The sequence below is a fragment of the Aeromonas sp. MR16 genome, assembly GCF_022549315.1.
GTDB classification, from domain to species: Bacteria; Pseudomonadota; Gammaproteobacteria; order Enterobacterales; family Aeromonadaceae; genus Aeromonas; species Aeromonas aquatica.
Genome location: NZ_JAKZFK010000036.1, coordinates 1 through 40,413 on the forward strand (window position 1 = coordinate 1; position 40,413 = coordinate 40,413).

At 61.1% G+C, this 40,413-nt stretch carries 38 protein-coding genes, 1 tRNA gene and 2 pseudogenes; 23 read left to right on the top strand and 18 right to left on the bottom strand.

From position 1 onward, the window contains the following. Positions 1 to 14: 14 nt before the first annotated feature. Together MM194_RS19045 and tcdA are read left to right on the top strand one after the other, a co-directional pair. A tRNA-Asp gene (locus tag MM194_RS19045) sits at positions 15 to 91 on the top strand. A gap of 155 nt (positions 92 to 246) precedes the next feature. Further along, positions 247 to 1,104: a tRNA cyclic N6-threonylcarbamoyladenosine(37) synthase TcdA gene (tcdA, locus tag MM194_RS19050; RefSeq protein ID WP_241344500.1), complete on the top strand. Its 858-nt coding sequence runs from the start codon at positions 247 to 249 to the stop codon at positions 1,102 to 1,104. Here the strand turns inward: tcdA and MM194_RS19055 are convergent. Together MM194_RS19055 and MM194_RS19060 are read right to left on the bottom strand one after the other, a co-directional pair. Next, the gene (locus MM194_RS19055) at positions 1,089 to 1,526 is read right to left on the bottom strand and encodes a SufE family protein (RefSeq protein ID WP_241344502.1); all 438 of its coding nucleotides are present in this window, start codon (positions 1,524 to 1,526) and stop codon (positions 1,089 to 1,091) included. The genes tcdA and MM194_RS19055 overlap by 16 nt on opposite strands. Before the next feature lie 14 nt (positions 1,527 to 1,540). Continuing rightward, positions 1,541 to 2,761, bottom strand: coding sequence for a cysteine desulfurase (locus MM194_RS19060; RefSeq protein ID WP_241344504.1), 1,221 nt, complete (start codon positions 2,759 to 2,761; stop codon positions 1,541 to 1,543). 154 nt (positions 2,762 to 2,915) lie between these two features. On the opposite strand from MM194_RS19060, the gene rep reads away from it, so the two are divergent. Beyond that, positions 2,916 to 4,928, top strand: coding sequence for a DNA helicase Rep (gene rep / locus MM194_RS19065; RefSeq protein ID WP_033131346.1), 2,013 nt, complete (start codon positions 2,916 to 2,918; stop codon positions 4,926 to 4,928). A 22-nt stretch (positions 4,929 to 4,950) separates the two neighbouring features. On the opposite strand, the gene MM194_RS19070 is transcribed toward rep, so the two are convergent. From MM194_RS19070 to MM194_RS19090, 5 genes are all read right to left on the bottom strand, one after another. Next, positions 4,951 to 7,221 (bottom strand): bifunctional diguanylate cyclase/phosphodiesterase, encoded by a 2,271-nt coding sequence (locus tag MM194_RS19070; RefSeq protein ID WP_241344506.1) that lies wholly within the window; start codon positions 7,219 to 7,221, stop codon positions 4,951 to 4,953. Positions 7,222 to 7,305: 84 nt separating this feature from the next. After that, complete coding sequence (locus MM194_RS19075; protein WP_033131339.1) at positions 7,306 to 7,758, bottom strand: c-type cytochrome; 453 nt, start codon at positions 7,756 to 7,758, stop codon at positions 7,306 to 7,308. 298 nt (positions 7,759 to 8,056) lie between these two features. Then, positions 8,057 to 9,082, bottom strand: coding sequence for an L-threonine 3-dehydrogenase (gene tdh / locus MM194_RS19080; protein ID WP_241344508.1), 1,026 nt, complete (start codon positions 9,080 to 9,082; stop codon positions 8,057 to 8,059). Between the two features lie 86 nt (positions 9,083 to 9,168). After that, entirely contained in the window at positions 9,169 to 10,359 is a 1,191-nt protein-coding gene (locus tag MM194_RS19085; protein ID WP_241344510.1) for a glycine C-acetyltransferase, read from the bottom strand. 163 nt (positions 10,360 to 10,522) lie between these two features. After that, positions 10,523 to 11,167, bottom strand: coding sequence for a TetR/AcrR family transcriptional regulator (locus tag MM194_RS19090; protein WP_241344511.1), 645 nt, complete (start codon positions 11,165 to 11,167; stop codon positions 10,523 to 10,525). A 146-nt stretch (positions 11,168 to 11,313) separates the two neighbouring features. Between MM194_RS19090 and rfaD the strand changes: the two genes are divergently transcribed. Genes rfaD through MM194_RS19115 form a run of 5 tightly spaced genes read left to right on the top strand, consistent with a single transcriptional unit; the run spans position 11,314 to position 16,841 of the window. Beyond that, positions 11,314 to 12,273 (top strand): ADP-glyceromanno-heptose 6-epimerase, encoded by a 960-nt coding sequence (gene rfaD, locus MM194_RS19095; protein ID WP_033131335.1) that lies wholly within the window; start codon positions 11,314 to 11,316, stop codon positions 12,271 to 12,273. Between the two features lie 49 nt (positions 12,274 to 12,322). Continuing rightward, entirely contained in the window at positions 12,323 to 14,086 is a 1,764-nt protein-coding gene (locus MM194_RS19100) for a polysaccharide deacetylase family protein (protein WP_241344513.1), read from the top strand. A 13-nt stretch (positions 14,087 to 14,099) separates the two neighbouring features. Continuing rightward, complete coding sequence (locus MM194_RS19105; protein WP_241344515.1) at positions 14,100 to 15,431, top strand: O-antigen ligase family protein; 1,332 nt, start codon at positions 14,100 to 14,102, stop codon at positions 15,429 to 15,431. Further along, entirely contained in the window at positions 15,412 to 16,143 is a 732-nt protein-coding gene (locus tag MM194_RS19110; protein ID WP_033131332.1) for a glycosyltransferase family 25 protein, read from the top strand. Before MM194_RS19105 ends, MM194_RS19110 begins: the two co-directional genes overlap by 20 nt. Beyond that, complete coding sequence (locus tag MM194_RS19115) at positions 16,140 to 16,841, top strand: TcdA/TcdB catalytic glycosyltransferase domain-containing protein (protein ID WP_033131331.1); 702 nt, start codon at positions 16,140 to 16,142, stop codon at positions 16,839 to 16,841. The genes MM194_RS19110 and MM194_RS19115 overlap by 4 nt, the downstream gene beginning before the upstream one ends. A gap of 55 nt (positions 16,842 to 16,896) precedes the next feature. Here MM194_RS19115 and MM194_RS19120 read toward each other — a convergent pair whose 3' ends face one another. Beyond that, positions 16,897 to 17,913 (bottom strand): glycosyltransferase family 9 protein, encoded by a 1,017-nt coding sequence (locus MM194_RS19120; protein WP_241344517.1) that lies wholly within the window; start codon positions 17,911 to 17,913, stop codon positions 16,897 to 16,899. 224 nt (positions 17,914 to 18,137) lie between these two features. Next, a pseudogene (locus tag MM194_RS19125) lies at positions 18,138 to 18,622 on the bottom strand (PTS transporter subunit IIC); the annotation flags it as partial. Positions 18,623 to 18,637: 15 nt separating this feature from the next. On the opposite strand from MM194_RS19125, the pseudogene MM194_RS19130 reads away from it, so the two are divergent. The 4 genes and pseudogenes from MM194_RS19130 to MM194_RS19140 form a co-directional block, all read left to right on the top strand. Next, positions 18,638 to 19,051: pseudogene (locus MM194_RS19130) on the top strand (substrate-binding domain-containing protein); the annotation flags it as partial. A gap of 30 nt (positions 19,052 to 19,081) precedes the next feature. Then, a complete protein-coding gene (locus MM194_RS19135) occupies positions 19,082 to 20,062 on the top strand; it encodes an MDR family oxidoreductase (protein ID WP_241344519.1) in 981 nt (326 codons plus the stop codon). Positions 20,063 to 20,134: 72 nt separating this feature from the next. Next, positions 20,135 to 20,257 carry a hypothetical protein gene (locus MM194_RS21980; protein WP_269429039.1) on the top strand — a complete coding sequence of 41 codons (123 nt, stop codon included), beginning with the start codon at positions 20,135 to 20,137 and terminating at the stop codon, positions 20,255 to 20,257. A gap of 183 nt (positions 20,258 to 20,440) precedes the next feature. Further along, complete coding sequence (locus MM194_RS19140; protein WP_033131329.1) at positions 20,441 to 20,779, top strand: DUF2799 domain-containing protein; 339 nt, start codon at positions 20,441 to 20,443, stop codon at positions 20,777 to 20,779. Positions 20,780 to 20,831: 52 nt separating this feature from the next. On the opposite strand, the gene MM194_RS19145 is transcribed toward MM194_RS19140, so the two are convergent. Both MM194_RS19145 and MM194_RS19150 read right to left on the bottom strand, forming a co-directional pair. Next, complete coding sequence (locus tag MM194_RS19145; RefSeq protein WP_152599285.1) at positions 20,832 to 21,002, bottom strand: hypothetical protein; 171 nt, start codon at positions 21,000 to 21,002, stop codon at positions 20,832 to 20,834. A 76-nt stretch (positions 21,003 to 21,078) separates the two neighbouring features. After that, positions 21,079 to 21,513, bottom strand: a complete 435-nt coding sequence (locus MM194_RS19150) for a flagellar basal body-associated protein FliL (RefSeq protein WP_241344520.1) — start codon at positions 21,511 to 21,513, stop codon at positions 21,079 to 21,081. 145 nt (positions 21,514 to 21,658) lie between these two features. Between MM194_RS19150 and MM194_RS19155 the strand changes: the two genes are divergently transcribed. After that, positions 21,659 to 22,210, top strand: coding sequence for a chorismate lyase (locus MM194_RS19155; RefSeq protein ID WP_241344522.1), 552 nt, complete (start codon positions 21,659 to 21,661; stop codon positions 22,208 to 22,210). Then, on the top strand, positions 22,207 to 23,070 hold the full coding sequence (ubiA, locus tag MM194_RS19160) for a 4-hydroxybenzoate octaprenyltransferase (RefSeq protein ID WP_241344523.1): 864 nt from the start codon (positions 22,207 to 22,209) through the stop codon (positions 23,068 to 23,070). Before MM194_RS19155 ends, ubiA begins: the two co-directional genes overlap by 4 nt. A 133-nt stretch (positions 23,071 to 23,203) precedes the next feature. Here the strand turns inward: ubiA and plsB are convergent, their stop codons facing one another. Next, positions 23,204 to 25,627, bottom strand: a complete 2,424-nt coding sequence (gene plsB, locus MM194_RS19165; RefSeq protein WP_241344524.1) for a glycerol-3-phosphate 1-O-acyltransferase PlsB — start codon at positions 25,625 to 25,627, stop codon at positions 23,204 to 23,206. Positions 25,628 to 25,840: 213 nt separating this feature from the next. Between plsB and lexA the strand changes: the two genes are divergently transcribed. The 4 genes from lexA to dinF all read left to right on the top strand — a co-directional run bounded on the left by lexA (position 25,841) and on the right by dinF (position 29,410). Further along, positions 25,841 to 26,467, top strand: coding sequence for a transcriptional repressor LexA (gene lexA, locus MM194_RS19170; RefSeq protein ID WP_241344525.1), 627 nt, complete (start codon positions 25,841 to 25,843; stop codon positions 26,465 to 26,467). A gap of 427 nt (positions 26,468 to 26,894) precedes the next feature. Continuing rightward, entirely contained in the window at positions 26,895 to 27,185 is a 291-nt protein-coding gene (locus MM194_RS19175; protein ID WP_033132368.1) for a hypothetical protein, read from the top strand. 217 nt (positions 27,186 to 27,402) lie between these two features. After that, on the top strand, positions 27,403 to 28,029 hold the full coding sequence (locus MM194_RS19180; protein ID WP_241344526.1) for an SCO family protein: 627 nt from the start codon (positions 27,403 to 27,405) through the stop codon (positions 28,027 to 28,029). A 22-nt stretch (positions 28,030 to 28,051) separates the two neighbouring features. Next, a complete protein-coding gene (gene dinF, locus MM194_RS19185; RefSeq protein WP_241344527.1) occupies positions 28,052 to 29,410 on the top strand; it encodes an MATE family efflux transporter DinF in 1,359 nt (452 codons plus the stop codon). Positions 29,411 to 29,460: 50 nt separating this feature from the next. Here dinF and trmL read toward each other — a convergent pair whose 3' ends face one another. The 3 genes from trmL to MM194_RS19200 form a co-directional block, all read right to left on the bottom strand. Then, positions 29,461 to 29,925 carry a tRNA (uridine(34)/cytosine(34)/5-carboxymethylaminomethyluridine(34)-2'-O)-methyltransferase TrmL gene (gene trmL / locus MM194_RS19190; RefSeq protein ID WP_241344528.1) on the bottom strand — a complete coding sequence of 155 codons (465 nt, stop codon included), beginning with the start codon at positions 29,923 to 29,925 and terminating at the stop codon, positions 29,461 to 29,463. A 69-nt stretch (positions 29,926 to 29,994) separates the two neighbouring features. After that, complete coding sequence (locus MM194_RS19195) at positions 29,995 to 31,344, bottom strand: ATP-binding protein (RefSeq protein WP_241344529.1); 1,350 nt, start codon at positions 31,342 to 31,344, stop codon at positions 29,995 to 29,997. Positions 31,345 to 31,346: 2 nt separating this feature from the next. Then, on the bottom strand, positions 31,347 to 32,039 hold the full coding sequence (locus MM194_RS19200; protein WP_033132373.1) for a response regulator: 693 nt from the start codon (positions 32,037 to 32,039) through the stop codon (positions 31,347 to 31,349). Positions 32,040 to 32,125: 86 nt separating this feature from the next. On the opposite strand from MM194_RS19200, the gene MM194_RS19205 reads away from it, so the two are divergent. From MM194_RS19205 to MM194_RS19220, 4 genes are all read left to right on the top strand, one after another. After that, complete coding sequence (locus MM194_RS19205) at positions 32,126 to 33,037, top strand: cation diffusion facilitator family transporter (protein WP_241344530.1); 912 nt, start codon at positions 32,126 to 32,128, stop codon at positions 33,035 to 33,037. 8 nt (positions 33,038 to 33,045) lie between these two features. Continuing rightward, complete coding sequence (gene cysE / locus MM194_RS19210) at positions 33,046 to 33,825, top strand: serine O-acetyltransferase (protein ID WP_033132375.1); 780 nt, start codon at positions 33,046 to 33,048, stop codon at positions 33,823 to 33,825. Positions 33,826 to 33,831: 6 nt separating this feature from the next. After that, positions 33,832 to 35,112: a hypothetical protein gene (locus MM194_RS19215; protein WP_241344532.1), complete on the top strand. Its 1,281-nt coding sequence runs from the start codon at positions 33,832 to 33,834 to the stop codon at positions 35,110 to 35,112. Positions 35,113 to 35,358: 246 nt separating this feature from the next. Then, positions 35,359 to 35,568, top strand: coding sequence for a cell division protein ZapB (locus MM194_RS19220; protein WP_033132377.1), 210 nt, complete (start codon positions 35,359 to 35,361; stop codon positions 35,566 to 35,568). A 69-nt stretch (positions 35,569 to 35,637) separates the two neighbouring features. Here the strand turns inward: MM194_RS19220 and elbB are convergent, their stop codons facing one another. Then, entirely contained in the window at positions 35,638 to 36,288 is a 651-nt protein-coding gene (elbB, locus tag MM194_RS19225) for an isoprenoid biosynthesis glyoxalase ElbB (protein WP_241344534.1), read from the bottom strand. A gap of 399 nt (positions 36,289 to 36,687) precedes the next feature. Between elbB and polA the strand changes: the two genes are divergently transcribed. Continuing rightward, positions 36,688 to 39,450, top strand: coding sequence for a DNA polymerase I (gene polA, locus MM194_RS19230; RefSeq protein ID WP_241344536.1), 2,763 nt, complete (start codon positions 36,688 to 36,690; stop codon positions 39,448 to 39,450). 84 nt (positions 39,451 to 39,534) lie between these two features. Here polA and MM194_RS19235 read toward each other — a convergent pair whose 3' ends face one another. Both MM194_RS19235 and MM194_RS19240 read right to left on the bottom strand, forming a co-directional pair. Next, positions 39,535 to 40,074 (bottom strand): gamma carbonic anhydrase family protein, encoded by a 540-nt coding sequence (locus tag MM194_RS19235; RefSeq protein ID WP_241344537.1) that lies wholly within the window; start codon positions 40,072 to 40,074, stop codon positions 39,535 to 39,537. 105 nt (positions 40,075 to 40,179) lie between these two features. Beyond that, on the bottom strand, positions 40,180 to 40,413 hold a 234-nt coding region (locus MM194_RS19240), incomplete at its 5' end, for a hypothetical protein (protein WP_241344539.1).

Sequence of the window (40,413 nt, forward strand, 5' to 3'; positions counted from 1 at the left end):
GCTAGCCAAATTGCGGAGCGGTAGTTCAGTTGGTTAGAATACCGGCCTGTCACGCCGGGGGTCGCGGGTTCGAGTCCCGTCCGCTCCGCCAATGATTAAGAAGCCCAGTCGAAAGACTGGGCTTTTTTCGTTTCAAGCATGCCGATACAGCACTCATTTCCCCCTCGCTTCAACACTATTATCACCCGATAATCGCCGCTGACCGTGGTTGCCGCTATAATGGCCGCCCTCAAGCAAGGTGATGGTATGAAAGCAGAATATCTACAGCGATTCGGGGGCATTGCCCGTCTTTATGGTCAGAGCGCACTCGACTCCTTCAGCCAGGCCAGGGTCTGCGTGGTGGGCATTGGCGGCGTGGGTTCCTGGGCGGCCGAGGCGCTGGCGCGGGCCGGTATTAACCAGATCACCCTGATCGACATGGACGACATCTGCATCACCAACACCAATCGCCAGATCCACGCCATGCAGGGCACGGTCGGCCGCCTCAAGACAGAAGTCATGGCCGAGCGCATTCGCGCCATCAACCCCGACTGTGAGGTGATCGAGGTGGATGACTTCGTCACCGCCGACAACCTGGCCGAGCATATCAAGCGGGAGTTTGACTATGTGGTGGATGCCATCGACTCGGTCAAGGCCAAGGTGGCACTGATCGCCTTCTGCAAGCGCAACAAGATACCAGTGATAGTGGCGGGCGGTGCCGGTGGGCAGATGGACCCCACCCAGATCACCGTGGCAGATCTGGCCAAGACCATCCAGGATCCGCTGGCAGCCAAGGTACGCTCGGATCTTCGTCGGTTGCACAACTTCAGCAAGAATCCGGCCCGCAAGTTCGGGGTGGAGTGTGTCTTCTCGACCGAGCAGTTGAGCTATCCCGATGGCAATGGCGGCACCTGTCAGGCCAAGGCGGCCAGCGATGGCAACATGAAGATGGATTGTGCCTCCGGCTTCGGAGCAGTGACGCCGGTGACGGCGACCTTCGGACTGGTGGCCGCTGCCCGGGTGCTGAAGAAGATTGCGGAACGGGGGGCTAAAGTGGGGCGCTTTGAGGCAGCAGCTAAGGCAGAAGAGATATCGCGGGTGGCCGGAGATCAGACCGACGCCTGATCCCGTATCGCCAGTACTATCGCCCTGAGCCCGTTACCCCGTGACGGGCTCAGGTGTTTCTCCAGCCCCAGTTCGGTGAAATAGCCGTCCATATCGAAGGCCAAGATCGCTTCCGCTGTCTTATGGTTAAGCGCCGCCAGCACGATAACGATAAGGCCGCGCACTATGCGGGCGTCGGAGTCGCAGGCAAAGTGCCAGTAGCCATCCTCCCCCTTTTCGCTTTTTAGCCAGGCCTGGCTCTCGCACCCTCTAAGACGGTTCGCCTCTGTCTGCCACTCTGCCGGCAGCGGGGGCAGCAACTTGCCGAGCTGGATGATGAGCCGGTACTGGTTCTCCCAGCCGTTGGCGGCGGCAAACTGCTGGCGGATGGTGTCGGCGTCAGGCTCCCGGCCGATTTGGGTGTAGGTTGCGAGCTCACTCATTTCAATCATCCGCCTTAGAAGAAGTCACTTAACTTGTGCAGGGCTGCCAGCAGGGCATCCACGTCATCCCGGTTGTTGTAGCAGGCCAGCGAAGCACGCAGGGTGCCGCTGATGCCAAGGCTCTCCATCAGCGGCATGGCGCAGTGATGGCCGACTCGCAGCGCTATGCCCTGCATGTCGAGCAGGGTGGCCGCATCCTGCGGGTGGATCTCATCGAGCAGGAAGGATACTGCCCCAGCCCGTTGTGCCGGCTCACCGATGAGGCGCAGACCCGGCACCTGCCGCAGACCCGCCACCAGGTAATCGGTGAGGGCCTGCTCATGGCGAACGAGTTCGGCTCTATCCAGTTCGGTGATGAAGTCGATGGCGCTGGCGAGGCCGATGGCGCCGGCAATATGGGGAGTGCCCGCCTCGAACTTGAACGGCAGGGTATTGAAGCTGGTACCCGTGAAGCTGACCCTGTCGATCATCTCGCCGCCTGCCTGCCAAGGGGGCATGCGCCCCAGCAGTTCGGTTCGCCCCCACAGCACGCCGATCCCGGTCGGACCATAGAGCTTGTGACCGGAGAAGGCGTAAAAGTCGCAGCCGATGGCCTGCACATCCACCTCGAGGTGGGCTACCGCCTGGGCGCCGTCGATCAGGGTCAGGGCGCCCACCGTCTTGGCGGCCGCCACTATCTCGTTGACCGGGTTGACGGTGCCGAGGGCATTGGAGACATGAGCAATGCTCACCATCCGGGTGCGCGGCCCCAGCAGCTGATGGTAAGCACCGAGATCGAGATCCCCACGCTTATCCAGAGGAATGACTCGAATAAGGGCTCCGGTACGCTGGGCAACCAGCTGCCATGGCACTATGTTGGCGTGGTGTTCCAGAGTGCTGAGGACTATCTCGTCCCCCGCCTTCAACTCGCTCAGGCCCCAGCTCTGGGCCACCAGGTTGATCGCCTCTGTGGTGCCGCGCGTCCAGATGATCTCATGGGAATGAGGTGCGTTGATAAAGCGAGCGACCGTCTCGCGGGAGCCTTCGAAGGCGCGGGTGGCGCGACCGCTCAGGGCATGGGCGGCACGGTGCACGTTGGCGTTGTCGGCGCGATAGTAGTGATTGATCGCATCCAGCACCGCCTGGGGTTTCTGGGTGGTGGCGGCGTTGTCCAGATAGATCAGAGGGTGGCCGTTGACCTCCTGCGCCAAGGCCGGAAACTGGCTGCGCAGCCTCCCATGCTGTTGCTGGTTCATGCTCCCCTCATCATCCTCTGGAAAAGTCGGCCATGATCCTGAAATTGGCGGTCAAACACAAGGCGCGCGATGCGGCGGGTCGGTGGCGGATACGGCCGCATCACGGATTTCTGTTACAATGCCGCCCCTCATCATAAGCCAAGAGATCCGGCCCATGAAGCTCAACCCCAATCAGAACGAAGCGGTCAAGCACGTCTCCGGCCCTTGCCTGGTGCTGGCGGGCGCCGGATCGGGCAAGACCCGCGTCATCACCAACAAGATCGCCTATCTGGTACAGCAGTGCGGCTACAACGCCCGCAACATAGCGGCTGTCACCTTCACCAACAAGGCGGCGCGGGAGATGAAGGAGCGGGTCGGTCAGACCCTGGGTCGCAAGGAGGCGCGGGGGCTCATGGTCTCCACCTTCCATACCCTGGGCCTCGACATCATTCGCCGTGAGCACAAGAGCCTGAATCTCAAGGCGAACTTCTCCCTGTTCGACGACACCGATCAGCTGGCACTGCTCAAGGAGCTGACGGAAGCCGAGCTCGACAACGACAAGGACAAGCTGTCGGCCCTCATCAGCCAGATCTCCAACTGGAAGAACGATCTCATCCTGCCGGCCCGCGCCATGCGTATCGCCCGTGGGCCGGAAGAGGTGCTGATGGCCCAGCTCTATGAGCGTTATCACCGCCAGATGGTGGCCTACAACGCGCTGGATTTTGACGATCTCATCGTGATGCCGACTCTGTTGCTCAAGAACAACGAGGAGGTGCGCACCCGCTGGCAGAACAAGATCCGCTACCTGCTGGTCGATGAGTATCAGGACACCAACACCAGCCAGTATGAGCTGGTGAAGCAGATCGTCGGCGAGCGTGCCCGCTTCACAGTTGTGGGGGACGACGATCAGTCCATCTACTCCTGGCGCGGCGCCAAGCCCCAGAACCTGGTGCTGCTGAACGAGGACTTCCCGAGCCTCAAGCTCATCAAGCTGGAGCAGAACTATCGCTCCAAGGGGCGCATCCTGAAGTGCGCGAACATCCTGATCGCCAACAACCCCCATGTGTTCGACAAGGCGCTGTTCTCCGAGCTGGACTACGGGGTGCCGGTCAAGGTGCTGTTCGCCAAGAACGAGGAGCACGAGGCGGAGCGCATCGCCGCCGAGCTGATGGGCCACAAGTTCATGAACCGCACCCGTTTCAAGGACTACGCCATCCTCTACCGGGGCAACCATCAGTCGCGCATCTTCGAGAAGGCGCTGATGACCAACCGTATTCCCTATCGCATCTCGGGGGGGACTTCGTTCTTCTCCCGCACCGAGATCAAGGACATCATGGCCTACCTCAAGCTGCTGGTGAACCCGGATGAGGACACCGCCTTCCTGCGGGTGGTCAACCTGCCGCGGCGGGAAATTGGCCCCACCACCCTCGAGAAACTCGGCCAGTATGCGAACCAGCGCGGCAAGAGCCTGTTTGCCGCCAGCTTCGAACTGGGGCTGGAGCAGTCACTGTCCGGCCGTGGCCTTGTTGCCCTGCAGGCCTTCACCCAATGGCTGGTGCGGCTCGGGGACCAGGCCCAGCGCGGCAATCCGGTGGAGGCGGTGCGGGACATGATCAAGGAGATCCACTACGAGGAGTGGCTCCATGAGACCTCGCCGAGCCCCAAGGCGGCCGAGATGCGGATGCAGAACGTCTCCACCCTCTATCGCTGGATCACCGAGATGCTGGAGGGCAACGAGCTGGACGAGCCCATGACGCTGCCCCAGGTGGTGACCCGACTCACCCTGCGGGACATGATGGAACGCAACGAGGGGGAGGATGACGCGGATCAGGTGCAGTTGATGACACTGCATGCTTCCAAGGGATTGGAGTTTCCTTATGTCTACATGGTGGGTATGGAGGAGGGTCTGCTGCCACACCAGACCAGCATAGACGAAGATAACGTAGAGGAGGAGCGGCGTCTTGCCTACGTGGGCATCACCCGGGCCCAGACAGAGCTCACCTTCACCCTCTGCAAGGAGCGGCGCCAATACGGTGAATCGGTGCGGCCCGAGCCGAGCCGCTTCCTGCTCGAATTGCCCCAGGATGACCTGGAGTGGGAGAACCAGAAGAAGGTGACCGCCGAGGAGCGTCAGCAGAAGGGGCAGGTCGGGGTCGCCAACCTGCGGGCCCTGTTCAAGAAGGACTAAGGCAAGAAGGATGGAGCCGGCATCAGTTCGCCTGGCCCAGCAATGGGGTGATGTCGGCCCCGGGCAGGGGAGGAGAGATATGGCGCCCCTGTCCCATGGTGCAGCCGAGATCGATCAGCTTCTGCAACTGTTGCTGGTTTTCGATCCCCTCGACCACCAGGGTGAAGTCGAGATCCTGGCAGATGTCCCGCATGGCCCGGATCAGCGCCAGATCCTTGGGGGAGTTCAGCATGCGGTGGGTGAAGCTGTCATCCACCTTGATGTAGTCCACCGGGAAGTGGAACAGGGCGTTGAGGGAGGAGAAGCCGGTGCCGAAGTCATCTAGGCTGATCTGGATGCCCTTGGCCCTGAGTTCGTGCAACGAGGTGAGCGAGTCGACGTTTTGCCGCGACAGCTCCCGCTCGTTGAATTCGAAGATGAAGTAACTCGGCAGTACCCCCTCTTCCTCCATGATGTTGACCAGTTGCATGACCTGCTCACGGCTGGCCAGGTGTTTGCCGGAGAGGTTGATGGCGATCTTGAAGCGGCTGCGGCCCGAGGCGGGCAGCCAGCTCTTCAACTGCTGACAGGTGCGGCTGAGGATATGCCGGTCCAGCTCCTGGATGAGGCCGCACTGCTCGGCCAGCGGGATGAAGTCGAAAGCGTCTTTCAGTTCTCCCTCCTCCGTTATCCAGCGCGCCATCACCTCCAGCCCGGTCAGTCGGCTGTCTTCGAGCCGGATCACCGGCTGGAAGTAGGGCACTATCCTGCCTTCTCGCAAGGCGCGGGTCAGCTTCTCTTCCGGTGAGCCGGTGTGATCCCGGCAGGCCTCGGAATAGGTGACGATGCGACTGCGGCCGTTGCGCTTGGCCTGATACATGGCCAGATCGGCCTGGTGCAGCAGCTCGCTGATATCCGTGGTCTGCTCCGACACGCTGGCGACCCCCAGACTCACCGTGATGCTCAGCTCATTGCCCTGCAACCGGAACGGGTGGGCGACCCGGCCGACCAGGCGATTGAGCACCGGGCTGACGTCTTCCTCCTGCTGGCTGTTGTCCAGATAGATGACGAACTCATCCCCTCCGAGCCTGGCCACCATGTCGTTCTGCCGGATGCAGCTCTGCAACCGCCGGCTCAACTCCTGCAGCAGCTGATCGCCGGCGCCGTGACCCAGGGCATCGTTGACCTGCTTGAAGTGATCCACATCGATGAAGATCAGGGTGAAACCGGCCGTCTGATAACGGCGATAGCGGGTCATGGCGTGATGGAGGTGATTCATCAGCAGGGCCCGGTTCGGCAACTGGGTCAGGGGGTCGTGCAGTGCGTTGAATTGCAGCCGACGCTCCAGCTCCTGATGCTGTTTGAGCTGCTTTTGCAGTCTGAGATTGGTCTGACGCAGTTGTTGCAGCCGCTGGTTGATGGACTCTTCCGAATGGATGTCATCCAGCTGCTGACGCACCCGCTTGAGCTCCAGCAGCAGGGTCAGCTGATGGCGCAGGAAGTCGAGGAACAGCCGATCGTCGGTCTCCAGCGGTTGGGCGGTATTGATGAGGAGGTGGGCGAAATACTGTTGTTGCTGGCGCAGGGGCAGGCTGTACCAATACTGCCCCGCCTCGTACCGTTCGACCCCGTTGGTGCTGTGACAGAGCGCCCTGATGAAGTCATCGCCATAGGAGAACTGCGCCGGATAGAGCTTTTCCAGGCGTTGGCTGTCGAGCCTGATCAGCAGCATGTCGCTGACCGCCAGCATCTGGCGCAGCACGGCCTCCAGCTGGGAGAGCAACGCATGCTGGGGCAGACTGTGAGCCAACCGCATGATACGGCTGATCTTTTCTATCTTCTGCTGCCAGTGGGGATCCCGCTGCATGAGGGGGGAGGCCTGTCCCGCCAGCTGGGCACCGGTCTGGGTCTCATGCAGCCGCTTGGCCAGACATTCCAGCAGCAGCCGCAGGGTGGGCAGGTGCTCGGGTGCCGCGCAGGCCAGCAACCACTGTACCTCGCCATGCTCCACCGCCTGCACACACCAGCCCTGATGTTCATCGAGCCGGGTGAGCTGCTCGGTGAGACGGGGCTCTTCACGCCCCAGTTGCTGCTTGAAGTCCTCGTCGAGCCGGTGTTCATACACCCAGTGCAAACCAGCATTCGTCAGCCCCAGCATGGCAAAGTGCCGCAAGGGACAGAGCTTGCCCAACTGCCCAAGCAGCCTGCCGTAGTCCTCCTGAGAGGCAGCGCCGGGCGCAGGAAAGTCCATGATGGAGGAGACGATCGCCAGCAAGGGCGCGGAGTCGTGCGGTGTGGTGGGCTGGACTGACATGCAAAACTCCCGAATGAACAGACCTTCAAGGGTTGCCGGAAGTAAACAGATTAAAAGGACTTCAACAGAAGCCCTTTCAATTACTTATAGCTTGTCGATCATGTAGTGAACAGCATTCAGGATCTCTTCGTCACTACAGGCGGCGCAGGTACCCCGTGGTGGCATCATGCCGGACTTGCCGGTGAAGCCTTCGATCGCGTGTTTCTTCAGGGTGTCTATGCCCTGGGCGATGCGGGGCTCCCAGGCGGCCTTGTCACCGCGCTTGGGGGCACCGGCCGCGCCGGTATCATGGCAGGCGAAGCAGGCGCCCTTGAACACAGTCTCGCCGTCGCGGGGACCGGACGATGCGGCAGCAGGCGCTGCGGCGGCCGTTGCAATCCCTTCCAGATCCTTGGCGGTGTATACCTGGCCGACCGGGGCGATACGCTCGGCAACGGCTTCCGCTGACATCTCGTCGGCAGCAAACACGGTGCCGGACAGACTGGCAACCGCCATCCCGGCAACCAGCAAATAGCTCAGTTTTCTCAACACGCTCATATACTCCCAGCAGGCTCTTATTATCCCTAGAAAACGACGGGATTATAACCGAATAGTTACAGGCATTTAAACGCTTGTGTGTGAAGTGTTAAGCAATCTGCGAATAAAAATTCGACGGTGGCAGGGGCTTGGGGGCTGGTGCAGGTAAAAAGAAACCCGGCTTTCACCGGGTTTTCTGGGGCAGGCATGGGAAAAGGCTGATTTATCCCGGTTGCGTATCACCTTGCCGGGCTGACCGATCCATCCACGTGCTGGCAAGGAGCGCTGATGTGAGCGATCCGGAGCCGCGATTGGCCTATCAATCCCAATTCAGGATCACCTTGCCGGACTGACCGGAGCGCATGGCATCAAAGCCTTTCTGGAAGTCGTCGATGTGGAAGTTGTGGGTGATGATGGGGGAGAGATCCAGTCCGGACTGGATGAGGCTGGCCATCTTGTACCAGGTCTCGAACATCTCTCGGCCGTAAATCCCTTTAATAAACAGCCCCTTGAAGATCACCTTGCCCCAATCGATGGCCATGGTGGCGGGGGGGATGCCGAGCATGGCGATCTTGCCACCGTGGTTCATCTTGTCGATCATGTCCTGGAAGGCGCTGGGCACGCCGGACATCTCCAGCCCCACGTCGAAGCCTTCGGTCATGCCGAGCTCGATCATGACGTCGGAGAGTTTTTCCGTGCTCACGTTGACGGCGCGGGTGGCGCCCATCTTGCGGGCCAGTTCCAGCCGGTATTCGTTGACGTCGGTGATCACCACGTGGCGAGCACCCACATGGCGGCAGACGGCGGCGGCCATGATACCGATGGGGCCGGCACCGGTGATGAGCACGTCTTCGCCCACCAGATCGAAGGAGAGCGCGGTGTGCACGGCGTTGCCGAAGGGATCGAAGATGGCGGCCAGCTCATCGGGTACGTTGTCTGGCAGCTTGAAGGCGTTGAAGGCCGGGATCACCAGATACTCGGCAAAGGACCCCGGGCGGTTGACGCCGACGCCGATGGTGTTGCGGCACAGGTGGGTGCGACCGGCACGGCAGTTGCGGCAGTGGCCGCAGGTGATATGGCCTTCACCTGAGACGCGATCCCCCACGGCGAAGCCACGCACCTCCTGACCGACGGCGACCACTTCCCCCACGTATTCGTGGCCCACCACCATGGGCACCGGGATGGTCTTCTGGGACCACTCGTCCCAGTTGTAGATGTGGATGTCGGTGCCGCAGATGGCGGTCTTGCGGATCTTGATCAGCAGATCGTTGTGGCCGAGCTCGGGGGCCGGGACATCCGTCATCCAGATGCCGACTTCTTTCTTCAGTTTGGAAAGTGCTTTCATGACAGACTTCCTCAAGGCGCTGTGCAGGGTTCTGTGGGCACAGCAAGAGAGTGCAAAAAATGGGGCCGATATCGGCCCCGTTTCAATCAGATCACGCCGAGTTCACGGCCGATGCGGATGAAGGCGTCGATCGCCTTGTCCAACTGCTCGCGGGTGTGGGCGGCGGACATCTGGGTGCGGATGCGGGCCTGACCCTTGGGCACCACGGGGAAGGAGAAGCCCACCACGTAGATGCCGGCGGCCAGCATGCGGCTCGCCATCTCGGAGGCCAGCTTGGCATCCCCCAGCATCACCGGAATGATGGCGTGATCGGCGCCGGCCAGGGTGAAACCGGCGGCGTTCATGCGCGTGCGGAAGTAGTCGCTGTTCTCCTTCAGCTGGGCACGCAGCGCGTGGCCCTCTGCCAGCATGTCGATCACCCTGATGGTGGCGGAGACGATGGAGGGGGCCAGGGAGTTGGAGAAGAGGTAGGGACGGGAGCGCTGACGCAGCCAGTCGATCACCTCTTTCTTGCCGGAGGTGTAGCCGCCGGAGGCGCCACCGAGCGCCTTGCCCAGGGTACCTGTGATGATGTCGACCCTGTCCAGCACGCCACAGTGTTCGTGGGTGCCGCGGCCGTTCTCGCCAATGAAGCCGACCGCATGGGAGTCATCCACCATGACCAGGGCATCGTACTTGTCCGCCAGATCGCAGATGGATTTCAGGTCGGCGATGACGCCGTCCATGGAGAAGACACCGTCGGTGGCGATCAACTTGAAGCGGGCGCCATCGGCGTTGGCCTGCTTGAGCTGGGCCTCCAGCTCGGCCATGTCATTGTTGGCGTAGCGGTAACGCTTGGCCTTGCACAGCCGCACGCCGTCGATGATGGATGCGTGGTTGAGGGCATCGGAGATGATGGCGTCTTCGGCGCCAAACAGGGTCTCGAACAGGCCGCCATTGGCATCGAAACAGGAGGAGTAGAGGATGCTGTCCTCGGTACCGAGGAAGGTCGACAGCTTCTGCTCCAGCACCTTGTGTTGATCCTGGGTGCCGCAGATGAAGCGCACCGAGGCCATGCCGAAACCGTGGCTGTCGAGCCCCTCATGGGCCGCCTTGATCAGCTCAGGGTGATTGGCCAGCCCCAGGTAGTTGTTGGCACAGAAGTTCAGTACCTGCTCGCCGCCCACCGCGATCCTGGCCTGCTGAGCCGAGGTGATGATGCGTTCCTGCTTGTACAAGCCTTCCGCTTTGACCTGCTCGAGCTGCTCGCTCAGGTGACGATAGAATCCGTTAGACATCCTCGGTCCTCATTAGCTAATTAGGCTGCATGGTCGGGCGCTGCCGGCGTTTTGGCCATGGTGGTGAAACGTCGGTTGGTCCGATAGTGGGCAACATTTTACTGCAACCACTGCGCGGAAATTCAAATTATTGTGCTGATATTCAACAATTGTGAAACAGATCTCACCCAACTGGTTGGGCCAGCTGATGGTAATGTTGCTCCAGCTGGTGGATCTGTTCGGCAACTTGAGGCTGCACATAGGGGCGCAGCAGGAACAACACCCGCAGGACCCCCTGATAGAGCAGTGGCTTGGTGATGCGGGTGGCGGGCGCCTGGGCTATCTGGAACGGGATCCAGCAGGTCACCACCATCTTGATGGTCTGGCCGAGATCCGGCAGGTCGTCATCGCTGACGTCTATGATGCCACCCTCGCGCAGGCTCCTGAGCAGGGCGACAACTGAGGCGCGCAACTGCTCCTGGGCCTTGAGGTACTTCTGTTGCAGCGGTTCGTCGCGACTGAGGATGTCCGGCAGATTCGCGTAGAAGAAGCGGAACTGCCACATCAGATAGAAGATGGCGTCCAGATAGCCCATCAGATCTTCCAGCTTGATCTCGTTGCTGCGGGCCGGCGTGAAGCTGTCGCTCAGGTGGCGGGCATATTGATCGAAGATGGAGTGGATGATGTCTTCTTTATTGCGGAAGTGGTAATAAAGGTTGCCTGGGCTGATGCCGAGATGGGCGGCAATGTGGTTGGTGGTGATGTTGCGTTCACCCTGATCGTTGAACAGCTCGGTGGCGCTGTGAATGATCCTGTCTCTGGTTTTCATCGCTGATCCCTCTGCCGGGCCCTGTGCATCAAGGTCGAATCCCCTTGCGGCCCGTGATAAACTTTTCGGCAATTTCAAATTGGCCCACTATACACAGCTTTAACAGGCAGTCACACGGGGCCATCAACGTACGCGAGGCAAACTCCATGATCGTAGTAACTGGCGGTGCTGGCTTTATCGGCAGCAATCTGGTCAAGCAGCTGAACGCTCAAGGACGGACCGATGTGGTGGTCATCGATGACCTGACCGACGGCACCAAGTTCGTCAATCTGGTCGATCTCACCATCGCCGATTACATGGATAAGGACGAGTTCCAGGCGCGCATCGTCTCTGGCGACGAATTCGAGGAGTGGGATGGCGGTATCGAGGTGATCTTCCATGAAGGCGCCTGCTCCGCGACCACCGAGTGGAACGGCAAGTTCATCATGGAGGTCAACTACGAGTACTCCAAGGATCTGTTCCACTACTGCATCGAGCGGGAAATTCCGTTCATCTATGCCTCCTCGGCCGCCACCTATGGCGGCCGCAACGACAACTTCATCGAAGATCCGAAGTTCGAGCAGCCCCTCAACGTCTACGGCTACTCCAAGCAGCTGTTCGATCAGTACGTGCGCCGCTGGCTGCCGGAGATCGACTCCCAGGTTGTCGGTCTGAAGTACTTCAACGTCTATGGCCCGCGTGAGCAGCACAAGGGCTCCATGGCCTCCGTCGCCTTCCACCTCAACACCCAGGTGAAGCAGGGCGGCAACCCCAAGCTGTTTGAAGGCTGTGACGGCTTCCCGGATGGCGGCCAGATGCGCGACTTCATCTATGTGGACGACGTCTGCCAGGTGAACCTCTGGTTCTGGCAGAATCCGCAGCACTCCGGCATCTTCAACTGCGGCACCGGCCGGGCCGAGCCGTTCCAGAACGTGGCCGAGGCCGTGATCACGCATCACCAGCAGGGTGCCATCGAATACATTCCCTTCCCGGATCACCTGAAGGGTCGTTACCAGAGCTTCACCCAGGCCGATCTCACCAAGTTGCGCGGTGTCGGTTATGACGGCGAGTTCAAGACCGTGGCCGAAGGCGTGGCCGATTACATGGCCTGGTTGAACCGGGCTTGATCCCCTCCTGACGGGCGGCCCTGGCCGCCCGTCGATCGGATACGCTTGCATGAATATATTGATGGCACTCTCCCAGCTCGAAGTGACGGGAGCTGAGGTCTATGCCACCACGGTCGGTAACGAGCTGACCCGGCGTGGTCACAACGTTTTCTACGTTTCTGATACCCTGACCAAGCCCACCCAGGGGCCCGTGTTCAAGTTGCGTTTCAACAAGCGCAGCATCTTGCGCCGCTTCTGGCATGTGTTTTACCTCATCTACCTTATCAAGAAACACCATATCCAACTGGTGCACGCCCACTCGCGCGCCTCCGGCTGGAGCAGCTACGTGGCCTGCAAGCTCACCGGCACGCCCATGATCACCACGGTGCACGGTCGTCAGCCGGTACACGCGTCGCGCAAGGCCTTCCACGCACTCGGCTACCGGGCGGTGGCGGTGTGCGAGGACATCGCCCACCAGATCATCGACAACCTGGGGGTGGATCCGGCCAAGGTGCAGGTGCTGCGCAACGGCATCGAGACCGATCAGTTCCAGCCCGTGCCGGCACCGGCCAACCCCAAGCCGGTGATCGCCATCATAGGCCGGCTGAGTGGCCCCAAGGGGGAGCTCTGCTACCGCCTGCTGGACGAGGTGCTGGATCTGGACGCCTATCGGGTGCGGATCGTCAGCGGCACCCAGGTGCCGGAACACTTCGCCCGATTCAAGGAAAAAGCCGAGTTCGTGGGGTACGTGGACGATGTGCCCGCCCTGCTGGCCAACTGCGATCTGGTGATAGGCGCCGGTCGGGTGGCGATGGAGGCGCTGCTGTGCGGCCGCCCTGCGTTCGCCATCGGCGAGGCCAAGGCCATAGGCCTGGTCACCGAGTCCAACCTGGCCGAGGCGCTGGCCAGCAATTTCGGCGATATAGGGCCGCAGGATCTGGCGATCGACTTTGCCGCACTGCAGGCACAGATAGTCACTGCATTGGCCAGCAAGGTGGTGTCCGACACTCTGCGTCAGCGTATTCAGCATGAATATGGCTTGCAGGGCGTGGTGAGCGGGCTCGAATCCGTCTATCAGGATGCCGTGGTGGAGACCCTGCGCCGGGAGATGCCGGTCATCATGTATCACCGCTTCATCGAGCACGAGAGCGAGAAGGGAGTGCACGGCACCTGGCTGCCCGCCACCATGTTCGAGAAACACCTCAAGCTGATGAAGTGGCTCGGTTACGAGACCCTGACCTTCCGGGATCTGGCGGACAAGGGCTTCATTCATCGGCTGCAGTACGGCAAGAAGTACCTGATGATCACCGTCGATGACGGTTATCGGGACAATCTGACCCGCATGCTGCCGCTGCTGGAAAAATATGGTTACAAGGCGGTGGTGTACATAGTGACCGGCGAGGATCACAATCGCTGGGATGTGGAACATCCGACCCATCCTGACACCCCGGTAGCGCTGATGAATGGTGACGAGATCCAGGCGCTGGTGGCCTCGGGGCATGTGGAGATAGGGGGTCATACCTTGACCCACCCTCGTCTCAGCACACTCCAGCCGGAACAGCAGGCCCACGAGATCCACGCCAACAAGGAGAGGCTGGAACAGTTGCTCGGCCACCCACTCCTGTCGTTCGCTTACCCCTACGGGGATCTGAACGACGACGCCAAAGCCCAGGCCAGTGCCGCCGGTTATCGCTATGCGGTGGCCACCAACAGCGGTCCCAGGGCCATGCACCAGGATCCGTTCCAGATCCGCCGGATCGCCATCTTCCCCCGTACCGATGCGTTCGGGCTGTGGCGCAAGATCCGGGGTAACTACGTCTTCAGAAAATCTTGACAGGAAAATAACATTGCTCTGGCTGAAAAATAATACCCGAACGGCGAGTAAGGATTTTCTCTATTTCTTTCACGGCAAGGTATTCAGTAACTTTATTTTCCTGAATATCTTGGGCTATGCCGTCTTCAAAGATTCGATACAGCTGATCGCTGATGTCTGCCAGACCATCATAGTGCTGGCAACCTTGGGCGCATTCTATGTAGAAAGAGCATTTTTCGTAAAAAACAGAGTTTTTCAATTTCTCTGCCTGGGTATGGTGGTGCAGTGTTTAAGCTGGCTTTCGTCCAAGTATTATGTCTACGATTATGCGCTTAAATACCCTTCGCTGAAGTCGATGGCTTACCTCTTCTTCTTCGTTGGCATCGCCTACTGGCTGAAAGGGGAACCACGGCGAATCCTTATCCTGCTGCTGACATTCTGCGCCGGCGTCATATTCACCTTCGGTTATCATTCGGCTTTCTTCTCCGTTTTCGAGTCGGGTCTGGATGGTGCCAGGGTCGACTTCAATTACCGCAATGCCCAGCATGGCTCACTGATAGCGGGTGCCTGTTTCCTGTTCTTCGTGATCCTGTTGTTCACATCGACGTTTAAGAAACCGGCACTGGCCAACCTGGGGATAATGCTCGGCATAGTATTGTTTGGCGTCTTCTCCGTTATCTTGCAATCCCGTCAGTCCTGGTTGGCTATCTCGCTCTCACTCGCCATTCTCCCCTTGCTCGACGATGGGGAGCATTGGCCAAGGCGCAAGGTCATCATCACCTACGGGGTTCTGCTGATCACCATGCTGGCGCTCTATCAGGTGCCATTTATCAAGGAGAGGCTGCTGTCCGGCTTCGTGCACCAGGGAGATGTGCAGGCCATTTTGACGGGCAACTGGAATGGGGTGCAGGATGCCAGCATCGGGATCAGGCTAAAAACCTGGCTGGAGGCGATCCAGTGGTTCTTGGCCCACCCACTCTTCGGCACGGGTTATGGCAGCCAATCGCTGGTCATTACCCTGTCCAAGACTTTGCCGGATTACATCACTCGGGAGTTCCGTCACCTGCACAACTCCAATATGGAGACCCTGGTATCGTGGGGGATTGCCGGCTTCCTGGTGTTGTATGGCACACTCTTGTCCGTGGCTCGCCAGGTACTGTCATGTTCGGAGTCTTCACGCTTCATCAAGATGCTGACGGTTTCCTTTATCGTCTATTGGGTCATCATCAATAATTTCGAATCATTTTTCTATATGCGCTCCGGACAGTGGGTATTCAGTGTGTTCATGGGGGCCATCTACTCGGTCGCACTGCATAGAGGGCTGAAGGTGTTTGCAAAGGAAGGTCATGAAAATCTACGTCGTTAGTCTGGAGAAGGCCGCGGAACGTCGCCTGCGAGTCGAAACCGTCTTGTCTGCCCGCGGTATCGAGTTTGAATTTTTCAATGCGGTCAACGGCTTTGAGGGGCTCCCAGAACGGCTGCAGGAGATGCCGGATGATCGGCACAGGGTGATGTTCAGGAGCCGGCCGCTGACCCCGGGGGAGAAGGGGTGCTACGCCAGCCATTTTCTGTTGTGGGAGAAGTGCGTCGAACTCAATGAACCCATCCTCATCCTGGAGGATGATTTCCTGCCTACCCAGTATTTTGAAGAGGTGCTGGGGACCCTGCCCAAGGTCCACGAGCAGTATGAGTATGTGAAGGTGGAACCCCAGGTCGGGTCGGCCACCGCATTGACCACCATAGACAACATGCAACTCATGTTCTGGCACAACAACATGTGCTGGACGACGGGCTACAGCCTCTCGCCGAAGGGGGCCCGCCGTCTGCTGGAACACAGCAGGAGATGGCTGTGCTCCGTCGATAATTTCATCGGCGAGTCTTACCGTACCGGCCTCGTCTGCGCCGGCCTTATTCCCTATGCCATCTACAGCCCGCGCGACATGGGCAGCGATATCCAGAACAAGGTGGCACTGGAGAAGGTGCCGCTGAAGTTCAAATTGACCCGCGAGTTGTACCGCTTCTACCGGCTCATCAGAATGACCTTGTGGAACTTGAAGCATGCGGGGGGCAAACCATGAGTGCCGGTGCGAGCAACAAAGTCATTCATGCCATCTGGCTGGGCAACCGGCTGCCTCCCCTGGCCCATGTGTGCATCGACGACTGGCGAAAACAGGGTTACGACTACAAGCTGTGGCTGGATACGGACCCGCAGATAAAGCGCTGGATCCAGGAGTGCACCTTCGCCCGGGAGTGTTACCGACGCGGACTGCTGGCCTTCGTGACCGACTACCTGCGCCTCAAGATCCTCGCCCAGGAAGGTGGTCTCTACCTGGATACCGATGTCACCATCAATCAGGACCCCTTCCCGCTCTTCGAGTCGGTGATGTTTGGCGTCGGCTATGAATCCGAGCGGCTGATCGGCACCGCGGTGATCTACGCCCGGAAGGAGTCGCTGCTGTTGTCCGAGCTGGTGCGATTCTACGAAGAGGAGATCATGTCCTCCCCGCTGTTCATGGGGCCTGACATCATGACCGAGCTGGTGGCCCGCAAGCTCGCGGCGTCCGGTGAGGCTGCGCTGATCGCTCCGGCTCACTATTTTTATAATTATCAAGGTGAAGCGATTCACTTCGAGCCCGTAGCAGAGCGTTATATGACCCACTGGTTCCAGCACAGCTGGAAACGTTCGAATGGTCTCATCTTCCTGCGCGCGAAAGCCAAGGGGTGGTCCGGGTATCTCTACGAGTGGCAGAAAGAGTTCTTCCGCCTGAGGAAATGATGGGCCGGTACCGCCAATAACTTGGGGGGTTGGTGCATGAGCCGAGGTTGGCTACTCAGGCCTCGGCATGTGTCGAGTCGACCTCACCCCAGAGCCGGGCCAGCCTCTCCTGCACGTTCAGGATCTCCTGCTCGGGATCCTGATGATCGGTGTCGATGAACTGATAGCGGGGGTGGGAGACAGGGTTGGCGATGGCCGAGTGACCCAGGGGGGATACGATGGTCAGCAGCGGTATGTCCAGCGCCTGTGCAATGTGACGGGGGCCCGTGTCGTTGCCGACGAACAGCTGGCAATGGGCGAAGAGCCCGACCAATTCCCGCACCGAGCGGGTTTGAACCTGATCGAACACACTGGCTTGCAACGGGGTGGGCAGCAAAGGTTTCAGGCCCCTGTTGTACTCCTCTTCCCCCGGTCCGCAGTAGATCAGGATCTGGGCGTCGTGTTGTTCGATCAGCCATTGCGCCACCTTGGCAAAGCAGCCGATGGGCCAGCGCTTGTAATGCCCCAGCGAGTTGACTCCCATGGCGATCAATGGCCGCGCGAGATCGATGCCCGCTGTCAGCAAGGTGTCACGTCCCCGCCGTTTTTCTTCCTCGCTCAGCCAGAGATAGTAGTTACGATCCTCGTGGGCGGGTTTGAGGGGGGCGAGCAGGGCAAAGCGATCGTCGACCAGGGTGCTGTTACCCTGATGCTGGGTGTCTTTGCGAAACCGTACTATGCGGTTGTGGCCAAGCCGCCAGGGAAAGGAGTCGAATCCTATCCGCAATTTGGCCCCCGACAGCAGGCAGGTCAGCAGACCTATCATCTGGCCCTGGCTGTTGATCACCACGTCATAACGCTCGCGGCGGATCCCCAGCAGCAGCGCCTTCATGTAGCCCCACTCGTTGCGACGCGCCTTCTCGATGACGATTAGCTTGTCGATATTGGGGTTACCCTCCGCCATGCCCGCGCAGTAATCCATGACCAGATAGTGAACTTCCCCGGCGGTATCGTTCTGCTTGAGATTGTTGCAAAGGGCCGTGGAGATCAGTACGTCCCCTATCTGTTTGGTTTGTACTACTAGGTATTTCATGGAGAAGGCCTCAAGTGAGGTCATGGTTGAGCGACAGCACAACAGCATATCGTACTCGACCGTCAGATGCTGCCGCGACGGCGTGAAAATCCGATCAGGCGCACTGCGGCAGCCTCTTTTTTCCGGCCGATGTTTAATTGTTGGTCATGCAGGCCAGGCAGGAACGTGGATCGACAAAGGCACGACCCAGGGGTCGTGCCAGCTATCAAAATGGTGAGGGGCGATCAGCGCACGATCAGGCCGAGCAGTATGCCCATCACGCCGAAGCCGGTGTTGGCAAAGCCAAGATCCCCCAATACCGGCAGCAGGAACGTCGGCAGTAAGGTGATCAGCAGGCCGTTGGCGAAGGCCCCGAGCGGGCACGACGACCACCGGTGGCATTGCCAAACACCCCGGCGGCGGCACCGACGAAGAAGTGCGGCACCACGCCCGGGATGATGAGGGTCAGCCCCAGCAGATAGAGCAGCACCATGCCCACCAGGCCGGCGACGAAGCTCGACAGGAAGCCGATCAGCACCGCATTGGGGCAAAAAGGAAGACGATGGGGCAGTCCAGCGTCGGTTTGGCGTTCGGCACCAGCTTGTCGGAGATCCCATTGAAGACTGGTACTATCATCGGCGATGCCCATGGTGAAGGAGATGGCCGCCGGGGTATCGCGCAGGAATAGCAGGCTCTTGGGTACCTGCACCTCTTTACTGCTGTGAGCCTTGGCGATCCAGCCGGCCAGCGCATGCAGGGCTGGCAGAAGGCGCGGCTGGACAACTACCTCTCCCCCGATGCCATCATCAACACCTCGGAGCGGCCGAGCTTCAGCACCGGCGCTGCCATGCTGGGGGAGATGCTGCTGCACTGGCCCGAACTGGCTGCGCTGATCTGTGTCAACGACGAGCTGGCGGCGGGCGTGCTATTTGAATGCCAGCGCCGCCATCTGAGCGTGTCGGGCAAGCTGGCCGTCGCCGGCTTCGACGATCTGGATGTGGCGCGCGTCTGTTACCCGGCGCTCACCTCGGTCAGGATCCCCTATCACCAGATGGGCCAGGAGGCGGCGGCATTGATCCTGCGTCAGCTGGCGGGTGACGAGGTGGCGGGCATGGCCCTGGCGTTGGATTTTCAACTGCAAAAGCGTCAAAGCACCTGATTAATGACTACAAAAAACCGAGAGGCAAGCATGTTCAAGGCTCTGTTACTGGAAAACCAAGATGGCAAGACTGTCCCGACCCTGACCCGGTTGGCCGAGAGCCAGTTGCCGGAAGGGGACGTGCGGGTGGCGGTGAGCCATAGCTCCATCAACTACAAGGACGGGCTGGCCATCACCGGCAAGGGCCGGATAGTGCGCCAGTGGCCGCTGGTGCCGGGGATCGACTTCGCCGGTACCGTGCTGGAATCCGCCGATGCGCGCTATCAGGTGGGCGATCGGGTGGTGCTGACCGGTTGGGGCGTGGGCGAGGGCCACTGGGGCGGCATGGCCGAGCAGGCGCGGGTCAAAGCCGACTGGCTGGTGCCGCTGCCGACCGGGCTGGATGAGCACCAGGCCATGTGCATCGGCACCGCCGGCCTCACCGCCATGCTCTGCGTGCTGGCGCTGGAGGAGGCGGGCATCACACCCGCGAGCGGCGAGGTGCTGGTGACCGGTGCCGCCGGTGGGGTGGGCTCGACCGCCGTCGCCCTGTTGGCTGCGCTGGGATATAGCGTCGCGGCCCTGACCGGTCGTCCCGAGCAGCAGGGCGAGATGCTGAGGGCGCTCGGCGCCAGTCGCATAGTATCGCGCAGCGAGCTGCTGGAGTCGGCCAAGCCGCTGGAGAAGCAGCTGTGGGCCGGTGCTATCGATACCGTCGGCAGTCAGGTGCTGGCCAAGCTGCTGGCCCAGATGAACTACGGCGGCGCCGTGGCGGCCTGCGGGTTGGCGGGCGGCTTTGATCTGCCGACCAGCGTGATGCCCTTCATCCTGCGCAACGTGCGCCTGCAGGGGGTGGACTCGGTGATGTGCCCGTTGGCACGGCGCCAGCAGGCCTGGGCACGGTTGGCGCGGGATCTGCCCGCCAGCTTCTTCGAACAGGCGGTAACCGAGATAGGACTGGAGCAGGTGGTGGCCACCGCCGAGGCCATTACCCTGGGCCAGGTGGCGGGTCGTACCCTGGTCAAACTCTGAGCAACTCCACTGGCGAGCCCCATTTTTCTGGATAGACTTTGAAGGCCGGTGCACTATCCAAGGAGAATGAGCATGGGTGAACAGACGCCGGATTACGAGCTCGACGATGATTGGGAGCCGGAATCCTGGGAAGATGAGCTGGAGGAGCTGGATGACGAGGGTTGGCAAGACTTTGACTCTCTCGACGATCAGTAAACCCCGGTGAAACGTACGGGCGGGCCCAGGGGCCCGCCCGATTTTTTGTGTATTCAGCGGGATGCGGCTTGGTGGGGGTTGTCGGGCTGGTTAGAATGAACTGCTCAAATGGCGCTGTGAGAGGAGGAACCCTCGCCGCGCCGCAGGACGGATAACCAGCGTCATGGACGCTCAAGGATGAATATGCGCTTACTCGTCATCATGCTGTGTGCCGGCCTGCTCGGGGGTTGTGTCTCCAACTCGGACGATCCCTGCGAGAAGGTATGGGCCGATGTGGGGGAGGGAGACGGCAAGCTGGGCTTCACCGCCGATCGGGTGGAATTCCATCAGACCCAGTGCGGGACCAAGGTGGATGTCGCCATGTGGCAGCAGGGTCGTCAGAAAGGACTGGCCTGGTACTGTCGCCCCGAACACCTCTATCTGGCCGGTCGATCCGGGGAGGAGTACCGTGGCGTCTGCCCCAATGACGTGCAGGCCCGTCGCCTGTTCGAGCAGGGCCGCCAGGGCTGGACCGATCAATAAGAGGGCCGGCCTCCTCAGGAATGACAGAGGCGGGGAGAGAGGACCAGATGGCCTACTCCTCCTTCCCCTTCAGCCGCAGCGGCTGGCACAGATACTGTTTGTCGTTGGCGCTGCGGGCACACTTGCCACACACGAATTTGGGCTTCTTTACTATCTTGCGCAGCGCCTTGAGCTCGAAGGGGATCTCATTACGGCGCCATTCACACAGCGTCTTGTGGCCCATGATGATGACTCCCTCGACAACGAATGGGGTAAATCAGATGAGCCGGGTGCGCTGTCGGCACTGCGCTCATTCCGCTTTACTGGTAGAGATACTTGGTGAAGATGAGCTCGCGTACCGCCTTCTTGCCCGTCTCCTTCACCAGCAGCTCATTGACCCGGTTCTCGCACTCCTTGCGCAACTCTTCCCGGCTCACCAGTGACTTGATCTGATCGCCGGTCTTGCTGCCAATCAGGCGGATGATGGCGTCGCGGATCAAGGGGTCATGCTGCTCTAGCAGCTTGAGATCGGCGGCATTCTCAGCCATCAGTTCTACCGTCACTCGCACATAGCCCAGGGTTTTGCCATCTCCCAGGTAATTGGTGATGATGTCCGGATCCAGCGCATGATAGGCGAATCCCGGCTGGACGGCGGCGGAGGCCGGACCGGCGGCCGCTTCCTCGTTGGCGAAGGCGTGGGTATTCAACAGGGTACAACCCAGGGATAACATCAGCAGAACATTGGCGATCTTCATCTAGATGGCTCGGCAGCGACGGGTGCCCCATTTTTGATGCTGTCATCGGGGCCGTCAAGCACGGATGTTCTTACAATTCTCCATTGATTTACGGATAATAAACCGGATTTTAACCTGACAACGGAAATCTCCGGATGGTGAAGCTGTGAAGTCCGAGTTGACTGTTCCCCTCATCCAGCTCGCGCCCTGGCGGGCTCCCGAGCAGTGCGAGCCCCCAGAGGCGCTGCGTCCCTGGCTGCTGGAAGCCGATTCCATGACTCGTCGGCTGCGTCGCTACAATCGCCAGCTGTCGGTGCAACTGCTGGGCAATCGCCCTGTATCGCTCGGCGCAGACGAGCAGGCGCTGGTGGCGGCCGAGTGCCCTCAGGGCCTGTGCCGCGAAGTGATACTGCACGGGGATGGCGGGCCGGCCATCCTGGGCTGGACCCTGTTTGCCGAGGCGGCATTGCAGGGGGGCGGTTTACATGATCTGGGTGAACAGCCTTTGGGTGAACGTATCTTCTGTCATGAGCCTGCAAAACGAGATCATCTGTTGCTGGCATGTTTCGAAATCCTGGCCAACCCCTGGTGTCCGGCCGCCATCGTCTGGGGACGTCGTTCCCGTCTCTATCTGGGGCAGTGGCCCTTGCTGGTCCACGAACTCTTCCTGCCCTCGCTATCGTCCAACCCGCTGCCATCGAATAAGGAGCCGGAGTGAAATTGTTAACCAAGGAGCGGGGACTGGCCTATGTGCAGTTGGCCCGCATCGACAAGCCCATCGGCACCCTGCTGCTGCTGTGGCCGACCCTGTGGGCACTCTGGCTGGCGGCCGGTGGCCTGCCGGATCCCTGGATCCTGATCGTGTTCGTGGTGGGGGTCTTCCTGATGCGCTCCGCCGGTTGCGTCATCAATGACTATGCGGATCGCAACTTCGATGGTCACGTGAAACGCACCGCCGGACGGCCGCTGCCCATGGGCAAGGTCGCGCCGCGCGAGGTGCTGGTGCTGTTCGCCGTGCTGGCCCTCATCTCGTTCGGCCTGGTGCTGACCCTGAACCCGCTCACCATAGGCCTGTCGTTTGCCGGCCTGTTGCTGGCGGTCTGCTACCCCTTCATGAAGCGCTTCATTCCCATACCGCAGCTGGTGCTGGGGATGGCCTTCTCCTGGTCCATTCCCATGGCCTACGCGGCCCAGGCCAACGCGCTGCCTCCGGTGGCCTGGCTGCTGTTTCTCGCCAACCTGCTGTGGACCATCGCCTACGATACCCAGTACGCCATGGTGGACAGGGACGATGACCTCAAGCTCGGTCTGAAATCGAGCGCCATCCTGTTCGGTCGCCAGGACAAGCGGATCATCGGCGTGCTGCAGCTGGCGACCCTGCTGATCCTGCTGCTGGTGGGCCAGCTGATGGCGCTCGGCTCGGGTTACTACTGGGGCTTGCTGGGGGCGGGGGCGCTGTTCGTCTATCAGCAGCGGCTGATCCGGGAGCGGCAGCGAGAAGCCTGCTTCAAGGCGTTCCTTAACAACAACTACGTGGGGGCGCTGGTGTTGCTGGGGGTGGCGAGTCACTACCTTTGAGTCAGCGCGGCGCCACCGCGTGCTCACCCCGGGGTGAGCAACATTTGTGAAAAAGGCCGCATCTTGATGCGGCCTTTTTATTTCCAGTTATTGCTTGTCAGCCGGCGGCTATGAGGGTTGCCTCGTTACGGCATCAAGTCCGGTTGCCCGCTTCGATGGTGCGCCGGATCTTGGTGCTGAGCAGCGGCACTATGTTGTCGGCCAGCGCCTGGAAGCGGCCCAGATCCGGCTTGCAGCCCGTATCCAGATAGCCTTCGCTGCGCAAGGAGTGGATCAGGGTGCTGAACAGCTTCTGGTCGAAGAACTCGGGGGCGTTGATGCCGTGCAGGGTGCCGAGGCGCTCCGCCATCATCAGGCCATCCGCCTCCAGCTGCTCCGCCTCGATATAGGGCTGGGCCAGCACCCGGGTCAGCACGATGGCGTAGCGTTGCAGCGTTTCCTGAATGCTCTCCGCCAGCAGCAGCAGGCGCATCTGATTGACCGGGTTGACCCAGTAGCCGCTCTCACGCTCCTCGATGAGCTGCTGGCGTTGCAGTTCGGCCAGCAGGGCATCGACCAGCGCCGGCAGTTCGTCCTCCTGGTAGCGCAGGAACAGCTCCGTCTTGAGCAGCGGATAGATGTCGACGCAGCGGGCGACGATCTCGCCGCGGGAGATCCCCTCGCAACGCTCGATCAGGGCTGCCACCAGGGAGGGCAGGGCGAACAGGTGCAGGATGTTGTTGCGGTAGTAGGTCAGCAGGATCGCCTGATAGCGGTCCAGGCTGACTATCTGACCGAGCTTGTCCTCGCTCACCTCGAACTTGTTGAGCTCCATGGCCTGATCCAGCAGGATCTTGGCGTCTTCGTCCGGCAGGGTGCTCTGCGGGCTGTAGGGCACCTGCTTGAGCAGGTCCAGATAGGTGTTGAGTTGAGCCTGCAGCTCGTCCCGGGTCAGGGCATGGCGCTCGGCGGCCAGCAGGGCCAGGGCGCTCAGGGTCAGGCCGTTGACGGCGGCGGCATCGTTGATCCGGGTCATCAAGAGCTCGGCCAGCTGATTGACGGTGGAGGCCATCCACTCCGGGCGCTCTTCCTTGCCTATGCTCTCCTTCCAGTGCGGTACCTGCTCGCCGAGGTAGCTGTTGAGGGTCAGCGGCTCTCCGAAGTTGACGAAGCCACGGCCATAGTTGCGCAACTTGCGCAGGATGCCGAGCACCTGCAGGAAGCTCTCTTTCTCCTTGCGGCTGCCCTTGAGCTCGTTGTGGTAGGTGTTCACCTCCATCACGTGCTCGTAGCCCAGATAGACGGGCACCAGGGTCACCGGCCTGTCCAGCCCGCGCATCATGGCCTGCAGGGTCATCGCCAGCATCCCGGTCTTGGGCGGCAGCAGGCGGCCGGTGCGCGAGCGACCCCCTTCGGTGAAGAACTCCACCGAGTAGCCCTTGGCAAACAGCAGGTTCAGGTATTCACGAAATACGGTGCTGTAGAGCGGGTTGCCCTTGAAGGTGCGGCGGATGAAGAAGGCGCCGCCGTGGCGGAAGATGGGGCCCGCCGGCCAGAAGTTGAGGTTGATGCCGGCCGCTATGTGGGGCGGCACCATGCCCTGGTGATAGATGACGTAGGAGAGCAGCAGGTAGTCCATGTGGCTGCGATGGCAGGGCACGTAGACGATCTCGTGGCCTTCCTGCGCCAGCTGGCGTACCCGCTCTGCGCCATTGACCGACAGGCCGCGGTAGAGCTTGTTCCACAGCCAGCCGAGGAAAGTCTCGCCGAGGCGGATCAGCCGGAAGGAGAAGTTGGAGGCGATCTCGTCCATGTAGCCGTGGGCGCGCTTCTGGGCCTTCTCCAGGCTGATGCCCTCGCGTCTGGCCTCTTCTTCGATGGCCTGCTGGATCACGCTCGAATCCAGCAACTGCTTGAACAGCAGGTTGCGGTTCGGCAGCTTGGGGCCGGTGGCGGCCAGCTGCTGACGGCTGAAGTGGATGCGCGCCACCCGCGCCAGCTTGTGGGCGATGGCCTCGTCGGTGCCGTGCTTGTCCGCCATATGACGCAGGGAGAGCGGCGGGGAGAAGCGCACCAGATTCTCGCGCCCCTTGAGGATAACGATCAGTGCCTTCTTGAGCCGGTTCGGCGCCAGACTGCTGATGATGTTCCAGCCGGAGGCCTCTTCGCCTTCGCGACCCGGGGCGCGGCCCCAGAACAGGGTGACGGGCACGACCTGGATATCCAGCGCCGGATCCTGCTTGTGCAGATCCAGCAGCTGATGAAATTCTTGCAGGAAGGGGAGCGGCTTGGTGCGTTTGCCAAACAGGGGCGGTGGCCGATCCAGGCAGACGTAGCGCGGCAGCAGCTGACCATTCAGCTCAAGGGGCGTGAAGGGGCCGGGCAGACCGAGATCCTCGCAGCACTGCTGCAGGGTCATCAGATCGGTGATCGAGCTGGTCTTCAGGGCATAGACAATGGGTCTGGCCGGGTCCAGATCCAGTTCCGCGATGGGGTTTTCCGGCAGGCTCTTGTGGTTGACCAAGCCGCTGACCGGCCATTGCAGAATGGCTCTGGAAATCTTCTGTCCGATGGACATGGGTGTCTGCTCTCCAAAAAAATGCGGCGTGAGCATAACAAATCACCGCTGGCTTGTCGCCGAGAGGTACGATGAGTGGCGCTACAGATCAAGGATGGGCCATTTTGTGAAAGAAGTGCGACAAGGGCACGACAAATATCAGCAACGCCTTGCCTTGGCCACAGCACTGTATATACTGCCAGTGTGCTGTATAAAAAGACAGGTGCCCATGCTATGAAACCCCTTACTCCCCGCCAGGCTGAAGTGCTGGAGCTTATCAAGGCGAACATGAGCGAGACCGGTATGCCGCCGACTCGTGCCGAGATCGCCCAGAAGCTTGGTTTCAAGTCGGCCAATGCGGCCGAGGAACATCTGAAGGCCCTGGCCAAGAAAGGGGTCATCGAAATCATGCCCGGTACCTCCCGCGGCATCCGTCTGCTGATCGAAGAAGAGGAAGCCGCACCGGAAGAAAGCGGCTTGCCGCTGATCGGCAAGGTGGCCGCCGGTGAGCCTATCCTGGCCCAGGAGCACATCGAGAGCCACTACCAGGTGGATCCCGCCCTGTTCCATCCGCGGGCAGACTTCCTGTTGCGGGTACAGGGAATGAGCATGAAGAACATCGGCATCATGGATGGGGATCTGCTGGCGGTGCACAAGACCCAGGACGTGCACAACGGTCAGGTCGTGGTCGCCCGCCTCGATGAGGATGTCACCGTCAAGCGCTTCCAGCGCAAGGGCAGCCAGGTGTGGCTGCTGCCGGAGAACGAAGAGCTCGCGCCCATCGAGGTGGATCTCGCCAGCCAGCATCTGACTATAGAGGGACTGGCGGTCGGCGTGATCCGCAATGCCGACTGGATGTGAGATGCAGGCATGAGCTCTGATAGACGGCCTCCTTTGGGAGGCCGTTTCGTTTCTGCTGTTTGCCCCGAGCTCTGATACCCACCATTTTCGTCGCCATCCTCTGTCGCAACAGAAAGCAGCAAAGAGAGCGCAACTAAAGAGAGTGCCGCCACACAGCTGGCATTTCGGATATATCCTTTGATGAGGCACGGTACGCCGTTACCGGGCCACGGGATCTGCCATGATCCGGGTTGTTGCCTGAACCGGCCAGCATAAGGTCGCAGGGATGCATCACTGGCACCGCCAACGCGGTGTCGGGTAGAAGGGAGAGTCGTCAGGGGGCTCGCAGTCCATGACCTGGAACGACTCAGTCAGTACGTGACTGTGTTTTGCCTGTCATCCTGGCAGGACACTAGTTGACGTGGCCTGTTGAGCAAGGAGGACAGGTATGGCTTCAAGCTCGCCATGGGATCCGGGTCTGGCCGCAGCGCCCGCATCCTCCATCACCCGGTTCATCAAGGGCAGTCGGATGACGTGGTTTTATGCGCTCTGGGTCTATCACAAGGGGAATGGCTGGACCATCTGGCTGGGGTGTCCCAAGGACAAGATTGTCCACCTGGTTCGTCTGTTTCGCCGCCACCACGACATAGGATTGCCCAATGCACCCTGGGTGGCCCCCGTCGTTCCGCTGCACGCCGTGGCCCGGCGCCCTCAGGCGCAGCACCGGCGGCGACCCTGATCCACTTAGCCAACATTGTGTGTGAGCCCCACCTGATGTGGGGCTTCTGTTTTTTCCCATCTGCGATGAATACTGAGGGCCAGTACCACCCCTTGTTGGGCCTCTTTGTGCCCGATATCCGGACTCCGGGGTAGCCAGAGATAGGAGGGCCCGGGTTACAATGCACCTCCACCGGGCCCGCCCAACGGCTGATTAGACTAGCAAGGCTCTGTTTTATATGATTAAACCACGTTATCCCCTGCTGTTTCTGTTACTGGTCGGCAGCATGATGGTTGCATACAGCTGGAGCCAGCCTTCCCCACCCGAGCAGGCCGACTATTATCCGGTGGGACGGGATATCAATCCTTTCACCCTCACCGACGGCGATGGCAAACCCTTCACCGCAGCCAACCTGGTCGGGCATTGGACCTTCCTGTTCCTCGGCTACACCTATTGCCCGGACATCTGCCCGACCACGCTGGCGGATCTGCGCTCCGTCTATCCGGAACTGCAGCACATAGCGCCTGGCAGTCAGGTGGCCTTCATCTCGGCGGATCCCCAGCGCGATGACAGTGCCCGACTCAAGCAATACACCAGTTTCTTCCAGCCAGAGTTCAAGGCGGCCACCGGCCCTCACAACCAGCTGTTCCCCTTCGTGCGCAACCTTGGTCTCGTCTACTCCATCGTCGATCACGGGAACCAGGATTACCTAGTAGACCACTCGGCCTCGATCGTGCTGATCAGCCCGGAGGGCAAGCTGACGGCCGTGTTCCGCCCCCAGATGGAGCCTGGCCAGGTGCCCCACGTGGCCATGAAAACCCTGGTCTCTGACTTCGCGCGGATAGTGCGGCTGGCCGACCAGTGATGCTCAGGAATGAGACCTGCCCATGCTGATCCCGCACTGGTTGCGCGATCCCCGGCGTCACAGCGCCGTGTTTGTACTTGCCCTGCCGATGGTGTTCTCGAACGTCACCACCCCGTTGCTCGGGCTGGTGGATACCTGGGTGATCGGTCATCTCGGTCAGGCCTGGTTTCTCGGCGGCGTCTCGGTCGGGGCGACCCTCATCAATCTTCTGTTCTGGCTGCTTGGCTTCCTGCGGATGTCCACCACAGGGCTGACCGCACAGGCCTACGGGGCTGGCAGTGCCGAGGGGCAACTGGACACCCTGGCGCGGGCCTTGGGGCTGGCGATCGGCCTGGGAATGGCGCTGTTGCTGCTGGTGTTACCCTTGCTGCCGGCCCTCATTGCGCTGAGCGGCGGCTCCCCCGAGGTGCAGGGCTATGCCGCAGAATATGTGTCGGTGCGGATCTGGAGCGCCCCGGCGGCCCTGTGCAACCTGGTCATCATGGGTTGGCTGCTGGGCATGCAGGACGCCCGCAGCCCCATGTTGCTGCTGATCCTGAGCAACCTGGTCAACATGGTGCTGGATACCTGGTTCGTGCTGGGCCTGGGCTGGCAGGTGAAAGGAGTGGCCGCCGCCTCGCTGCTGGCGGATTACAGTGCGCTGGGGGTCGGGCTCTGGCTGGTGAGCCGCCGGCTGCGCCACCTGTCTGTGTGGCAGGGGGCCTGGCAGCGCTGGTGGCAATGGTCAGCGCTGCGGCGCCTGCTCGGTCTGAACCGGGACATCTTCATCCGCTCTCTTTGTCTGCAGCTCTGTTTTGCCTTCATGACGTTGCAGGGGGCCAGACTGGGGGATGTGGCGGTGGCCGCCAATGCGGTGCTGCTCAACTTCCTGATGCTCATCTCCTACGGGCTGGATGGCTTCGCCTATGCGGTGGAGGCCATGGTGGGGCGCGCCATCGGGCGTCGGGATCGGCAGGGACTGCGTGAGGCGATCGTACTCAACCTGGGCTGGGCCCTGCTGATCGCCCTCGGCTTCACGCTGTCGTTTGCATTGGGGGGGCAGCTGCTCATCACCCATATCACCGACATCCCGGCGGTGATCGCCGAGGCGAGCCGCCAGCTGCCCTGGCTGGTGGCCATGCCGCTGCTGGCGGTCTGGTGTTTCCTGCTGGATGGGGTCTTCATCGGCGCGACCCGTGCCCGGGAGATGCGCAACAGCATGCTGGTGGCAGTGTTTGCCGGTTTCTTCCCGGTCTGGTGGCTGTGCCAGTCGTGGGGCATCTCCGCCCTGTGGGCCGCGATGGCGGCCCTGATGGCGGGGCGTGGCCTGACCCTTGGCTGGCTATGCTGGCAACTGGAGCGGGATGGCCGCCTGCTGGGTCAAGGCCGGGAACCCGCCTGACGGGATCTCATGGTCTGCGCCGCCTCTGAGAGGCGCAGCGCCGACGGAGGCTAGAGGGACCCCTCATAGCCAAACTGGCGCCAGCTCTCATACACGAAGACCGAGACCGCATTGGCCAGATTCATGCTGCGGCTCTGGGGCAACATGGGGATGCGCAGCCGTTGCTCGAATGGCAGGCTCTCGATGATCTCGGCCGGCAAGCCGCGGCTCTCCGGGCCGAACAGCAGGGCATCCCCCAGGGCGAACTGGACCGCCGAGTGGGCGGGGCGACCCTTGGTGGTACAGGCAAACACCCGCCTCGGTGCCACCGCCGCCAGGAAGTCGGCATAGCTCGGCCAGCGCTTCACCTCGGCAAACTCGTGATAGTCGAGCCCGGCCCGCTTCACCCGCTTGTCATCCCACTCAAATCCCAGCGGCTCGATCAGGTGCAACCGGTAGCCGGTGTTGGCGCAGAGGCGAATGATGTTGCCGGTATTGGGCGGAATTTCCGGTTGATAGAGCACTATGTCGAGCATGGCGGGGTCCTGAGGGCGCAATAAGGGCGCCAGCATACCCAGCGCCCACGGGGATGAAAAGGGGGAGCCTCACGAGATGGGCAGGCGGATGGTAATGATGAGCCCGGTCGGCTGATTGCTGCTGGCCTTGATGGTGCCTCCGTGCTGCTGGATCGCCTCGGCGGCGATGGCGAGGCCCAGCCCGGTGCCACCCGTCTTGGCGTTGCGGGCATCATCGACCCGGAAGAACGGCAAGAACAGCTGTGCCTGCTGCTCCACCGGCACACCCGGGCCATCATCCCGGATGGTCATTACCCACATACGCCCTTCCCGATACCAGTCCGCCTGGATGAACTCGCGGGCATACTTGAGGGCGTTGCGCAGCGGATTTTCCAGTGCCCGCGCCAGCAACTCCGGCCGCATCATGAGCGATTCCGTCGGCAGGGCAGGCAGGCGCAGTTGTTTGCCGTTCTGGTTTGCCTCGAACATGGCGTCGTCCAGGATGGGCTCCAGCAGCTCCGCCAGCGGCAGCAGCACGGGGGCCTCCACATGTTGCTGCACCCGGGACAAGTCCAGCAGATCCCCGATCAGCTTGTCGAGTCGCCCGATCTCGGTTTCGATCCGTACCAGCTCACTGCTGTCCCCCTGCTTGCGGCGGATCAAGGCCTGCGCCAGCTGGATGCGGGTGAGGGGGCTGCGCAGCTCGTGGGAGATGTCGGACAGCAGCTGCTTCTGCTTCTGGATCATGTTCTTGAGGGTATCCACCATGTAGCTGACGTGATCTGCCAGCTGGCCAATCTCATCCTGCCTGCCGAGGTTGGGGATCCGGGTCTCCAGCTTGCCCTGCGCCAGTTGCGAGACCGCCTGCTGCAGCTGCAGTATGGGGCGGGTCAGCCGCCAGGCCAGCAGCAGACAGAGCGGGGTGCTGACCAGCATGGCGATGCCCAGGATCTGGATGGGGTGATCCAGGATCTGGATAAACAGGAACAGGTAGGAGTTTTCGACGTTGAGGCCGAAGTAGACGTGATAGGGCTGGCCATGGTGCTGCATCAGGAAGGGGCCGGCGATGGCCCGCTTGTGCTCGCTGCCCAGCATGGGCTTGGCCGGGTTGTCTGAGTCCACCATGAAGCGGATGACAAACTTGTTGGGCTTGGCGGTGAACTGCAGCTGGCCCTTGGCATCGCGCAGATAGACGTTGTCCACCGGCAGCAGACCCGTGGCCTCCATCGCCTGGGACAGGTTGAAGTCCTGGCTCGGATCCGCCCCCCGCTGCAGCGCCTGCAGGTTGTTGTTCATCCGGCTGACCTCGTGCTCGGGGAGCGGGATGGTATTGCGGGGGTCCAGGGTTGGCAGTATGACCACTGCGGCCATCATCAGTAGCAGTATCAACCAGAACCAAAGGAAAATCTGGGTTGAAAGTCCACCGAGTGAACGGTTCATAGTTATGCCTGTTCCAGCCAGAGGTAGCCTCGACCACGCACCGTCTTGAAGCGGGGCTGGCCATCGCTGCGTTCCGGCAGCTTCTTGCGCAGGTTGCTCAGGTGCATGTCGATGGCCCGATCGAAGGGCTCCAGTTTCTTGCCAAGTACTTGTTCAGAAAGCAGATTCTTACTGACGATCTGGCCAGGGCTGCGCAGCAGGCATTCCAGCAGGCCGAATTCGGTGGCGGTGAGGTCCAGCAGTTGGCCATCGCTGCGCGCCTGTTGCAGGCCGGGTTGCAGCACCAGATCCATGAATCTCAGCTCGTCGGTGCCGCCGCGCTGGGGTTGCAGGCTCTGGGTGCGGCGCAGGATGGCGCGTACCCTGGCCAGCAGCTCCCTGTCGTCGAACGGCTTGGCCAGGTAGTCATCGGCGCCGGCCTCCAGCCCGTCCACCCTGTCCTGGCTGTCACCGCGGGCAGTCAGCATCAGCACCGGGGTCTCATGGCGCTTGCGCAGCTTGGCCAGCATGGCGAAGCCGTTGAGCCTGGGCATCATCACATCCAGCAGCACCAGATCGAACGTCTGCTCGGCCAGCCGTTGCAATCCCTCCTCGCCATCCTCGGCGACCGTGACCTCAAAGCCTTCCAGGGTCAGGATCTCGGTCAGCAACTGGGTCAGCTCGAGATCGTCGTCGACCAGGAGTATTCTGTTCATCTGGGGTCACTCCGTTGATTTTGCACGCCAAACTGACGCTCGGGTCAGGGTATAATAGATTTTTACGCGCCAGAGGAAAGCCGGTTTTGAGCCATCAACAATATTCTCGCTGGGTGACCCTGGCCAGCGTGGCGGCGGTCACCACCGCCACCCTTCTTATCGTCGGCAAGCTGATCGCTTGGCTGATGACGGATTCCTCCAGCCTGCTGGCGTCGCTCACCGACTCCTTCATGGATGTGAGCGCCTCCCTCATCAACCTGGTGGCCATCCGCTATGCCCTGGCGCCGGCGGACGAAGAGCATAGATTCGGCCACGGCAAGGCGGAGTCGCTGGCGGGGCTGATACAGTCGGCCTTCATCTCGGGCTCGGCCCTGCTGCTGGTGATGCACGGCATCTCCTCCCTGCTCAACCAGGTGCCCATAGTGCGGCTCGAGGCCGGACTCTGGGTCAGCGGCGGCTCCATCCTGCTGACCCTGCTGCTGGTCAGTTTCCAGGGTTTGGTCATCCGCAAGACCAACAGCGTGGCCATCAAGGCCGATATGCTGCACTACCGTTCCGATCTGCTGCTCAACGCCGGCGTGCTGCTGGCCCTGGTGCTGGCGGGGCAGGGCTGGTACTGGGCAGACGGCCTGTTTGCCATCCTGATCGGCCTGTTCCTGGTGTGGGGGGCCATTCAGATCGGCTACGAATCGGTGCAGGCCCTGCTCGATCGTCAGTTGCCAGCGGAAGAACAAGCGAGAATAATGGCCCTCTGTTGTGCCGTAGAGGGGGTACATGGTGTACATGATCTGCGTACCCGCCAATCCGGGTCCACCCGTTTCGTGCAACTGCATCTGGAGCTTGACGATCAACTTCCCTTGGTCAAGGCCCACCAGATAGCCGACGAGGCTGAACTGGCCGTGCGCCAGTCATTTGAGCGGATGGATGTGATCATTCACATGGACCCCATCTCGGTGCTGACCAAAGAACAACAAAGCCCTCACCCCGAACAACAGTAGGCTGCAACATGGACGATCTGGTTGCCCAAACGTGGCAAAAAATTCAGCAAGAAGCGCAGAGCATGGCGGCCCAGGAGCCCATGCTGGCCAGCTTCTTCCACTCCACCATCCTCAACCACGGGGATCTGCGCTCGGCGCTCAGCTTCCAGCTTGCCAACAAGCTCGACAGCACCACCATGCCGGCCATCGCCCTGCGTGAGGTGATCGAGCTGGCCCTGCGCAGCGAGCCCGAGCTGCTGGACATGGTGGCCGCGGACATCTGCGCCGTGCAGGACCGTGACCCCGCCGTCGACCTCTTCTCCACGCCGCTGCTCTACCTCAAAGGCTTCCACGCCCTGCAGGGTTATCGGGTCGCCAACTGGCTGTGGCGCCAGGGGCGCCGCTCGCTGGCGCTCTATCTGCAAAACCAGATTTCCGTGGTGTTCGGGGTCGATGTGCACCCGGCCGCGCGGATCGGCAAGGGCATCATGTTTGACCATGCCACCGGCATCGTGGTCGGCGAGACGGCGGTGATAGAGGACGACGTCTCCATCCTGCAGAGCGTGACCCTGGGTGGGACCGGCAAGGAGAGTGGTGATCGTCACCCCAAGATCCGGGAAGGGGTCATGATCGGGGCGGGGGCCAAGGTGCTCGGCAACATCGAGGTGGGCGTGGGCGCCAAGATCGGTGCCGGCAGCGTGGTGATCAACCCGGTGCCTCCCCACACCACGGTGGCCGGGGTGCCGGCCAAGATCGTGGGCCGACCGGAGTGTGACAAGCCCTCCTTCGACATGAACCAGAACATCTAGGGGCTCATGGTCAAGCGCTGGTCAGGCTTTCTGATCCTGGGGATGTGGCTGCTCAACCTGCTGCATCTCTATTTCGGATTCTCCCCCTGGCCGGCGGCCATCGCCGCCTGGGCTGCCTCCTTGCTCACCTGGCCCTGGCTGGTGGGCGCCGCACGGCGTCAGGCACTGGCCCTGTACGGCGCGGCAGCGCTGCTGCTCGTCTTCTCCTGGTGGCGCGGCGCCAGCCTCAGCCCCGGCGACTGGCTGCTGCCCAACATCAATATGCTCACCATGTTTGCCGCCGTCAGCACCCTCAACCTCGCCACCTCCGGTCTGCTGACCGGCACCAGCTCCTGGTCGGGCCGCAAGGGGCTGTGGAGCACCATGGCCAGCCTCAACCTGCTCGGCGCCGTCATCAACCTCTCGGTGCTGTTTATCATCGGCGATCGACTGGAGAAAAACGGGACCCTTGAGCGGCGCCAGATCATGGTGCTGAGCCGGATCTTTTGCGTGGCCGCCTTCTGGTCTCCCTTCTTCGTCGCCATGGCGGTGGCGCTGACCTATGCCCCGGGCCTGCAACTTTCCAGCATCTTGCCGTTTGGCCTCATCGGCGCCCTGCTGGCCATGGGGCTGACGGCCTGGCAGGTGGAGCGGCTCGGGGTCGCCGATTTCGAGGGCTATCCGCTGCGCCTGCAGACTCTGGGGCTGCCGGTAACCCTGGCGCTGCTGGTCTTGTTGATCAACCGGCTCTGGCCCGGTCTCAGCATACTGGCTGTGATCGCGCTGGTGGCGCCCTTGCTGGCGCTGCTGTTCATGCCAAGGGTCGGGCGAGGGGCTGCCCTCAAGCGGCAAGTGGTGGAGCGCTTCCCCGCCATCGGGGGTCAGCTGGTGTTGTTCCTCGGGGCAGGCCTGCTGGCGGCGGGCATCAACAGCTCCCTGTCGGTGCTGGAGATGGGGGGCGGCCACGGCCTGCCGCTGTTCAATCACTTCGGCTGGCTGGAGGCCTGCCTGACCCTGCTGCTGATCTTCCTGGTGGCCATCATAGGGGTGCATCCCCTCATCAGTATCTCGGGGGTGGCCCCCTTGTTGTGGCCGCTCTCGCCGGATCCCAGTCTGCTCGGCATGTGTTTCCTGCTGGGCTGGGGGCTGGCCACCGGCACCAGCCCGCTGTCCGGTTCCAACCTGGCGCTGGCGTCACGCTACAACCTGAGCGCCGGCTTGCTGCTGCGCTGGAATCTGCTCTACGGCCTGCTGATGTACGGGGTCGCCTGCCTGTTGATGGGGGCCTTCATCGCCCTGCATGGATGAGGACGACGACGGCTTGAGCCGCCGGTTGGCAGCGTGCTATATATCGCAATTGTGCTGCCACAGGCATCCCGAATCGGTGTTCCTGCTGCCTGCGAGAAAAATAGACGCATATTTAAGCAATACCGGCAGGGAAGGCGCATTTTACGGCGCACCGTCTTGTTTGTGCCGAGCGCATCAGGGTATGCTGGCTTCACGCGCTTGAATCGCCCTCTGTGGGGCATCGCAATTGAACAAACAGGTATGCATATGTCACTAGAAGTCCTTGAGCAACTCGAATCCAAAGTACAATCCGCCGTCGACAACATCTCCCTGCTGAAGATGGAGCTGGACGAGCTGAAAGAGCAGAACAGCAAGCTGCAAGACGAGAACCATCTGCTGCGCAACGAGCACGTTGCCTGGCAAGAGCGTCTGCGCGCCCTGCTGGGCAAGATGGATCAGATGGGTGAAGCCATCTAATTCCGTCTCTGCTGGCAAGAATGAAAACGGGCCACTCCATGAGTGGCCCGTTTGTTTTCCGGCCGTGCCTTACATGGCGAGCAGCTGTTTGACCGTCTTCTCGATGCCGTCGGCCGCTTCCACTATGTTGTTCGCCAGCATATAAGCGGGGGTCGAGATGACTTTACGCTCCTGATCCACCACGAACTCGCTGACCGGGCAGTTGAGATGACTGCCACCCATGGCCTCGATGGCATTGGCGGTGCCCTCGTCAGTGCCTATGGTGGCCAGGGTGCCGGCACCGTAGACGAGGGGGATCATGGCCGGCGCTATGCAGATATAGGCTGCCGGCTTGCGGGCTTTGGCGAAACTCTGGCACGCCTTGAGCACATCCGGCTGGATCCGGCAGTTGGCCCCCTGGACGGCGAAATCGCACAGGTTCTTGGCGGCGCCGAAGCCACCGGGTAGCAGCAGGGCGTCGAAGTCGGCCGCATCCAGCTCGGCCACGTCCCGGATCTGGCCGCGTACGATCCGGGCCGCCTCGACCAGCACGTTGCGGCTCTCTCCCTCGCTCACCTCACCGGTCAGATGGTTGATGACGTGCAGCTGTTGCACGTTCGGAGCGAAGCATTGTACCTGGGCGCCCTGGCGGGCCAGCGCCAGCAGGCTGATGACGGTCTCATGGATCTCGGCGCCGTCAAAGACGCCGCAGCCACTCAAGATCACGGCCACTTTTTTCATGGCGAACTCCTCGTTGTTGAAAATGTGAGCCAGGGTAGATTGTTGTACTTTTGTATGGTTATCGTTCGCCCTCCACTGGTCAAGTCATCCCGCTGTGCTAGGATTGTTTCGTTTTGGATCCTGCCGTATCGCCCCCTTAAAATTTTTTCCACATTGATCGAGATCATGATGGTCGCATCGCGATCGGTTTTAACGATCTCAATTGTTTGTTTTATATGTAATTTTTTAATTCAATCCACAGCTTTGTCACCACGGCTCGCCCATGCCTCCATTTTTGGGCACAGACTTATCCACAGCCTGTGGCCCGGTTGATGGCCTGAGCGGCAAGGTGCCAGCCCCTTGGTGTGCTGCGGGCCCTGTGGCATCCTAGCGACTGTTTATTCTTGGCAGGACGATTTCATGGCCTCTAGCAATCCCCTTATTCTGGTCGACGGCTCTTCATATCTTTACCGCGCCTTCTTCGCCTCCCAGCAGGCCGACCTGCGCACATCGACCGGGCTGCCGAGCGGCGCCGTCCGCGTGATGGCCAACATGATGCGCAGCCTGCGCAAGCAATACCCTGACAGCCACGTGGCCGTGGTGTTCGATGCCAAGGGCAAGACCTTCCGCGACGACATCTATCCCGAATACAAGGCGACCCGCGCCAGCATGCCGGACGATCTGCGCAGCCAGGTCGCTCCCATTCACCAGATGATCAAGGCGATGGGCTTCCCCTTCCTCATGGTGGAAGGGGTCGAGGCGGACGACGTGATCGGCACCCTCGCGCGCCAGGCCACCGAGAAGAAACTGCCGGTGCTCATCAGCACCGGTGACAAGGACATGGCGCAGCTGGTCTCCGACCACGTCACCCTGATCGACACCATGAAGGACGTGACCACGGATCGGGAAGGGGTGATCGAGAAGTTCGGCGTGCCGCCCGAGCTCATCATCGACTACCTGGCCCTGATGGGGGACAAGGTGGACAACATCCCCGGTATGACCGGGGTCGGTGAGAAGACGGCCCTGGCCCTGTTGCAGGGGATCGGCAGCATCGACGAGATCGCCGCCAATCTGGACAAGGTCGCCGCCCTGGGCTTTCGTGGCTCCAAGGCGTTTGCCGACAAGTTCCGCGAGCAGGAGGAGCAGGTTCGTCTTTCCTACCTGTTGGCAACCATCAAGACCGACGTCGAGCTGGAGCAGGAGCTGGAGCAGCTGCAGCTGGGCCCGATTGACAAGGAATCCCTGCTGGAAGTCTACCGTGAGTACGAGCTGCGCAACCTGATCAAGGAGCTGGAGTCCGGCGATGAGGGGACCAGCGCGAGTGCCGGCCAGGATTCTTTCGATGAGGAAACGAGCCCCGCCACCGCCATCGAGACCGACTATCGCTGCATCCTGGAGGAGGCCGAGTTCGACGACTGGCTGGCACAACTGAAAGCCGCGCCGCTGTTTGCCTTCGACACCGAGACCACCAGTCTGGATTACATGGAGGCGCGGGTGGTCGGCGTGTCGTTCGCCATCGAACCGGGCAAGGCGGCCTATGTGCCGTTCGGCCACGACTACCTGGGCGCACCGGCGCAGCTGAGCGAGGCGTTGGTGCTGGGTAAACTCAAGCCACTGCTGGAAGATGCCGCTCACCTCAAGGTCGGCCAGAACCTCAAGTACGATCGCAACGTGCTGCTCAACCACGGCATCGATCTGCAGGGCATCGCCTTCGATACCATGCTCGAATCCTATGTGCTGAACTCCACCGCCAGCCGTCACGACATGGACTCCCTGGCCAGGAGATACCTGAATGTCGAGACCATTTCCTTCGAGGAGATCGCCGGCAAGGGGGCCAAGCAACTCACCTTCAACCAGATCGAACTGGAACAGGCGGCGCCCTATGCGGCGGAAGATGCCGACATTACCCTGCGTCTGCATCAGACCCTGTGGGGGAATCTCAGCAAGCTGCCTGAGCTTGCCAAGGTATTCACCGAGATCGAGCTGCCCCTGCTGCCGGTGCTGGCCAGGATGGAGCTGATGGGCACCACCATAGAGCCCAAGCTGCTGTATCAACAGAGTCAGGAAATAGAAGTACGGCTGGGAGAGCTGGAGCGTCAGGCCCACGAGCTGGCCGGGCAGGAGTTCAATCTCTCCTCACCCAAGCAGCTCGGCGAGATCCTGTTCGTCAAGCTGGGGCTGCCCATCCTCAAGAAGACCCCCAAGGGCGCCGCGTCCACTGCCGAAGAGGTGTTGGCCGAGCTGGCGGAGACCTATGAGCTGCCGCGTCTCTTGATGGAGCACCGTGGCCTCGCCAAGCTCAAGTCCACCTATACCGACAAGCTGCCGCTGATGATCAAGCCCCAGACCGGGCGAGTGCATACCTCCTATCATCAGGCGGTGGCGGCGACCGGCCGACTCTCGTCCACCGATCCCAACTTGCAGAACATCCCGGTGCGCAACGAACAGGGGCGCCGCATTCGGCAGGCCTTCATCCCGAGCGCCGGTTACAAGTTGGTGGCGGCGGATTACTCCCAGATCGAACTGCGCATCATGGCGCACCTATCCGGTGACAAGGGGTTGCTGACCGCCTTCGCCGAGGGCAAGGACATCCACAAGGCGACCGCCGCCGAGGTATTTGGCGTCGCGCTGGATGCGGTCACCACCGACATGCGCCGCAGTGCCAAGGCGATCAACTTCGGCCTCATCTATGGCATGAGCGCCTTCGGCCTCGCCAAGCAGCTGGGGATCGGTCGCGCCGAGGCGCAGAAGTACATGGATCTCTACTTCGAGCGCTACCCGGGCGTGCTGGACTACATGGAGCGCACCCGCCAGCAGGCCGAAGCCCAGGGCTACGTCGAGACCCTGTTCGGCCGCCGCCTTTACCTGCCGGACATCAAGTCCCGCAACGCCGGTCTGCGCAAGGGCGCGGAGCGGGCGGCGATCAACGCCCCCATGCAGGGGACGGCCGCCGATATCATCAAGCGCGCCATGATCGGCGTCGATGGCTGGATCCAGGGCATTACCGACGACTCCATCCATATGCTGATGCAGGTGCACGATGAACTGGTGTTCGAGATCCGGGAGGAGAAGCTGGAAGAGTACGTCGCCATCATCAAGGAGAAGATGTCGGCAGCCGCCGAGCTGCACGTGCCGCTGGAGGTGGAAGCCGGAGTCGGTGACAACTGGGATCAGGCCCACTGATCCTTCTATTGGTATCCGTTAGCTATATAAGAAGAGAAGCCCGGCATCATGCCGGGCTTCTTGTATCTGGTAGCGCTCAGCGCTTCAGGCTTCTTGCAGATATTCGTCTTTGAGCAGCACATAGTTGTCGGCGGAGATCTTGAGGAAGGCGATCTCGGCCGGCTTGAGTGCTCTGGCCTGCTTGGCTGGATTGCCCATATATAAGAAGCCGGACTCGAGCCGCTTGCCCGGTGGCACCAGGCTGCCGGCACCTATCATCACATCGTCCTCTACTATCACCCCGTCCAGCAGGATGGCCCCCATGCCGACCAGCACTCTATCGCCTATGGTGCAGCCGTGCAGCATGGCCTTGTGGCCTACGGTGACATCCTCGCCGATCAACAGCGGATGACCGCCGGGATTTCCAGCACTCCTGCGGCTGAGGTGCAGCACTGTGCCGTCTTGCACGTTGCTGCGGGCGCCGATGCGAATGTGGTTCACGTCGCCCCGTGCCGCCACCATGGGCCAGATACTGGCATCATCGCCGAGCTCGATATCCCCCACCAGGGTGGCGCAAGGGTCTACATAGACGCGTTTGCCCAGTTGCGGGCGTTTTCCTTTGTAGGGTCTCAGTCTCAGGTCCATCTCGGCCTCCTTGTTTTCGGCCATTCTAGCAATTCAGGTCCTTTCTGTGGATAAGTTTGTACAAAAGCTGTGGTTGGATATGAATAACTAATAAAGTGCCGATTTTTACAGTTTTATTGCAGTAACCCCCTTGCCAGCGTGATCAATCTCTCTATAATGCGCCACATCGACAGGGCAAGCGGCAACGCAAACAAGCCGGTCGGTGCCTCGATAAAGCCTCTGAAAATAAGGCTTGACTCGAGAAGGCGGTTGAGTAGAATGCCACTCCCGCAGCAGCCAAAAGCTGCGTCGCTCTTTAACAATTTGAATCAAGCAATCTGTGTGGGCACTCACAGCATC

Coding starts and splice junctions, on each gene's coding strand:
- MM194_RS19145 (WP_152599285.1), bottom strand. CDS start 21,002: ATGGGCCACAAGACGCTGTGTGAATGGCGCCGTAATGAGATCCCCTTC.
- MM194_RS19070 (WP_241344506.1), bottom strand. CDS start 7,221: ATGTCAGTCCAGCCCACCACACCGCACGACTCCGCGCCCTTGCTGGCG.
- MM194_RS19235 (WP_241344537.1), bottom strand. CDS start 40,074: ATGGACCTGAGACTGAGACCCTACAAAGGAAAACGCCCGCAACTGGGC.
- rfaD (WP_033131335.1), top strand. CDS start 11,314: ATGATCGTAGTAACTGGCGGTGCTGGCTTTATCGGCAGCAATCTGGTC.
- MM194_RS19120 (WP_241344517.1), bottom strand. CDS start 17,913: ATGAAATACCTAGTAGTACAAACCAAACAGATAGGGGACGTACTGATC.
- MM194_RS19215 (WP_241344532.1), top strand. CDS start 33,832: ATGGTCAAGCGCTGGTCAGGCTTTCTGATCCTGGGGATGTGGCTGCTC.
- MM194_RS19100 (WP_241344513.1), top strand. CDS start 12,323: ATGAATATATTGATGGCACTCTCCCAGCTCGAAGTGACGGGAGCTGAG.
- MM194_RS19090 (WP_241344511.1), bottom strand. CDS start 11,167: ATGAAAACCAGAGACAGGATCATTCACAGCGCCACCGAGCTGTTCAAC.
- cysE (WP_033132375.1), top strand. CDS start 33,046: ATGGACGATCTGGTTGCCCAAACGTGGCAAAAAATTCAGCAAGAAGCG.
- MM194_RS21980 (WP_269429039.1), top strand. CDS start 20,135: ATGGGTGAACAGACGCCGGATTACGAGCTCGACGATGATTGGGAGCCG.
- trmL (WP_241344528.1), bottom strand. CDS start 29,925: ATGCTCGACATAGTGCTCTATCAACCGGAAATTCCGCCCAATACCGGC.
- elbB (WP_241344534.1), bottom strand. CDS start 36,288: ATGAAAAAAGTGGCCGTGATCTTGAGTGGCTGCGGCGTCTTTGACGGC.
- dinF (WP_241344527.1), top strand. CDS start 28,052: ATGCTGATCCCGCACTGGTTGCGCGATCCCCGGCGTCACAGCGCCGTG.
- MM194_RS19055 (WP_241344502.1), bottom strand. CDS start 1,526: ATGAGTGAGCTCGCAACCTACACCCAAATCGGCCGGGAGCCTGACGCC.
- lexA (WP_241344525.1), top strand. CDS start 25,841: ATGAAACCCCTTACTCCCCGCCAGGCTGAAGTGCTGGAGCTTATCAAG.
- tcdA (WP_241344500.1), top strand. CDS start 247: ATGAAAGCAGAATATCTACAGCGATTCGGGGGCATTGCCCGTCTTTAT.
- MM194_RS19195 (WP_241344529.1), bottom strand. CDS start 31,344: ATGAACCGTTCACTCGGTGGACTTTCAACCCAGATTTTCCTTTGGTTC.
- MM194_RS19135 (WP_241344519.1), top strand. CDS start 19,082: ATGTTCAAGGCTCTGTTACTGGAAAACCAAGATGGCAAGACTGTCCCG.
- MM194_RS19180 (WP_241344526.1), top strand. CDS start 27,403: ATGATTAAACCACGTTATCCCCTGCTGTTTCTGTTACTGGTCGGCAGC.
- MM194_RS19220 (WP_033132377.1), top strand. CDS start 35,359: ATGTCACTAGAAGTCCTTGAGCAACTCGAATCCAAAGTACAATCCGCC.
- tdh (WP_241344508.1), bottom strand. CDS start 9,082: ATGAAAGCACTTTCCAAACTGAAGAAAGAAGTCGGCATCTGGATGACG.
- MM194_RS19085 (WP_241344510.1), bottom strand. CDS start 10,359: ATGTCTAACGGATTCTATCGTCACCTGAGCGAGCAGCTCGAGCAGGTC.
- polA (WP_241344536.1), top strand. CDS start 36,688: ATGGCCTCTAGCAATCCCCTTATTCTGGTCGACGGCTCTTCATATCTT.
- MM194_RS19150 (WP_241344520.1), bottom strand. CDS start 21,513: ATGAAGATCGCCAATGTTCTGCTGATGTTATCCCTGGGTTGTACCCTG.
- MM194_RS19175 (WP_033132368.1), top strand. CDS start 26,895: ATGGCTTCAAGCTCGCCATGGGATCCGGGTCTGGCCGCAGCGCCCGCA.
- MM194_RS19200 (WP_033132373.1), bottom strand. CDS start 32,039: ATGAACAGAATACTCCTGGTCGACGACGATCTCGAGCTGACCCAGTTG.
- plsB (WP_241344524.1), bottom strand. CDS start 25,627: ATGTCCATCGGACAGAAGATTTCCAGAGCCATTCTGCAATGGCCGGTC.
- MM194_RS19060 (WP_241344504.1), bottom strand. CDS start 2,761: ATGAACCAGCAACAGCATGGGAGGCTGCGCAGCCAGTTTCCGGCCTTG.
- MM194_RS19115 (WP_033131331.1), top strand. CDS start 16,140: ATGAGTGCCGGTGCGAGCAACAAAGTCATTCATGCCATCTGGCTGGGC.
- MM194_RS19110 (WP_033131332.1), top strand. CDS start 15,412: ATGAAAATCTACGTCGTTAGTCTGGAGAAGGCCGCGGAACGTCGCCTG.
- rep (WP_033131346.1), top strand. CDS start 2,916: ATGAAGCTCAACCCCAATCAGAACGAAGCGGTCAAGCACGTCTCCGGC.
- MM194_RS19140 (WP_033131329.1), top strand. CDS start 20,441: ATGCGCTTACTCGTCATCATGCTGTGTGCCGGCCTGCTCGGGGGTTGT.
- MM194_RS19075 (WP_033131339.1), bottom strand. CDS start 7,758: ATGAGCGTGTTGAGAAAACTGAGCTATTTGCTGGTTGCCGGGATGGCG.